Raw genomic sequence first — 55,075 nt, 5'->3', positions numbered from 1 at the left:
AGATAAGAACATTCAACAAACTGGCATGATTGATGGAATTCCGATTAGGTATTGCCCAACACCACAATATTTGAAATAATTGACATTAATCATACATATAGAGTAAGGAGGGGGAAACCAAATGATGTATTTTTTTATTTTCATCGGAATTCTAGTCCTTTACTTTGCGATTAGGATTTGGATTGGTTCCAGGAAGAGGGAGTTTTATGGGGATAGCATCAAGAATACGTCCCGAAATCCAAAGGATGAAGCCTATGAAAAGTCCGCACGGTATTCCCAACAAGCCATGAATTCAAATCACCATTCAGGTGGCGGTCCCAATGGTTAAGGGGAAGTTTCATTTGAAAAGAATCATGATTACTCTTGTAAGCTTGATCACAGTCCTTTCCTTGTTAGGGTGTGCCGATGATGGAACGGGAATCATTGAAAGTGAGAAAGCCGAAGCCATCGCCATGGAACAATTTGAACAAGATGTACAGGAACATAATGATTCAAGCTTCAAAAAAATCAGCATGGATGACGTGGAACTCCTTTCAAAAGAAACCCATTTCAGCAGTGATTCAAAGGCTTGGGAAATCACGTTTAATTATAAGGACGGGCTCAACAGAGAAGGCATAGTATCCTCTTCAATTGCTAATTATAGTGTAGGTCCTGGGGGAGAAATTATTAAAAAGTCAACTTCATTCAAATGAAAGACGCAAGGACCACGCATCTTTTTAGGGGTTCTTGCGTTTTTTTGTGGACGGCGGACTTCATCAAGAATCAAATATGTGAAAAAGGGGCTTAATAAATCAAATTCCTGCACGATAAATCTGAAACCTGCATGATTATTTCATATCCGACACAATTATAGCCCAAACCAGCATGATTAAAGATCTCCCTGTAAAAGAGAAGCTGGATCACATACTAAAATCAGATTCAACTCTGTCCAAAGAAGGAATTCCATCCCAAAAACAAGTATATATATCAAAGGACTAAAAAAATCGCATAAACAGGATGTGAACGATGTTGAATAAATGGATACTCCCCACCCTGATCGGAATCATGGCCGTCCTCTACATATTCATCATTCCGTCAGAACCATTCGTGTTGAAAATCATCTTTAAACTGATCCCGATGCTACTCATCATTCTCTACGCATTCCGTCAGCTGCCTAAAAGACCAGCTCCGGCCATGCGACTCATCGTCATCGGCCTGTTTTTCTGCATGTTGGGCGACGGGTTCATTGCCGTGTCTTTTGTTGCCGGGCTTGGAGCCTTCCTGGTGGGACACGTTTTCTATTTGATGGGCTTTATCAAAATGTCCCGTATAAACAAGACTCGCCTTGCTGCCTTACTGCCGATTGGATTGTATTCGTTCATCATCGGCCGACAACTGATTACCGCGCTCCAAACCGAAGGGAATGATGGACTCGTGATCCCCGTCGTTGCCTACATGCTGGTCATTTCCCTGATGGCCCTGACCGCCATCCTGACCGGGAACCTATGGGCAACTGCCGGTAGTATCCTGTTTGTCATCTCGGACTCGATCCTGTCATGGAATATGTTCGTGTCAGCCATCCCTTATTCGGATGTTTTGATTATGACAACCTACTACTTGGCGCAGTTCCTGATTGCGGGAAGCCTTGCAAGCTTAGGGAAGTCAGTCAGGCATGAACAGGGTAAAGAAATCATCATGTAATCCACGTTTTCGCCTGGCGATAAACCTCGCCAGGCGTGTTTTTTTGACAAATTGTAAAGAAACCCAAACTTTTTCTATAGTAAAAACGTCTTAATTAGTGAAGATACATACAAAGCAGGTGAGTGTTTGAAACCCGGAACTGTTTCTAAATCCGAGAAAGATCGACTACTTGAGAAAGCCATGACGGAATACGGAAATGATGTGTATTACATTGTTTATTCCTATGTGAAGGAACACAGCCTGGCGGAAGATCTGACTCAAGAGATCTTCATCAAGTTTTATCAAAAAATGGATACCTTTCGCGAGGATTCCACCCTTAAAACATGGATCATCAGCGTGGCCGTCAATCATTGCAAGGATTATTTAAGACGGTGGGATACACGTATGGTCAGTCTATCGAATAAAATCAATGACATGGTCAAAGGAAAGATGGGCGCCCCGGAACAAACTGTGATCGAGAAGGAAAAGAATTCAGAGCTGATCCAGAGTGTGTTGTCCCTTCCCATCAAATATCGGGAAGTCATCTTCCTCTATTATTTTGAAGAAATGAAGCTATCTGAAATCGGGGCCTGTATGGATTTGAACACCAATACCGTGAAGACCAGATTAACAAGAGGGAAAGCGCTGCTCGGTTCAACGATTAAACGGAACGAGGTGTATAACAATGGATGAGCTTAAACGTTTGCGAGGTCTGATGAAAGAAGAGACCTTCAAAGAGCATGGTTTTACCAATAAGATGAGGGAGAACATTCTGAATGAGGTTCATTCGAAACCTTCATCCAAAGCCTTTTCATTCAATAAAAAACCGATATTCGCTCCGTTGATGTCCTTTGTATTTGTTGCCGCATGCCTCTCTCTGTTCGTTTATTTCGGTGGAACACAATTGGGACTCTTTGACGGAAATAACGCCAGTGCCCCTTTTTATCAATACGAGGCCAAAGATCGTCCTGAATCCCTTGGCGCAGAATTCAAGTTTCTCACAAAGGCCCCATTTGAAGTAGCGGAGGTCACAACCAAAACAAGTGCGGATCCTTCAGGGGAAATAGAATTGGTGACCTTGACGGGTAAGGAAAGACAAATAATCAAACTGACGTTTCAATCCATAGAACCAGGAACCAATCTGACACTATACCAGGAAGAAGTGAAAGTCGGCCAATCCAAAGGAAGCTATTATGAATCAGAAGGTCCGGAAAAGGTCAACCGACTGATATGGATTGAAGGGGATACCATTAAATATGAAATGGAATACTTGCCCGGGGGATCTGACATTACTTTATCCAAGAAAGACATGATTAAGATGGCGGAGTCGTTTAGATAAATCCTTAGGCATGCAACATTACCCTTTAGACGGACTTTTGGAGGTGCATCACATGTACAGTTTTATCGTTTATATTGTCATCGCCCTGTCTGCATATTTTATCGTTGAGAAGATTGCCAGGAGATGGTGGAACATTCCATATAACAGAAAATCCGGATTAGAAGGACTTGGTTCAACTCACACTTGGGTAAGGAGAATCGGTTGGACGCTCTTTTTTATATGTGTTGTGTTCTTCCAGGCTGAACTCGTCGGGGCGATAATCATTATCTTACTCTCGGGATTCGATGTTTTTATGCAATGGAGAAGGAGTAAAGCTGAAAGAGAGTACGTCATTACACTTCTAGGTCTTGTCTTCTTCGTCATCTTTATAACAGTTGGTTATACGTTTGATTTCTTAGGGTAGAAAGATGGGAGATTATAGTCCCGTCCCAGCGCTTCACTCAAAGAAAAGGATGATGGATACAGATCCATCATCCTTTCCCCTTAATATGTTCCATACAAAACCTTAACGATGTTTCCGTACTTGTTATAGGTCACTTCTTTCCACTGATCCCCGCCGTTGGCACTTCGATACATGATGATGAAATTACTGCCTGAAGCTCTCCAATAATACTCTATCCAGGTGACTCCCCCTTGGCCGCCGCCATCTTCTATGACCTTTGTATCATCATGCTCGGCTGCGAATGACTGCGTCATCCCTACAGCAGCACCAGCAGATAGAACCAGTGAACACGTAACCAGATACGTCACTGAACGTTGAATGAAACCGATCACTATTGCCATCTCCCTTTTGTTAATAAATGTAATTTATAGTCAATCATACTACAAATATCAACATCTGAATTAGGTCCAATTCTCTATCAATCGGGAGTAATGACCACTGAATAGGAAGATATCTCTATGATTCTTGTTGAGATATAAATATTTTAATAATTCAATTTCACTTAGTGGTGTGATTTTGATGTCATCAAAGTGATGAACAAAGGATTGTGTGATCTTAAATACTTTGAAATAATTGGTATTAAGTTGAAAGACAGTTGTTAAGAATTCATTGAATTGAGGTGGAGTTGTGTCTAAATCCTTTTGGCTACCGTTAATTGCTGCAATTGGAACCATGGTATTGCTATATGTAATTGGTTTTATAGGAAATATAGAATTCCTTGTATTCAAGATTTCACTCTCCAACACTGAAATTGCTTTACTACCAATCGCTATCGGGATAGTAGTGGCAATGGTTAGTGACCGGATTGTTAAATCCAGGTCTCTAGAATAGGGGGAATCATCGGGACGGCTCTTCTGCTTCTGAAGCGAAAGAACCGTCCAGCAGGCGTTTTATTCCGTATTTCAAGATTTATACTAAAATATAGGGTCAAAATGGTGAAGATTTTTTCATTCTACATTCTTATTTAGGAAGCAGTAGTATTGACAAATAAATCCATTCAAGGATATTATAGATATAGTAAGTCTATAATAGAGGTGTTAACATGAAATTTTCAAAAGCGACTAATTATGCGTTGCACACCATGCTTGCTCTCGTTACTGCTTCTTCAAGTGAGCCTATAGGTGTCCAGAAACTGGCAGAATCCCAAGGTGTTTCCACAACGTATCTGTCTAAGATTTTAACCAAGCTCGTAAAAGCAGGAATGGTTGAATCAATTTCCGGAGCTCATGGAGGTTATCGATTATCTCGTCTAAAAGATGATATTACATTTTTAGATATCATTCACGCCATAGAAGGTACAGCTTCCTTATTTGAATGTGATTTTGTTCATGGAGATGAATGCTTAATTCAAGCTGAAATGAAAGAAGCAGAAGAGAAGATGAAGCAACATTTAAAAGAAATTAACTTAGTGGACATAGCTCAAAAGCAAATGGGAGTTTAACACAAGTCATTTTTTTAGCTTTTTACTTTAGAGATGAATCTTTTCATTTAATCATAGATATAATGTGTCTCTAATATATTTCAGGGAGGGAGAAGGATGAATGTTACTACACTCTTAAGAGCTCCACCAATCAGGAAATTTATGTTTAATTACAGATATAATATATCTATATTATCTATATAGGCGGTGTAATGTATGATTTATGAATGTGCGATTATTGGAGGAGGCCCTGCAGGGTTGAATGCAGCCCTTGTACTGGGGAGAGCAAGACGAAGTGTAGCTTTGATTGATCATAATCAGCCTAGAAATGCTGTGACACATGCTTCTCACGGTTTCATTACAAGAGACGGTATATCACCGTCCGAATTCCGTCGTATTGCTTATAAAGAAGTGTTGAATTACCCTTCTGTCAATCATCTGCAAACTGAGATCGTTTCAGTCAACAAAACAGCTATGGGATTTGAAGTAGTTGATATTTCAGGAAATCGTATTCTCACAAAAAAACTAATTGTGGCAACAGGGGTAAAAGAGATTTTTCCTCACATCGAGGGCTTTTATTCGTTATATGGAAAAAGTTTGTTTAATTGTCCTTATTGTGATGGATGGGAACTGCAGGATCAGCCGATTTTCGTTGTTTCCGAAAATCCATCTATCTTCCATATGGCGAAACTGCTCTTCAATTGGAGTAAAGATTTGGTTGTTTGTACCAATGGTCTTACACTTTTATCGGAAGTGCAAAAGAAGCAACTGCAATCAAAAGGGATTACGGTGATAGAGAAATCCATTCTAGCCTTTATCGGCCAAAACGGTAGATTGGAACATATTCGCTTTACAGATGGAACTCACACTGCGAGAGCTGGAGGCTTTGTCATGCCCCAATTTGTTCAAAGCGCACCGTTCAGAGACCAGTTGGGGTATGAAATGACAAAGTCGGGTGGGATCAAAACAGATGAATCAGGAAGAACCTCCATACCTGGTTTGTATTCTGCTGGAGATGCTTCCTATGTAAAACCATCTCAAGTGGTTTTTGCAGCAGCTGATGGGAGCCGTATTGCGATGGCCGTTAATATGGATTTAACAGAAGAAGAGTTTGAATGACATCAAACCCTTTTAAAGATTGTTATAGACTAAAACAAATCGGGCGCGTTTATCGGGCCCGATTCTTGTATAATAGAAGGAAATATTGGAATTCGGTGAAGAGGTACGGCTGTACATAATCGACGAATTCCACCACCTAAAATAAAAGCAAAATCAATTAATATTTGATTATCAATATTAATAAGGTAATCAAGCCTTGCAAATTTGATCACCTGACCCATAAAAGGAAATTTCGATTATTAGCTAAAGACAAGTCTTATTTTTAATCATTCTCTATGTATCTATAACTGTCACAAGGAGGTTTAAAACATGCAACAGCGTACAGTTGGTATTTTACTATTTAATGATGTAGAAGTTTTGGATTTTGCAGGACCATTTGAAGTTTTTTCTGTAGCGACTTTACCTCATTCAAATGAAAAGCCGTTTATTGTTAAAACAATATCTGAAAATGGAGACTTGGTTACGGCAAGGAATGGTTTGAAAGTTGTTCCTGATTTTAGTTTAGCTAACCATCCTTTATTAGATATCGTGATTATTCCTGGGGGGTATGGTGCTGAACAGGTTGAAATAAACAATCCTACTATCATCGAATGGATTAAAGCCCAGCAATCAAGAACAGAATTTCTGACTTCAGTCTGTACGGGTGCGCTACTTCTTGCAAAAGCAGGAATTCTTGATGGAAGAAAAGCGACAACGCATTGGATGGATATTGATCGATTAAAACATGAATTTCCTCAAGTATCAGTCCAGCGTGATGTTAAATTTGTCGATGAAGGATCCATTCTAACATCTGGAGGAATATCAGCAGGAATAAATATGTCGTTTCACCTAATATCTCGACTGCACGGAAAAGATGTAGCTGCAGCGACAGCAAAACGAATGGAGTATGAAATTAAGTTGTAACTTTCCATTAACGAATGAAAGAAGCATGATACTTTTATGTGGTTAGATTCTTTTGATTAACGATCCTTCGCAATAGGAGCGCTATTCTGGAATAAGAAAAGAAATGATTTGAGAGTGAATGGAAGCATTCAGTCATTCATTTAACGTTGAGTTAGCTGTACAAGTTCATAAGGTGCTATCAAAATGAGGTGTGATCAATGATATTAGTGAGTTCTTGTTTAGCAGGTTTGGAAGTAAGATATAACGGTACGCATTGTCTAGATCATAAGATCAGTAAACTAATAGAAGAGAATAAGGCGATACCAGTATGCCCGGAATTGCTTGGCGGATTTTCAACCCCCAGAGAACCTGCTGAAATAATAGGGGGTAACGGGGATGATGTATTGGCTGGAAAAGCGAAAGTAGTCGAAAAATCAGGTAAAGACGTTACGGAAATGTATTTAAAAGGAGCATATGCTACATTAAAAAAGGCCAAAGAGGTTCATGCAGATGTAGTTGTTCTTAAAGAATATAGCCCCTCGTGTGGAAGTGCCATGATTTACAATGGAGAATTTAAAAGCAAGAAAATGATTGGAAATGGAGTCACAACTGCTTTACTTAAAAGAAACGGGATACAAGTCATTTCTGAAGAACAGTTTTTTCTATAATCTCAGTTGAGTTATTTTCCTTTATATGGAGCTTACCCTGAACGGGTTGAGCTTCTTTTTTATCTAAAGTTTTTCTTGAGTAAGCTGCTAAATTTTAAAATAATTGGAAAAAAGTAAATGAACATATATTCATAGTTGGAAGGAAAAAGGTACAGAAAGGGAACTATTTGACATACCAAATGAAACAAAGGAGAGAAGGATCTAAATGGTAACAAACTTCAAGTCCACTGGTAAGATTATTATGGAAATTTCCAACTGACTCTTATCCACTAACTTAAATCTAAAAATAGTAGAGAAAACATGAAAATTTTCACCTATTTAGTAGAAATACCTCGAATGTACACAGGACTTTTCACCCGAACTTTCTCAACCTCTAATTAAAAGGTATTAGGAAGAATCCCCCGAATTTGTTAGGTATACCAAAAAAGGAGGGTTCTCTATGAACTTGAAAAAAATTGCTTCAACTACTTTAGCTTTATCCATTTGCATCGCACCTGCCATTGGACTTGCAAAGGTACAACCAACAGACCTGGACCATCACGACCATGACCATGCAGCACCAACCACTACTTACATCGATTCATTACCAAAGGCCAAGGAATATGCTCCTGATAAAGGTCCTGCTAAAATCGAGAAGTCTACTAAAGTAGTAGAGTTAGATCAAAAGGGTAATGTGAAAGATGTAAAAACGACTAAAAGTACATTCTCTTCAAAAAATGCACAACAAAATAAAGAGTTCAAAGCTCAAGCAACCAAAACAGTAACTGTATTAGCGGTAGCGGATGAAGAATATCGAGGTACATATAGTGACTGGCAAAGCAGAGTACAACAAATCGTTGAAAACGCGGATGACGCATTTATCAGAGACCACGGAATAGACTTCCAAGTACAGGCAGTAGGAAATTGGACCTCACAAGGTGGTAACAGCTCACAAATCTTATCCGATCTAAGTAGGGATTGGTCGGGTTACAGTTACGACTTTGTAGTTGGTTTCTCAAAGGATGCTAACTTTGATGCTGGAGGAATAGCTTACGTTTATTCTTCAGATCCTGGAACAGCATTTAGCGTTAACTTAGATCAAGGTGTAACAAACACTTCTAAAGCAGCTCAGCATGAATTCTCACATAACTACGGGCTTGGACATGATGCACAAGGTAGTGGGATTCGATGCGTGATGAACTACGATTACTCTTATTCAGTAGATTACTGGCACCCAGCACATAACACACAGATTCAGAATAATAAGGTCTGGTATGGTCAGTAAACAATATAGAACCTCCCTCATTTTTGAGGGAGGTTTTCTTATGGATTTCTAGAATTTAAAGGGGGAAATATTAGATTAGTAGTTTCAACATTACGAAACTTTTTCAAAGAGATAAACGTATATTCACTAACATCAAAATGGATTTACTTCCAACTGGGGAATGAGGATACAAATGTATTATGCTATGTTGCTAATAGGTGCAGTGTTATTATTGATTGGTGTTTTTTGGTTCGTTTATATGTTCAAGGAAAGAGAATTTACTCTTTCAAATACATTTAAAGCTCTTATTTCATTAATATTCAGCGGTCTACTGCTAGTTATCACTCTCCCCAGCTTAAAATATATGCTATTTAAAGAGTATGATGTTGTAAAAGGGAGTTGCACGATTGAGATAGATTCATCTGGGAGAACCAGTGAAGCATCATTTAAAATGGGTGCTTCGTCCGATGTCTTTTACTTTAGAGATATCCCTGACTTGGATTCTTATGGAAGGGCCGTTCCGTACTACTGTGAGCTCACAGTCACAAAGGATCATGAGTTTGAAATAAGGTATAAAATCTATGATTCTAAAACGAGGGAACTTATCCAAACAAGTGATTAGTTATAGTTACAGTCTGAATGATTCTAAAACAATCGACAACAATCATCTGGCTAATTATGGTCATCCTATATGTACTGTCCATTCCATGCTTGGTTAACGTCACAAATACGGACGAACCAATATTTTAGTTATTCTGTAAGTGGTTCAAGATGCGGAGGCTTATCCAGAAAAGGATAGCCTTCTTTTTAATGCAGTAAGGATGGTCAGAGCGATTGCTAAGTTCAACATCTGAAATCCAGATCCGTTATAATAAAATTGAAACTTTTACCATTATTGTACGTATAGGTGAGTACGGAGGAGGTTATGAGTATGAAAAAAATCACGGGCATAACCATGAACTTATTCGTCTTAGCGTCTGTCATTGTTTTGGCCGCTGGCTGTAGCTCTCCAAAGGAAAGTGATGAGAATGTGAAAACCATCCAAACTTTTTTGGAGAAAGAATTCACAGGACCTAATGATGAACTGACGTACGCTCTAGAACAAGATGGTGCATTTCCGCCTGAATTAGAAAAGTATGTAGAAGAAAACTATCAGCCGTTGGTGATGAATTGGGAAGATATGATGAATACTAATCAGATTTTGTTATTTCAAAGAGTTGCATATGAAAATGGGTACCAATTGAAACCAACGAATATTGAAATACAAAAGGATCAAGACCAAGCTTATGATTATGAAGTCGAAGTGGAATACAGCAAAGACGGCCAAACCGACACCGCTACGATTACAGCAAGAATGAACCTCAATGAAGATGGCAAGATTGTCACCATTCGAAATATGAATAATGATGGTTTAGTAGATAAAATGGATCAGTAAAAAGAGAGAATTTAGTAAGCACGAAAACCATCCCATCGCTTCCTAAGTTGTCCATTCATGAAGCAAGTTAACGGAAAAATAAAAGGGGCATTACTGTGGCATTTAATTTAATTAACTGTTCTTCTAGAATAAAAGAATTTATTCTCACCCTGCAAAAAGGGGTTGCTGAAATTATAAAAGATGATTGGATAGGTTTATATCTACACGGCTCTTTAGCGATGGGAGGATTTAACCCGGACCGAAGTGATATTGATGTATTGGTCGTCACGGAAAAGAGGATGACAGTTGAAACAAAAAGAAAATTAGCAAAGCTCTTCTTAATGTATTCCAATTCCCCATTTCCTGTTGAAGTAAGTTTCCTTAATATGAACCAATTAACAGAATGGCAGCATCCTTGTCCGTATGATTTTCATTTTAGTGAATTCTGGAGAGAACGGTATGAAAATGATTTAGTCAGTGGAACATACAAGTATTTAAATGGGGATGTTAACACTGATGCAGATTTAGCAGCTCATATTATGATCACTACTACTAGAGGGGTTTGTGTAAAAGGAAGACCCATTGGTGAAGTTTTCCCTTTAGTCCCACGATCAGATTATCTATCGTCTATATTAGGGGATTTTAAGGATTGTTTAACAAATATCGAAGAAGACCCCATTTATTGTACTCTAAATTTGATTAGAGTTTTTTGGTATCTAAAAGAAGGGGTTATTTCTTCCAAACTGGAAGCTGGTAACTGGGGGTTATTAACATTCCCAAAAGAGATGAGTATGACTATTAACAAAGTGGTGGAATGTTATTCGAGTGAAAAAGTTACTTACGACTTTGAGAAAGATGAACTCGTACTGATAAAAGACTATATTTCGGAAAAGGTTCAGACGTTATTGCACTGACTGAAAAGGAGTGAGAAGGATTCAATCACTTATCCAACTAGAAGACAATAAAATTGAGGTACTGTATAAAGGTCATAAAGGTCCGCAGATTGTTATTCTTACAGGGATGGGCTGCTCTTTTGATGAATGGTATGAGGTAATTGAAACATTAAGTAATACTTGTCGAATACTAACCTTTCATCGAAGGGGACTCGGACTTAGTGATTTAGGTAAGGAGGTTCATAATACAGAGTCGACAGTCTGTGATCTGGCGTATATACTTCATTCCTTTAAAATGGAGGAGCCGATTTATTTAGTAGGGCATTCCTATGGTGGTCTGTGTGCCCAACACTTCGCGAAAGTTTATCCTGAACGTGTGGCAGGAGTGGTGTTAGTAGACTCTACTTCTGTTGAATTAAAAGAATTGGAGAAGCTCGATCTACCCGTTATAAATGAGGAATCAGATGAATCCTGGATAAAGAAATGCTTGGATTATTCGAAGAAAGATAAAGAAGAATTATCTGACATCATTCAACCTTCCCTTAATGAGAAACATCTTCGCTTTCCAAAGGCTATTCAGCAGAAACTATTGGACTTCCAAGTGACCCCATCACTCTATCAAGCGATGGCATCGGAGATTAAGGAATGGAAACAGGACGCAGAAGTAATTAAGAACTTAGGTGATTTTCCAGATGTACCTTTATTCGTCATTGGACGGGATAAAGAATTTACAATTGAATCAGAAATGGGCAAAGATATCCCTCTTTGGGAACTAAGGAGATTTGAAGAGAAATGGACAGAGCTAATCACTGATCAGAGTAAGTTATCTTCAAAAAGTGAATTAATCTTTGCGAGTAACTCAGGACATTCTGTGTTCCTTGATCGTCCGGACTTAGTTATTGATTGTGTACATAAAATGTGCCAGGAGTAGATAAATAGAATGCGAAGATTACATACGTTTAGCAAAGAATGGAGGTGAATAAATGACAATCAAAGGGCTTAATCATTTTCTATTTTCAGTTACGGATTTAGAAACGTCCATTAAGTTTTATCAAAAAGTATTCGATGCTAAATTATTAGTAATGGGTAGAAAAACGGCTTACTTGGATGTTCAGGGGATGTGGTTTGCCCTTAATGTAGAGAAAGACATCCCCCGTAATGAAATACATCAATCCTACACCCATATTGCCCTTTCCATTGAAGAAAAGGATTTTGACAGTATGTACGACAAACTAAAGAGATTAAATGTAAATGTATTGTCAGGTCGTCCGAGAGATGAAAGAGATAAAAAGTCCATCTATTTTACGGACCCGGATGGGCATAAATTTGAATTTCATACAGGTACATTGCAAGAAAGATTGGATTACTATAGAGAAGAGAAGACACATATGGAGTTTTTTGATTAAAGGATGTCGAAGATTGGAGGGCGATTTCAGCTAGCACCTCGAATTTCTGAGTTCAGCAGCCACTCTTTTCACTTAGATAAACGGGGGGTATTAAATTGAATAACTTCGCACTGATGTGTATCTTGCTTCTACTAGGTGTAATAGTTGAATTTATCGGAACGAAATTCATTACATATAAGAATAAAAGAAGAACTTTTTCATTTATTGTGTGGGGTGGTCTATTAATCACCTTCATTGTACTTTGGTTTCTGGAAAATTCTTAATTCTAACCTGGGTTAATAAGTAAACAGATCTTATTAGAGAAGGTGAAAATAAATGTTAGGTAAAATGAAAGCAATACCTGAGAAAGTGGCATTTGCAATAGGCTTAGCTTTCATATTATTTAGTCCAATAGGTATATTTTTCATGTCATTTCTAGTCCCATTAGGTAATGGGACAAAGATAATTATAGGAAGTGGTGCTTATTTTTTTGCTTTTTTATTGATACTAAGTGCGGCTGATAAAAGACATTCTAGAATTGGTAAGAAAATGTGAGGATTATATAATGAGAGAAAGGCCGTGAATTTATTTGGGTAAGTATAAAGCAATCCTATTCGATCTGGATGATACCTTACTTGACAGGGATCAGGCAGTAGATCAAATGTTTTCGGTTATTTTAGAAAAGTGTTATGAGGGAGTTCATCATCCAGCAAGAGACGAAATGTTGCAGAGATTCAAAGAATACGATAAAGGAAGCTATGGCGATAACAATAAGATAAACGTTTTGGACTCATTATTTGATGAGTTCCCACCGCAGTATAAATTGCCGCGCATAATGCCAAAACGCCAGAGGTGAAAAAAATGATTTTTGTATTCGATTTAGATGGGACGATTTGTTTTAAAGGAAAACCCTTAAGCAAAGAAATATGTGATGCTTTAAACGTTTGTAAGCAACAGGGGCACGAAATTGTATTCGCTTCAGCCAGGCCCATTCGTGATTTATTACCCGTTCTGCCTGAAGAATTCCGGCACTATCGCATGGTTGGTGGGAATGGTGCCTTTACTTATGCAAATCAGGAGATCAAGACTCGTACTTTTACAATAGAAACATTTGATCAAGTAAAACAGATCATAGGAACCAACCAGCTGAGTTATCTGATAGACAGTGATTGGGATTACAGCTATACAGGAGATCATCATCATCCCATATTCCGTAATCTTGATCCTGAGAAGCGTGCTGTCAATCAGCCATTGACTCAATTATCAAAGATCACGAAAGTCGTATTATTTACAAGTGATCAAGGGATTAAACAACAGCTCGGGAAGCTCTCTGTACAAGTATACGAACACGGGGATGAAGAACTTATGGATATAAGCCCGGTAGGAATACATAAGGCAGAGGGCCTGAGACAATTAGGCATACATCCAGGAGAGTTTATTGCATTCGGAAATGACCAAAATGACTTAGAACTGTTTCAAAACGCAAAGTACAGTGTTTGTGTTGGAGAGCATCCAGTAAAAGAACATGCATCAACTTCCATAAGGATTGAGGATGTTCCTTTTAAAATAAAAGAAATCAGTGAATTATACCAACAAAGAGGCCTCATTCTTGAAAGCTGATTTATTCAGTTTAAGACCTTCGTTTAATGTGAGCTTATCCTAACCAGGATAGGCTTATTTTTTATGAAGAATCTTTTTTGTACTAATTTTGACACACATATTAGAAATTGGTAATATGTTAGTAATGAAAACGTATTAGGAATATCTAATATGATTGGAAGGGGTTAATAAGTTGAAAGAGATTGCTATAGAAACAAAAGTAAAATTCCTGCAAGGCTTTGCCCATAAATTGAGAATTCAAATCCTTGAGTCTATAAAAGAAGAAGAAAAAACGGTATCGCAGATTGTCAAGGACCTGGATGGCAGTCAGTCAAGTATTTCCCAACATATTTCCTGTTTAAAGGGATGTGGACTCATTGCAGGAAGACAGGAAGGGAAATATATCTATTATAGTTTAAGTGATCAAAAAGTCCGCGATTTGTTAACAATGTTTGACGTAGTACTTAAGGAAGTACAAAACAATGTGGTTTGTTGTCATGACCATATCGTTTAGGAGGTGGGAAAATGGCCGATAAATGTTGCAGTTCTGAAGCTGCGGAAGATCTTAAAGAAAAAAGCTGTTGCAGCAGTGAAGAAGTAATTGAGAAGAAACAGGCATGTTGCAGAAGCGAGGCGGTCGCAGTAGAAGCTGCAGGCATTGCAAGCGGTGAGATGGTTGAATACAGAGTATTCGGGATGGATTGTCCTTCTTGCGCCTCATCCATTGAAAAAGGATTAGGAAAAGTAAATAACATAGAAAATATAAAGGTTAACTATAATACAGGTAAACTTCGGTTCATGGGGAATAAAGAAACGAATCTTGACCAAGTGGAAGATGTGGTGCAAAAGCTTGGATTTAAGGTTGAACCCTTAGAACAAAAAAATAATATGAGGATTTATCATGTAGAAGGCATGGATTGCAGTAGTTGTGCCAAAAGTATTGAAAACCACTTAAACACAATACCCGGTGTAAACAGTGTAAGTGTTAACTTTTCAACGGGGAAATTGAAAGCAGGGCATGAAAACAGTGTGGAAGAAATCATTTCTGAAGTGTCTAAAATCGGCTTTAAAGCGTCATTGGCCTCAAAGAACAATGGAGCTGAACCAGTTAAGCACCAGGAAGGTAAAGGGTTGATCATTACATCAGGTATATTGATTGGACTAGGTTTTATCGGTTCTTTTACCGGTGTTTCCACATTCATCACCACCCTAATGTACGCGTTGGCAATGGTGATCAGCGGGTATAAACCTGTGAAAAGTGCCTTTTATTCGATTAAAAGCCGGTCATTGGATATGAATGTCCTCATGTCAGCTGCGGCCATTGGTGCTGCCTTTATCGGAGAATGGCTTGAAGGGGCAACAGTGGTTTGGTTATTCGCTCTCGGAACCACTCTTCAAAATATGTCACTTGAAAAAACAAGGGACTCTATTCGGAATTTAATGAACCTGGCTCCGTCGGAAGCATGGATTAAAGTGGGCTCCCGATTAATGAAGAAACCTGTTGAAGAAGTGTCCGTCGGTGACATTCTGGTTGTTAAACCGGGTGATAGAATCCCATTAGACGGAGAGATTGTGACCGGTGAATCCAGTGTCAATCAAGCTCCGATAACAGGAGAATCCATTCCCGTCGATAAACAAGCCGGTGATACCGTATACGCAGGAACCATCAATGAAAACGGGTCCCTTGAAGTGAAAGTTACCAAGTTAGTGGAAGATACGACTATCGCAAAAATCATTCACCTGGTGGAAGAAGCCCAGGAACAGAAGGCTCCCACCCAGGCATTTATCGATAAATTTGCGGCAATCTATACACCCATTGTATTTATCCTGGCATTAGTCGTCATGGTCATTCCGCCTTTAGTAGGCTTAGGAACATGGGGAGAATGGTTCTATAAAGGACTCGAATTATTAGTCGTTGCCTGTCCATGTGCATTGGTTATTTCTACCCCTGTCGCGATTGTTTCTGCCATTGGAAACGCTGCAAAGAATGGTGTGTTAATCAAAGGGGGAACATTCCTGGAAAAGGCAGGAGCCATCAATGCCATCGCCTTTGATAAAACGGGTACCTTGACTGAAGGAAAACCGAACGTTTCTGAAATCAAGGCTTTACGTACATCGGAAGACGAGTTGCTGTCGATCGCCTTGACGCTGGAAGAATACTCGACTCATCCGATTGCACAAACCATTGTTCGATACGCGAATGTCAAGGGGATTCAAGCTAAACAAGGCGAGTTGTTTAAGAGTATTGTAGGTAAAGGTGTTCAAGCCACCATTGACGGTGAAGTATATTATGCCGGAAATTCAAGGCTTTTTGATGAAATGGAGATTCCTCTCGGGGAAGTGAAAGCAAATGTTGAAGATCTGCAGAGTAAAGGAAAAACCGTTGTCATTATCGGTACAAGGAAAGAAATCATCGGCGTCATTTCTGTTGCTGATACCATCAGGAACTCGACCGTTAATGCCTTGAACGGGTTAAAGAAAGTTGGAGTCAATCAAGTTGTCATGCTGACAGGTGATAATGAAGGCACAGCTAAGATGATCTCCAAGGAAACAAGCGTCAACCGCTATTTTGCTGAACTGTTACCGGAAGATAAAGTGGAAGCGATCAAACAATTACAAAGGGAAGGTCATAACGTAGCAATGGTCGGAGACGGCATTAACGATGCTCCTGCACTTGCAACCGCGGATCTGGGGATTGCCATGGGCGGTGCGGGAACGGACACAGCGATGGAAACGGCCGACATTGTCCTGATGGCGGATAACCTTGAAAAACTTCCGCATACGATCAACTTGAGCAGAAAAGCGCTCAGAATCATCAAGCAGAACATCTGGTTCTCTTTGATCGTAAAATTTGTCGCCCTGGCTTTGATCTTCCCAGGATGGTTAACACTATGGTTAGCGGTGTTAAGTGATACAGGAGCTGCAATCATCGTCATTTTGAATGCGTTGCGGCTAGTAAAAGTAAAATGAATGATTGATAAAAGCTGTTCAGTATTTGCTGAGCGGCTTTTTTATTTTGATACAAACCCCAATTTTAATGTAAATCCCCTTTGGTTGAGCTAATACATAAAGCAGGCCATTCCCTTCTTAAGCAAGATTTCCACTATAGAACACACATCTATATAAGTTGCCAATACTTTAGAGGACATCCCTAATCATTCCGTCAGGATTATGTAACACTTATTCAGCCATATTAAATAATATGGTGTTATTTCCATTTTCAGTATTTAAACTATCCAGCTCTTTTATGATTTACGTTTATGTAGTTCTTTGAAGACTGATTTTAATCCAATACTTCCTGAATTGAGATGCTACTGTTTCTCCAATGTTAGAGGGTTTTCAACTCTTCCCAAATGCTTCATTTATCTATCCGGCCCTTCTGATTTACAATATCTTAATATTTGATTAATGTGGAGTTAATATTGTCGGATTATGCTGAAACAGTAATAAACAGTAATGAATATTAAGAAATCCACATTAATTGGAGGAATTATTAATGACATTCACATTTAAGAAAAAGGGTTACAAATCTATTCAAGCGATAGTGTTAGGTGTAAGTGTATTAGGACTGGCTGCTTGTGGAGAGAACAAAGAAAAAGCTGCTCCAGTTATAAGTGATACAACATCATTAACTCTCAAAGAGATCGAGACAAAAGCAATAGAAGAAGGAGAAATTAATAGTGTCGGTATGCCTGATTCATGGGCTAACTGGGTTGAAACGTGGACAGAGGTTACAGATAAATACACATTAGATCACAGTGATACAGATTTATCCAGTGCCGAAGAGATTGCTAAAATGGAATCTGAAAAAGAAAATGCGACTGCTGATATCGGTGATGTTGGGATTGCCTTTGGGCCAATCGCGGAACAGAAGAAATTGACGATTCCTTATAAAACTTCCTATTGGGACGAGGTACCTGAATGGGCAAAAGATGATAACGGGGATTGGGTTGTTGGTTACCAAGGAACGATTGCATTCTTATCGAATAAAGAGTTAGTTGAAAATCCGCCTAAATCATGGGATGACATCTTAAACGGCGATTATAAAGTAACAGTTGGCGATGTACAACGTGGTGCACAGAACCAAATGGCTGTTCTTGCTGCAGCGATGGCTTACGGCGGTAATGAAACAAACCTTCAGCCGGGAATTGATTTTTTTACTAAGCTTGCTAAGCAAGGTCGTCTAAGCTTAACAGATGCGAAACCAGCTAATATCGAAAAAGGGGAAGTGGAGGTTGCCTTAGTATGGGACTTCAATGCTCTTGGTTATGCTGAACAAATCAATCGTGATCAATTTGATGTGAGCATTCCAAGTGAGGGTTCAGTAGTGAGCGGCTACGCAACCATTATTAATAAATATGCAAAGCATCCTCATGCAGCCATGGCGACTAGAGAATTTATCTTAAGTGATGAAGGACAAATCAACTTGGCTAAAGGATTTGCCCGTCCAATTCGTGACGTGGAACTTCCAAAAGAAGTAGCTGAAAAAATGGTTCCAGAAGAACAGTACAAAAATGCAAAACCTATAGAAGACTACAAAGCTTGGGAGGAAACGGTTAAAACGTTGACACAGGTTTGGCAGGAAGAGGTGTTAGTGCATGTCAAATAAGGTAATCGCTATTGTTGTGGATGGTATGAGATACGATAAAGCATGTGAGGCTTTAGGATATCTTCAGCATTTAGTTGAAACGAATCAGGCTTCACTTTACAAAGTGAAGTCGGAGCTTCCCAGTCTTTCCCGTCCATTATATGAAGTGTTGTTAACAGGTACTCCCGCATCAATGAACGGCATTACGTCCAATCAAGTGGTCCAGCTATCTACCGAGAAAAGTCTCTTTCATCTGACGAAAGAGAATGGTTTAAGAAACGGATCGGTATCGTATTACTGGGTAAGCGAGCTTTATAATCGTGCTCCATTCCATTTTATTGAAGACCGTGAGCAAGAGGATCCATCCAAGCCAATTCAATACGGGAAATTTTATTGGGATGATGACTATCCAGACAGTCATGTGCTCATGGATGCAGAAGCTTTGCGCAGAAAGTATGACCCGCACTTTTTATATATCCATCCCCTTGGTGTCGATGTAAAAGGAGAAATCTATGGTTCAGAATCAAAAGAATATCGTGAACAGATCTTGAAAATGGGAAGCATTTTGGCTCAGCTTCTGCCAATTTGGATGAAAGAAGGCTACCATATTTTAATTACTTCTGATCATGGGATGAGTGAAACTGGCAATCATGGTGGCATTACTGATGGTGAACGTGATGTACCACTCTTCATGATCAGTCCAAAAGTTGAGCCAGGTGTTTATAGTGAAGTGGTTCCGCAGTTGGCTTTTGCTCCGCTCGTTTGTGAACTTTTAAATATCGAGCCATCCAATAAAATGATTTCCTATCAATTGCCAGGGATTAAAGGGAAAATGACGATTTAGATCATCAGAATGAACTATCAACCGGAATTGGTTTAACATTCGGTTAAACCAATTCCCATATTGATAGAGAAAATAGAGGAGCGAGTAGTCTTGCCAAAATTAAAAAAACAAAAAATTTACTTATTAGCTCTTTTACTGCCATTTATTTTGTTTGTCATTGGTTTTGAAATCGGACCATTAGCCGCAATGATTAAAAATAGCCTTTATGGAGACGATGGAATTCAAGTTACGATTCATCAATATTTAACCATTTTTAAAAGTGAATTTTATTTGCAAGCCATTCAAAATAGCCTTGTTATTTCATTAATATCAGCCGTGATTTCTGTGATAATAGCGGTAATTGCAGCTTATTCCATTACAAAGTTCTCTCAAAATATACAAAATCGGCTGTTAATGGTTACAAATATGACTTCGAATTTTGAGGGAATCCCCCTTTCATTTTCATACATTATTTTACTTGGAAACAACGGATTGTTTACCTTGCTTTTTTCTAAAATGGGATTGAATGTGTTTGCGGATTTTAATTTATATTCCTGGACAGGCCTCATTCTTGTGTATATTTATTTTCAAATTCCGCTTGCTGTTATGCTCATCTACCCATCATATCAAGGGATTAAAAAACAATGGAAAGAGGCTTCATCCTTATTAGGAGGGTCAACCTATTCTTTTTGGCTTCGTATTGGGATTCCTGTTCTGCTACCTAGTATTGTAGGTACATTCAGTATTTTGTTTGCCAATGCGATGGGAGCTTATGCTACAGCCTATGCATTGGTCGGAAGTAACTATAACTTGTTGTCGTTGCAAATTGCCTCCTTGGTAGCAAGTGACGTAGCATTAAATCCACAGCTGGGCAGTGCGATGGGAGTTCTTTTAGCAGCGACGATGGTAGGTGCGTTGTGGTTCAATGAACGAATGATGCGCCGCATAAGGAGGGATTTGCGATGAAATCTTCTTTCTCTTTTCATAAAGTAGTCGTTGGGCTTTTAGTCATCTATTTATTAATTCCGCTTATAGGGACATTCTTGTTCTCGATCGCAGGTAAATGGGATCATACTATTTTACCTGAGAGTTATACAATGAAATGGTATATTGAATTATTTCAAGATGAACGGTTTTATGATGCTTTTCAACGAACGCTGTTTTTAATTGTGATGACAGTAGGTCTTAGTATAGTTATCATGCTTCCGACGATCTTTATCATTACAGTATATTTCAGTAAATGGGAACGATTGCTTCAGGCAGCCGCAATGCTTCCATATGGAATACCTCCCATTGTTGGAGCTGTAGGATTAATCAAGTTATATTCAAATAGCCCGTTTCCAATTGCCGGAACACCTTGGATACTAATTGGCGCATACTTCATTACGATTTTGCCATTTATGTATCAAGGTATTCGCAACAGTCTTCGAACGCTCAATGCTGTACAACTCTTTGATGCAGCCGAATTACTCGGTGCCACAAAGTTTCAAGCGTTTCGTACAGTCGTGTTCCCAAATATTATCTCTGGTATTTTAGTATCTACTTTATTATCAGTCTCATTATTGTTTAGTGAATTTGCTCTGGCTAATTTGCTTGTTGGAGGCAGATTTGAAACTCTGCAAATTTATCTTGCAGATAAACTGAACAGCAGTGGTCACTTAACAAGTGCAATTGTTATTACGTATTATTCAGTGATTTTGATCATAACGGGGGCTGTACTAAAACTTACTTTTAAAAACGAAAAGAATTCCGGAGTATCAAAAAAGAACATCGTCCATTCGCTTTTTAAAAAACAAAGCCGTGATAAAAAAATTACAGTAGAAGGTGAAAACTCATGAGCTATGTAACCATCGATCAAGTAAATAAGAAGTATGACAATCAAGATGTTTTAAACGATATTTCTATTACCTTAAACAAAGGGGAATTTGCTACTTTGCTTGGGCAGAGCGGGTGCGGAAAGAGCACATTGCTGCGGTCGATTGCAGGACTTGAAGATGTTGATGCAGGAAATATCTTAATTGATGGAAAAGACATTACCAACTTAGCTCCCCGTCAGCGCGAAGTGGGCATGGTGTTTCAATCTTATGCCCTTTTCCCGAATTTAACTGTTTTTGATAATATCGCCTATGGACTTAAAATGAAAAAGGTGAAAAATAGTAAGTCAAAAGTGGAAAAGATGATTGAGATGGTAGATTTAGCAGGAAAAGAAGCATCATACCCCCATCAATTATCCGGTGGACAGCAGCAGAGAGTTGCTCTGGCTCGCGCCCTTGTGATGGAGCCAAAAGTATTGCTTTTAGATGAACCGCTAAGCGCGTTGGATGCAAAAATTAGAAAAAGTTTACAAAAAGAATTAAAGAGAATCCAAAAGGAATTAAATATTACTACCATTTTTGTTACACATGATCAGGAAGAAGCAATGACAATGTCTGATCGAATTTATGTAATGAATAAAGGAAATGTCGTACAATCCGGTTCTCCAACTGAAATATATACCTCTCCTGTCAATACATTTGTGGCAAATTTCATTGGGAATTATAATGTCTTTAAAATGGAAACGTTCAGCAAACTCGTTCGCAGCACGGAATTAAAAGGGGATGAAGTTGCCTTTCGACCTGAAGTGTTAAAACTCCTCCCGATGGGTGAAGAGAGCCTGGATTTAGAAGAAAATTGGCGACTTCCTGGAGTTATTAAAGATGTCTCTATGAAAGGCAATGTATTAAGATATGAAGTCGAATCAAAAAACTCTACGTTCCATGTAGATGATCTTCACCACCGAGGAGCAATGTTTGACCAAGGAACACATATTCAACTTATGTTACCTAAGAAAGAATGCCTTATTCTATAAAAAGTTTTACTAGGAGGATGAGAGATGTCCGTTTTGCCTGAAGAAAGAAAAAATGAAATAGTAAGAGAACTAAAGAAAACTGGAAAAGTAAAAGTCATGGAATTAGTTGAGCAATTTCAGGTTTCTGAAGAAACGATTCGTCGCGATTTGATGATCTTAGAGGAAAAAGGATTATTAAAAAGGGTTTACGGTGGAGCGATCCATGCCGTCTCTCCATCGGAGGAACCGCCCTTTTTCCAACGTACTACTGTGAATCAGGAAGCGAAAGTGAAGGTTGGCAAAAAAGCTGTGGATCTCATTTCTGATGGAGATGTAATTGCCATTGATGTAGGAACGACCATGCTCGAATTTGCGAAGCAGATTGAAAAGAAAAAGGATATTACCATTATCACTAATTCTCTTCCTGTCTCAACCGTGTTGACGGATTCTCTCAATCAAAATCTGTTCACAGGTCAAGTTTTATTGCTTGGCGGGCAAATTGATCCTAAGCACCAATCGATTTCCGGAAGTCTTACAGAACGAATGCTGGATCAGTTTATTATCGATAAAGCGTTCATTTCAGCGGGCGGTTTTTCTCTCCAAAATGGAGTTAGTAATTATCATTTACATGAAACATTGGTTTCACGCAAAATGGTTGAAGTGTCTAAGCAAGTCATATTACTAACAGATTCCTCTAAAATTGGTGTGGATACTTTTTGTAAAGTTTCTCCTTTAGAAAAAATCGATGTGGTTGTCTGCGAGCAGACATTTCCAGAGGAATGGAATGACCATCCGCAATTAAAGAAAATAAATTGGATTGTAGCATAATCCATTGCCTCTCTTAGAAGCGGAAAAAAATCATAGTTTACTTTAGAAAAGGAGTATTATTTTATGAGTTTTATTGCGATCGATTTAGATGGAACATTATTGAACGACCAGAACGAAATTAGCGAAGAAAATATTAAGGCGATTCACTCTGCTCAAGAAAACGGTATTGAAATCGTGATCTCAACAGGTCGGGCGTATTTTGATGTTCAAACCATTTGTGAAAAAGCCGGGATTTCTCCGTTTGTCATCGGGACGAATGGAGCAACCATTCATGGGAAAAATGGGGAATGCCTTTCTTCTATTACACTATCAAATAATTGTGCCCAATCGATTCTCCAATGGCTGGATGAGCGGAATTATTACTACGAGGTGTTCACGGATAAAGCGATTTATGCTCTAACAAAAGGAAGACAGCAATTCTATGATGAGATACAAAGCTTGAAAAATACAGATTCGGGTTTGGATATGGCAAAATTAGCAACAGAAGCAGAAAGACAATTTGATCAATTTGGATATGTACTCGTTGAAAGCTACCAGGAAATTCTGGGTCAAGGGGAAGAGTTCAATAATATCTTAGCCTGTTCTTTTGATCAAATGAAATTAGAGGAAGCATGGAACCAATTTAATACGTTTGATGAGTTAATGGTTGTTTCGTCTGCCGATCATAATATTGAAATTACGAATAAAAGAGCTTCAAAAGGAATGGCTCTTGAAAAATTGTCGTTCATGCAAAATGGCGACTTAGATCAGGCAATGGCCATCGGAGACAGTAACAATGATCTATCCATGTTCGAAAAAGTTGGGTGCAGTGTGGCAATGGGAAATGCGAAAGATGAGATAAAAGCGGTTTGTACAACGACAACCCTTACGAACGTTGAGAATGGTGTAGCTCATGCAATCAATCGATATATTGAGAGCTTCGCTGTTGCAAAATAGGCGGCCATGTCGGAAGGAGAGAACAAGTCTATGGCATGGACCTATTTGATCATGGCAGGGCTTTTAGAAATTGTCTGGGTGATAGGCCTTAAATATTCACATGGATTTACCATCCTGATCCCTAGTGTTATAACGGTAGCGTTAATACTCTTAAGTTTTTTTCTGCTTTCAAAATCGTTTTATTCGATTGCTTTAGGAACTGGCTACGCCATTTTTACTGGATTAGGCACGGTGGGGACAGTTGTAGTAGGGGTGCTTTTTTGGGAAGAAACTATTCATCTATGGAAAGTATTTTTTGTCGCGTTAATGATCACAGGAATCATTGGTCTAAAAATAAGCCAGGCGGAAGCTGAAGCATAAGAGGAAATGAAGGATAGGTAAAGGGTTAGGAGTTGATTTAATGGATTGGTTGTTTCTTCTTATTGCCGGATTTGCCGAGATTGGAAGTGTGATCAGCATGAAGTGTGCAGATGGTTTTAAAAAATGGCGCTCAACGATCAGTTGTCTTGTTTGCGGAAGTATAAGCTTTTATTTTCTTTCTTTGTCAATAACATCGCTTCCAGTTGGGACTGCTTATGCAATATGGACCGGCATTGGCGCTGTCGGAAGTGTGATAGCCGGCATGATCTTCTTTAATGAACCTAGAAGTTTAAGATCAACCATATGGATAATATGTATTATTGCAGGGGCTGTGGGTGTTAAACTAACTTCAGGACATTAAGATTCCTTTTGGAGGCGAAGAGAGATGAAAACAATTCAAGGTTGGATAAAGGAATATCCATTAATAGGCGAGTTAGTCGCTTTAAAGGAAGTATTGTGGACAAATCCAAAAATGGAACCATTTCAAACAGGAGTTAATAAACTTCCCCTTAATGAAAATGATGTGAAAGATGCAGAGAATAGGCTGAAGCGTTTTGCTCCATACATCGCAAAGGTTTTTCCAGAGACAAGGGAACTAAGTGGGATAATTGAATCTCCTATTGTCTCCATTCCGGCGATGCGTCAAAAATTGTCACAGATGTATGAACAACCATTAGAAGGGGAATTTTTGTTGAAATGTGACAGCCACCTTCCGATATCAGGCTCCATTAAAGCCCGCGGCGGCATTTACGAAGTGTTAAAACACGCAGAAACATTGGCCATTCAACACGGTTTACTATCAGAAGAGGATGATTATACGATCCTTGATAGCGAGAAATTGAGAAACCTCTTTTCAGAATACTCCATTGCGGTCGGTTCTACAGGCAATCTAGGTTTAAGTATAGGGATTATGAGTGCTAAATTAGGTTTTAACGTAACGGTCCACATGTCTGCTGATGCAAAAAAATGGAAGAAAGACCTCCTTAAAAGCAAAGGAGTAACGGTAATTGAATATAACGAAGATTACAGCAAAGCTGTCGAAGAGGGGCGCAAACAGGCTGATAATGATTCGAGTTGCTACTTCATTGATGACGAAAACTCTCACGATTTATTTTTAGGATATGCAGTCGCAGCCTTTCGATTAAAGGAACAGTTAGAAGAACTAAATATAACCGTGGATAAAAACCATCCGCTATTTGTTTACCTTCCATGCGGAGTAGGCGGAGGACCGGGTGGAGTCGCGTTTGGGTTGAAATTAATATTTCAAGATGCAGTACATTGCTTCTTTGCAGAGCCTACACATTCTCCATGTATGCTGCTCGGACTCGTAACGGGGCTTCATGATAAAGTTTCAGTCCAAGACTTTGGAATTGACAACATCACATCAGCTGACGGCCTTGCCGTTGGTAGACCATCAGGATTCGTTGGTCAAACCATTGAACCTTTATTAAGCGGAAGCTATACGGTAAGTGATCATGAATTATTTAAACTATTAAGCGCATTGGCCGATACAGAGAATATTCGCCTTGAGCCTTCCGCATTGGCTGGGGTAATAGGTCCAATAAAGTTATTGACTGAGAAACAAGGGAAAGAATATATAGAAAATCATCATTTAAAAGATCAAATGAAACATGCTACCCATCTCATGTGGGCAACAGGTGGAAGTATGGTTCCGATCGAAATAATGGACGAATATTATAAAAGAGGAGCCCAACTATTATTCTAAAAGAAACAGAACCTATCTCCATGAACACTCCTCTGTTCTTGATAACCCCATGGATCAAGTGATGATAGTCCCTTTTCAACTATGAGATATTTGCTCCGCAATCGTAAGCTTATCCAAACCAAGGATAGGCTTATTTTTTTAAAAAAATTCTTGAGTATGGTGCATAATTTTGAAATAATTGGTAGTGTATTTGGTTTGTATATATCTTCCATGCGGTTTGTGGAAACTAGTTCATTGAGTTATACGCCAATAAACAATAAGGAAAAGGGGATTGTATACATGTTTGGTTTACTTAATCTCGGAAGCCTATTACTTGGGCTCATTGCCTGGATACTCCCGGTTCTTAATTTAACCCGGGATAAGAATCAGAATAAAAATTGGGTTGTTCTTTCTATGATGAGTATCTGTGCTTGCGGTATTTCACTATGCTTCCAGATCTTTTATACCTACTATAAAGTAACGGTTGAGGATTGGAGTGCCCTCATGGACACCATGTATGCCGTCGCTTATGTCTCGGCGATTCTTCTCACTGTTACGATCATACTGAATGTCATCACTCTGAACGTTTATCGTGGAAGAACAGTAGAGTAAGGTAAGTGCTTTCATTGCCATGGCCTGACCCGAATATGCAGCTTAAACTTTGTCGGGGTTCAGGCCATGTTATAACCATGTTATCAATCGAACCTTAGTGGAGGTAAATACAAGATGAGTACGTTTGTTTATATGGTGAGGCACGGTGAGTCACCAAAGGAAGGAAACGAAAGATCAAGAGGGCTAACTCCAAAAGGTCATTTGGATGCTAAACGGGTAACTGACATATTGAAAGATGAGAAGATTGACGCAGTTGTTTCAAGCCCCTATAGACGTTCAATCTTAACGATTGAAAAGGTAGCTGAACAAATAGGTCAAGAAGTTATCGTGCATGAAGATTTAAAAGAGAGGATCTTTTCTTCTGAAGATAATCGAGTTTCTGATAAGGAATTGATTCCACTGTTGGAGAAGTCGTTCGGGGAATCAAATTTCGCTTTAGAAGGAGCAGAATCAAATGCTGACTGTCAAAAAAGGGCTGTTAACGTTTTAAATGAACTATTAGAAACATTTAAAGATAAACATATCGTAATCGGATCTCATGGGGCTGTTATGACATTGATGATGGGATATTTCAATCGTAGGTATGACTTGGATTTTTTACATAGCACGTCCAAACCTGATATTTATAGGATGGAGTTTATAGAAAAGGAATTGGTGGATGTTCGTAGGTTGTGGGGTAGAAATTGAACCGAAAGTAGCCATTGTTCTTTTTTATATAGGGAGAGAAATACGGCCATGAAAAAAGATCGATATTTTTTAGAGTTGGCTCTTGAAGAAGCAGAAAAAGCATTGAATGAGAATACATATCCTGTTGGGGCAGTTATAGTGGATGAAAATCAGAACATCATTTCAAAAGGGCGAAATAGAGTACATTCTCACCAAGATGCGACTGCCCACGCTGAAATTGACACTATCCGTAATGCCGGCAAATCAATATTTAAAGCGAAAGTCAACCGTGAGAAGTTTACAATATACACTTCATTGGAACCTTGTCCAATGTGCACGGGAGGAATACTGTTTGCCAATATAAAAAAAGTAGTTTGGTTACTAAACGATGATTTAGGTTTTGGCGGTTATAAAAAAATCAACGATACCAAACTATTTGAAAAGAAATTTCATGAAATTGAAGCAATTGAAGAACCTTATGGTGACTTGAAACAGAAGCAAATGCAACTCATGAGTAAATGGTTAACAAATCCTAATCATGTTACGAACTTACGAAAAGCTAATATTCCAGAATAAGGGGCTTATCCGCAATAGGGTAAGCTTCTTTTTTTATGGGAATTAGTTATTGAGTTTCGATCAGTGATTTGAAATAATTGGAATTAAGTAATAGTGTCGACAACCATTATAGTTCCTGAGGGTGAGAACAGTGAAAAAGAGAATAAAAGACACGGATTATTTTAGGTTATATGTCTTAAGTGACGGAGTCTATGCAGCTATCGCAAAGCCGGGCAAAGGTGCGTGGAGTAATGCCGGTATCGTTGACTTGGGTGAGAATTTACTGGTGTTCGATTCACTTGCCACTCCTTCCGCTGGGTATGAGTTGAGGAAGCAGGCTGAAGAGCTGACAGGGAAAAAAGTGAAGTACCTGATCAACAGTCATTATCACGGAGATCATGTATTTGGAAATCAAGCATTTTTAGATACAACGATTATTTCCACATCTCTAACAAGGAAATGGTTTGAAGAGAAAAATATAATAGTAGATTTGAAGACAGAAATAGAAGAAACGGAAGACTATTTAAACAAACTGGAAAAACAAATTGAATTAGCTACAGATAGAGTCATGAATGCCAGTCTCACCAATCAATATAAAGAAATGGCAGCCATTCTAAGAGACTTACCTACTATGAAGCTCGTGCTCCCGAACGTTCTGTTTGAAGAGAAGATGGTGATTGAAGGTTCAAAAAGAAAGGTAGAATTGCACTGTTTTGGAGGAGGCCATACCCCCAGTGACACATTTCTGTACCTACCCCAAGAGAAGGTTGGGTTCTTGGGTGATCTGGTCACCGTTGATTTGCATGTACCGATTGATGATCCGGAAGAATTTTGTGCCATTCTAAAAAAGGTGAAGCTACTGGATATTGAGACTGTCGTGCCTGGTCACGGATCTCCAGGGGGGAATGAATTGGTTTGTACTCTGGAGAAGTATCTTTCCTTTTTGATTGAAAAAACGAAAGAAGCAGTGGAAAATGGTGTGCCATTTGAAGTCTTTGTTTCTAACCTAGAAATACCAGACGAATATGCCAAATGGAAAGGTGTTAATGGAATTAGAGGTAACCTGACTAAAGTGTACGCATTTTATGGGGGGAATAGATGCAGCAATAGTAATAAACATTTTTCTTAAACGGAAAGGAAGTATGTATATGAATGATATGAAACTGCTTATTACTTTCAAAGGTGACCTTAACAATTATTCATTAGAACAGCTAAGATATATTTCGGAAGAAGGGGTGTGGTCGATTGGCCAGATGTATGACCATTTAATCGTTGTTGCCCATGAGTATCTTGATCGAATGGAAGAATGTGCTGCTTTGAAAGAGGAACAACCCTTTGGGAAAACCCAGTTTGGAGAGCAATTATTTGAGAAAGGAGGGTTTCCACCTATCAAAATAAGGTTACCAGATGAACTAAATGCTCCACCAAATAATTCAGACAGCAAAGAAGAACTCATTAACAGGATGGAACAATTAATTCAACGATTGACTCATTGGGAAACGAAAGTGGATGATATTCACCCGGAAAATAAAGTTGAACATGGAGGATTCGGCTGGCTGAATGCAAAGGAATGGTATGATTTGGTCGGAATGCATTTCCGTCATCATGTACGTCAAAAAGATGAGTTGGAAAGTTACTTAGTATCTAAATGAAGGAGAGAAGAGTATGAGTAAATCATTCATTGAACAAGTACATTATATTAGAATTCCTGTAAAAGATTTAGAACTGTCTGCACAATGGTATAGAGATATATTAGGCTTCCAGTTAGTAAACATTACTGAGGAACTTGCGGTTATAAAAGTAAATGAAGGACCTTTCTTACTTATCTTAGTTCCTACTGAAGATGAAACCTTTGCTCATTTTACAATTGATCATGAACCAGAGTTTAGCATTGGCTTTACAAGTCCGGAATTATCTAAATTTCATCAACACTTAATGGATCATCAAGTTAAGGTCGAGGCTATAAAAGAAGATAATGGTCATGCCTTTTTCCACTTTTATGACCCAAATGGTAATAAACTTCAAGTACATTGGTAAGATTAGACCAGCTTCATGAATGGGGCTGATGGTGGATCTTTTTAAAAAAGTAAAAGGAGTGAAAAACAATGAATTTAGGAACTCCTATTGCTATGGGAAATACAGCAAAAGTATATCTTTATCAAAATAAGATTCTCAAAGTTTTTAATGATTCATTACCTGATAAAGAATCCACTAATGAAGCTTATAAGCAAAAGTATGCTTATTCGTGTGGGCTCTCTGTGCCGAAAATAATTGATGTAACCAAAATAGATGGTAAACAGGTCATCATAATGGAGCACATAAAAGGGAGAACGGTAGGGGATTTTCTAACAGATAACATGGAAAAAGCGGAATATTATATGAACATTTCTGTTGATATACAAATGAAAATTCATAAGGTCAAAGCGGATTCGATTGAACCGATGGCTGAAAAATTAACTAGACAAGTAGAAAATGCACCAGGATTGGATAGTAAACTTAAATCTACCTTAATTAAAAAACTAGATTCAATGACCTTCGACGAAAAACTCTGTCATGGGGATTTTCATTTATTCAACTTAATTATGTCAGATCCTAACGTCACCATTATCGACTGGGTTGATTCTAGTGCAGGGGATATACGTGCTGATGTATATCGAACGTATCTTTTGTATTCCCAGTTTTCAGTGGAATTGGCTGAAATGTATATTCGCCTTTACTGTGAGAAAAGCGGTCTGTCTAAAGATGAAATTTTTCAATGGGCGCCCATTATCGCTGCGGCAAGGTTGTCAGAGTGTGTGTCATCAGAAAAAACAGAGCGTCTTTTGGATATTGTTCATCAGTATTGTCCTTTTTTTATATAAAAGGATAGGTCTTGAAGATAAAGGTTTGTTCTATTAATACATAGTTGTCTCACCAAAAGAAGGAGGAAATATCCATGCTGTTTATGATGATTGTCAAAGCCTCGAAAAATTCGGAAGCCGGAAATCTTCCGAACCCTGAGCTCATGGAAGCCATGACAAAGTACAATGAGGAATTAGTGAAGGCAGGCGTGCGGGTTATGGCAAAAGGACTTCATCCAAGTTCAAGTGGGATTCGCCTTTCGTATCCGGAAGCTGAGGGAAAGCCGGTGGTTACGGAAGGACCATTTACGGACTCGAATGATCTAGTTGCCGGGTTCTTTCTGATTGATGTGAAGTCGAGGGAAGAAGCCATCGAGTGGGCCATGCGGATGCCGGACCCACAAGGACATGGGGAAGGTCAGGTTGAATTGCGTCAGGTATTTAAGGCACCGGAGCAGGAATGAAATGATTTCAATACATCATCAATCCGATACTCTACTGATTGTCCTACACGAAATTTATGGAATTAACCAACATATACAGGGCTTTTGTGAACGATTATCAAGACAAAGGTTTGACGTGATTTGTCCTAACTTTTTAGAACGAAATACATCTTTTCATTATTCAGAAGAAAAAGATGCTTATCATCATTTTATGGAAAACGTTGGATTCACTGATCCTTTATACAAAATAAAAGATATTATTTCTGAGGTTAAAGGTGAGTATCAACGAATATTTATCGTTGGATTTAGTGTGGGGGCAACTATTGCCTGGTTGTGTAGTGAAGAAGAACACATTAATGGGATCGTTGGATACTATGGTTCCCGTATTAGAAATTATGTAGAAATAACACCAAAATGTCCTACAAAGCTATTTTTTCCGCAAGAAGAACAATCTTTCAATGTCGACGAGTTGATCTCAACCTTGCATATAAAGAATATCGATGTACATAAATTTAATGGAAAACACGGATTTAGTGACCCGTACTCTCCTAATTACAATGAATTATCTGCACAAAAAGCATTTAGTGAAATGATAGAGTTTATTATGAGACATTAATGGTGAAACCAAACGCAATGGGCTTATCCGTCATAAGATAAGCTTCTTTTTTATGGAAAATAATGATTGTGTTTATCATTTGGATTTGAAATAATTGGTATGAATCTAGAGGCGGGTTATGGAAGATATCGGACTAAAGATCTGACTGACTAGGGGAAGACTTATGAATGATAAAACACCAGAAGGATCATTCAGAATAGATTGCTCAGAGAAGGAGAAAAAATGAAGATAATAGAACTACCCATTGAATTTGAATTCAATGGACATAAAAATTATATTTATCCCAGTTTAATTGTATTGAATAATGAACTAACTTTGGTCGATACAGGGTACTCAAATTTCTTACCTTTAATCGAAAATGAAATTTTGAAAAATGGCTATGAAATGAAGCGCTTAAAGAATATTATCATTACTCACTATGATGATGATCATATAGGTTCCTTATATGAATTCAAAGAAAAGTATCCTTGGATAAAGATTACAGCTAGTGAAATTGAATCAAAATACATTAGCGGTGAAACGAAGTCAGAGAGATTGCTTCAAGCCGAAGAAATGGTAGAAAATATGCCAGAAGAAGAAATGGAATTTGGTAAGTGGTTTATTCATCAATTAAAGAATTTGAAGCATGTTTCAATTGATGAAAAGGTACATGATGGTGATATGATTTTGGATAACCAATGTAGAGTAGTAGCAACACCGGGACATACTTCAGGTCACATTTCATTATATTTTCCAAGTTTAAAAAGTGTCATCTCAGGCGATGCATCTGTTAAGGAGAATCATGAATTAGTCATTGCTAATCCCCACTTTTGTTTAAATGTCGAACAAGCAGAACAGTCTTTGACCAAGATTAAAAATCTTAAAGCTGAAAATTACTATTGCTATCATGGTGGGAAATTCACTTTATCATGATCTCTACATCCAAGCCAAGTTTTACCTTCTTGTATACTACATTAGATCTTCAAAAACCTTAGGCGTATGTTTAAAAAGTTACTGAAATAAATAAAGAGATGTAATTAGAATGGTACAACCAGAATGGAAAGGAGTCGTTTAAATGGATTTACGTTATCCGATTGGAAAGTTTACTTATGAAGGTCAGCCTACATCCGACATAATAGAGAAGTGGATACTCGAGATTGAAGAACTTCCATTTCAATTAACAGAAGCTGTGAAGGAATTAAGAGATGAGCAGTTAGATACACCTTATCGTTCTGAAGGATGGACCATTCGTCAAGTAATCCATCACATTGCTGACAGTCATTTAAATAGCTACACTCGTTTTAAGTTGGCCCTTACGGAAAACAATCCCACCATTAAATTGTATGAAGAAGGGAAATGGGCTGAACTCCCTGATTCGAAGTTACCAATAGACATTTCATTAAAACTAATAGAAGCTGTACACAGTAGATGGGTTTGTCTGTTACGTTCTATGAAATCAGATGAACTAGGGAAGACTTTTGAACACCCAGAATCAGGTGTTGTTACGTTAGGTATGAATATTGGGATCTACGCTTGGCACGGGAGACACCATGTAGCGCATATTACTTCGCTTCGAAATCGATTAGGTTGGTAATGTGATCAGTTCACATACTTACGTGCATGAAATGTAAGGTGGTGCAAGAACGATGAGTGATCAATGGTTAGAATGGGCAAAAAGGATCCAAGCATTATCTCAATCAGGGCTGTCCTTTTCAAAGGATGTTTACGATATTGAGAGATATGAAGAATTACGAACGATCAGTGCGGAAATCATGGAGGAATACACGGACCTGGAAATGAGGAAAATAAGGGACTTATTTACGAACGAATCAGGTTATCAGACACCGAAAGTAGATGTGCGCGGTGTCGTATTCAAGGATGACAAAATTCTGATGGTAAGAGAGAAAGTTGATGATAAATGGTCTCTCCCAGGTGGGTTTTGTGATGTGGGACTGTCTCCAAGTGAAAACATTGTAAAAGAAATAAGAGAAGAATCTGGATATGATGTAACTCCTGTAAAATTACTCGCACTGCTCGATATGAACAAGCATCCCCATCCCTCGCAACCGTACCATTACTATAAAATATTTATTCGGTGTGAGGTGACTGGTGGAAAGGAAAGAAGTGGAATCGAAACAAAAGGAGTTCATTTTTTTGAAGAAGATCATTTACCGGAGCTATCAATCGGAAGAAATACAGAAACTCAGATTCACATGCTGTTTGAATTCTTAAGAGATCCTAGTAAAGAAACTGTATATGATTAATGGTCATAAAGTTAAAGGGCGGCAGTTTAATGTAATAATAAGAGAAGCCCAAAAGGACTTCTCTTATTTAAAATTCATCTTTTAATGAAGAATTTACAACGTCTAAGAAGAATTCAGGGGCTGATTGAAACTCTAAACCATTGAAATCTTCATCTGGCATAAGCTTTTTTAATAGGGGTAAACTTTCATTCAGGTCATTTGTCCTTTGGCCAATTACTGAGTCTGTCAATAATTTGAACCCTAAATCTGAATATAATTTTATTGCTCGATAACTGGTAGGATGTGTGTGTAAAAACACAGGGTATTCTTCTTGAGGTAAGGTTTGCATGACATAAGATAATAAACTGCGCCCAATACCCATTCCCTCATAATAGATGTTCACCTTGAACCAATGAACGGTCCATACCTTGTTATAGGCTTTCCATAAAAAGCAGGTTCCTATAGGCGTGTCACTCTCATCACATACAAACAAACACCTTTTAAAGAATAAGTCACCAAAGGGTAAATAAACTTGATTGAAAAATTCCGTCATGAAATGATGGTATTGAGTCGCTACTTCTGGCGTATCAAAGGGCATTCTCTTCCATAAATCTACTTCATCTGTTCTACAATACCGAATGTGTAAGCCTTCAGGTAATTCAGTTGTAGCAGATGTATTTAAACTGTTACATATCATAAATAAATTATAGTCTGGTATTTCTTCTTTCATTTGAATCCTCCATAAATGAATTAGTTTTTAGAGTATAGTTCAAATGAGTGTAAGCGTAATCTCTCAAAGTTCATAATAATCCTCCTCAACCAAACACACGTGCAGTATATATTCTTATATTATCAGTAAAATCTTACAAAGTGGTGAAATCATGAACATTACAGAAAAATTTGGTGATGTACCTCTAATTGAAACGGAGCGTCTCATCCTTAGAAAAATCACATTAGATGATGCGGAAGATATGTATGTTTATGCTTCCGATGAAGAAGTAACGGGATATGTAACGTGGGATACTCACTCTTCCTTGACAGATACAAAGGAATTTATTCAGACGTTTTTATCTCAATACGATGCTCCATGGGGAATCGAGCTTAAGGAGAATGGTCAATTGATTGGAACCGTTCACTTTGTTTGGTGGCAGCCGGAACACCATAGTGCTGAAATTGGATACGTTTTATCTAAAGCATACTGGGGCAAAGGTTTCATTACCGAAGCGGCAAATGCAGTCATGTCTTTTGGATTCGAACAGATGGATTTAGTCCGTATTCAGGCGAGATGCTTTTTAGAAAACAAGGGTTCAGAGCGTGTTATGGAAAAGATAGGTATGTCTTTTGAAGGGATTAGTAGGAAAGTAATGTATGTTAAAGGGGAGCATAAAGACTTGAAGGTGTATTCCATATTAAAATTTTGCGAATAGAGATGGAAGGGAGGATCACAAACTTGAACAAGTACGGACAAGACCTATTTAAAGGTTCTGCAGGGTATTATTCGAAATACAGACCGATGTATCCTTCTTCGTTAATACGATTCCTTGTTGAAACGTTCTCTTTAAATGGAGAGCAGAACCTCCTTGATCTAGGCTGCGGCACAGGCCAGCTCACCATAAGGTTTTCTGATTGGTGTCATAAAATAGTCGGTATAGATGTTGAACCGGAAATGATTGAAGAAGCTGCGCGTATCCACCAGGAAGTAAGGATGGGTCAGATTGAATGGTTCAATGGAACCTTGGAACAGTACAACATTGAGAATCATGAGCATTTTTCTCTTGTGACGATCGCCAAGGCTTTTCATTGGATGGACAGACCAAAGGTATTAGAGGAATTATTTGATATGATTTCCCCTGGTGGCGGGGTTGCGATCATTGACCATTATGATCCTAATCAAACGTTGGAGCTTTGGCAAGTAAGGTTTAATGAAGTGATCGAAAAATGGTATGGCAAAGATCGAAAGGCTGGAAATTCAACCTATGCTCATCCCGTTACCAGTCATGAAGAAGTCATCTCCCATTCTCAATTTGACCTTGAAGTTCATACCTTACCGACATACGAAATCACTTGGACCATTGAGTCATTATTAGGGAACCTTTATTCCACATCCTATGGATCTAAGCGTTTTCTTGGAAGTGACGTCTCGCTATTTGAACGTGATGTGAGGGAGGCCATGCTCGATATGTGTGAATCCGGAGAATATAAAGAGGAATCAACGTTATCAGTGAAGATCGGGAGAAAAGGGTTATGAAAAATATGGGAATTTCTGCAGGGGAAACACATATGGAAAGAGAATGTTTACTATATCTGATTGCAGGAGGGAATTTAAATGAGCGAAAAATTATTAAGGGTTGGCACAACCTATATTCCAGTAACGAATGTAGATCTTTCATCTGAATGGTACATACATAAATTAGATGCAGAATTAAGCTATAAAGATGAAGATAAAGCCATCTTGAATCTTGCAAACCAAAGTATTTTTCTTGTTAAATCCAAAGAAAACCAAAGTGCTAATTTCATAGATGTTTATGGTGAGGAACGCTTTTCTTTAACATTTGAAGTGAATGGTTTAGAAGCGTTGGAAACACTGCATAGGGATTTTATAACTAATGGGATTCGGGTTGGCACGATTGAAAACAGAGGCCACACTGGAAGGAATTTTGTTTTTTATGATTTGGATGGAAATAAGTTTGATGTATGGAGTGAGCTTAGTCCGGTTTTCCGGGAGAAATATTTTATTTCGCAGTGATCATGTAAAAATACGATGCTAATCATTAATAAAGAGCAAAAAGGAGCTTGGGCAGCCCCATGTAAATTAAATAACCAAGTGTAAAACATGCTGAGGTCCTTTAGGTCCCTCATACATTTGATTTTCATCTGCGAATCCGCATTTCAGGTAGAGGTTTATGGCTGCCGTGTTCCTTTTGTTCACCCCAAGAACCACTTCATTGATTTCAGGCAGCACGTTTTTCACAAAAGAAGGAAGTAGCTTTAGTCCTTGTTTTGCCAGTCCTTTTCCCTGAAACTTTGAATCAATTGAAAAAGAGGTTAAAATTCTGGCCTTTGGATTGTCACTATACTTACGAACCTTCTCCCCATCTTCTAATGCAAAGTATCCCACTGGTTCATTATTACTCATGATTAATACATGAATAGAAGTTTTAGAGACTTTGGGGTGATTGATTTTTTCTAAAGGCAGACTCGTAAATTCTAGTTGATCTTCAGGCAAGTGAAAGCTGGATAATTGATGTGTGTATTGTTGATGAAACTCAACTAGTTTAACTGTAGGGCTCGTGGCATTTGACTTCATGAATCCGCCTCCAATGAATGTGATATTTTCCATTATAGGGAATCGTGAAAGTGTAGACAAGATATATTCTTTGTGCCGCATCACTTCATAAGGTGATTACGGAGAATGTTTAAATCTGAGATTACGAATAGAGTCATATCGATAATCGTTTTATAGTAGGGATTGGAAGTAGAGTAAGCAATGTCTAGTGCTCTCTCAATTGTGGATGAGGTGTTTAATTGAAACACCCGGATGAATTATCAAAAAACTTCAACATTTTCTGTGCATAATTAGCAATATTTGTTATTATATGATGTAGAGATGTAAAGAAAGGGGAATCTATAGTACACATGTGGAATACCTCGAAATGATTAGTTAATTGGATAGAGACAGCGGCGGTCCTTGGTTCTTAAGGATGCGTTTATTTGTCTATCTGAAATCATTCAAGGGATACATGGTGTGGACAATAACATTCCCATTGCCAAGCAGATACTTTTGTATATCTGCTTTTATTTATGGGTAAAAATACATCTCGATTGACACAATCACAGCGTCCCTAAATAGGGGGAATTTAAATGAAAAGTCAGAGTGAAAACGAAGAAATGCTAACAGGAGGGAATGTCTCGGACGTATACCGTTCGGGAGATACGGTCAGACGGGAATTGAAGCCTGATAGTGGTAGAATCCATACGTTATTGCAGCATTTGGAAACTAAAGGGTTTGATTACGCCCCGAAGTTTTTAGGCATAGATGAAAAAAATAGAGAGATAGTATCATTTATAGCAGGAGAAGCCGGTCATTATCCTTTAAAGGAATACATGTGGTCTGCTGATGCTTTAAAAGGAATAGCGAAGATGCTCCGGCATTACCATGATGCTGTGAGTGACTTTCCAATATCGGATGAATGGCAGCCCATGGACCATACACCGGCTAACATAGAGGTTGTATGTCACAATGATTTTGCCATTTACAATATTATTTTTAACCAGGAAAAACCAGTAGGTATTATTGATTTTGATGTTGCCGGCCCAGGTCCGAGACTTTGGGATATCGCTTATACTCTGTACACCTGCGTTCCATTAAGCAGGCATTATCATACCGAAGCAGGTGAAGCTGTTCACTACGACCCAACACATGATGCCGACCGAATAAAACAAAGAGTGAGATTGTTCTTTGAATCCTACGGCATGGAGGGGATGGAAGAAGATTACTTGGATATGGTATTGCTGCGCTTGGAAGGATTGTGTGCCTACATGAAAAGAAAAGCCGGTGAAGGTGACCTTGCTTTTCAAAAGATGATCGATGAAGGGCACCATGAGCATTATCAAACAGATATAAAGTTTATTCGTGAGCATGGCGAAGAGTGGGTTTAAGTGACAGGTCAGTAAAAAAGCGCGACATCACGCTTTTTTGCTGGATAGATTCATTGCTAATGGGTATGTTTAAACAGGATTTGACCGAAGTTTACCGAATATATAGGTAAAAAGTGGAATATAGGTGAAAACATGAATAAGATCATTCAGTATTACAATCAGTTCGATGAGTGGGGAAGACTTGAACGTGAACCAGTTGAATTCCAGGTGAATTGGCATTATATAAGAAAATATATGCCCCAAACAGGCTATGTACTTGATAATGGTGCTGGACCGGGGAAATATTCAATGGAACTTGCCAAAGCCGGTTATAGGGTAACGCTGACCGATTTGACCCCAAGATTAGTTGATATGGCAAAAGATAAAGCGAAAGAACTCCATTTAGACGAACAATTTGAAGGGTTTTATGCAGCAGATGCGAGAGACCTAACTCTGTTTGAAGATGAACAGTTCGACTCTGCATTAATGCTTGGTCCCATGTACCATTTGCAGGAAGAAAATGACCGTGTACTGGCAGTGAAGGAATTAAATAGAGTGACAAAAAAGGGTGGATTGGTCTTTGTTGCCTTTATGCCTAGAATTCGACACATCCTTACATCGCTCTTATCTCCTGACAATTGGAAACCTAACAATGATGTGGATACCATTTTACAATTTTCCCAATCAGGTTGCTTTAATCATGCAGATGAAGGACGTTTTACAGGCGCGTATTATTTTAATATTGAAGACATCAATCCTTTTATGGAAGCAAACGGATTTGAAACAATCGAGTTAATGGGATCCAATGCAGGAACGGTTTTGAATAATGGAAACTGGGATTACTGGAGAGAAAAAGGTGAAGGGGAAGTAAGGAAAATAATTGATTTCATTATTGAAAGTGCAACAGATCCTTATATTCTTGGCATTTCCTCTCACTTGCTTTATATTGGCAGGAAAAAGTAGATCTACTGATCTTTTTCTAAGATCAAATGGCGGCTGATCTTATGCTTCTTTTTACATTACAGTAGAAGCATTAGAACCGTCCCGTCACATACAAAGAAAACCCACCTCTAAAACAGAGATGGGTTTTCTTATTGAAACTTGAGGTCAATTTCAAGATGGTTTATATAGTAGCACAGTCCCTCCGTTAATACAAAGGATAACAGTACAGTGAAGGGAACTTTTACTCATTGAAGGGTTTGGGATTGTTAAAACGGTGATGATTTGAAATAATTGGAATGTATGCATAGGTCGTATCCATAAGGAATTGAAGTAACGATCGTGACGTTTTGTTAGGAGGAATCATATTTTGATGAAGCTCTTTTTTATGCTTGCAGCGTTATCCATACCTGTTTCTATCATATTTAACCAAGAAGCAATCGGGATGCTTTCGGCGATGGTATTAATGTTACTAGGGGCTTACTTTAGTAAATCAAGGTTCAGTAAATAAGGGACTCCTAATCCAGTATTTTCTTGACTAAACCCAATGGAGGAATAGAATGTGAACCAACACCCATACAGGATCATCCCGTATGATCCCAAATATGCATCAGAGACCGTGAACATGTGGCGGGAAAGCAAGGAGCAGGCTATCGGACAAAAAGAAATCCACAGTTTTGAAGATCATGTTGATTTTATCAATCATAGATTATCCGGACAGTTCCGAATCGATCTAGCGGTAGTCGATGAGAAGGTAGTTGGCATGATTGCCTATAATCAAACCGAAATCAGTCAACTGTATATTCATATTGGACATCAGGGGATCGGAATAGGAGAAGCACTGCTTAATATAGCCAAAGACCATTCAAGTGGAAGTCTGATCCTCTATACATTCGATATAAATCAAAAGGCGCAGCGATTTTATGAAAAGCATGGATTTATCATCATTGGCAGGGGAAATGAGAATGAAGAGAATTTACCGGATATTCAGTATGAGTGGACAACGAAAAAATAAACAACTTGGGTTCGAGTTGAAATATTGGCGTAGTATCATTAAATGACTAGGGGTGTCTCTATTATATGAGTTGTTTTTGTGAGCGAAAACAAACCTTTGACTTAAAAATGGAAGCGGATGTTGGAGCAGATCCTATCTGGTGTGATGAGTGCGGTTGTAATTTGGAGTTAGAGGACACTCCAATATCAAATGACTTAAAGAAGAAATTGATCGATTGGGCTATGAAGTACGGGAACTGGATTGATTGGGATTCAGATAAAATCTTTTCAAATGGAATCCAATTGGAAGAGGAACATAATAGGCAAGGGAAAATACTAACGGAACAAACCAAGAAGGAGCTTGGTGGTCAATACAGAATTACTTTTTCTCCTTCTACCATGGGACGAAGGTATAATACATTGTAAGTTTTATATAATGAGAGGATGATTTGAAGATTGTCAGGCAAGGATGGTGAACTGATGATAGATTTATTCGAAAGAATGAAAATAGGGACGGAAAAGCAACAAGACGCATATTCAGCCATTATGGAACTGGATATTATGAATAGATTGAGCAGCTACACGCCTGTTCTATGCGGAACACTGCCCATTGGCATAGACATTACGGGTTCAGACCTGGATATCATTATGGAAGTACAGGAATTAGACCCATTTGAAGGATTGATCCAAACGTTATACAACAAAAAAGATGGCTTTACAATCAAAAGGAAAATGATTAATGGAAAAGAAGTCATGAAGGCGAATTTTACCTTTAGTGGTTTTGAGTTTGAGCTGTTTGGACAAGCCCAACCGGTACATAAGCAACATGCGTATCTTCATATGGTAATTGAACATGAACTATTGCAAAAAGATCCTGCTCTTCAACAGAAAGTGATACATCTTAAAAATCAAGGATACAAGACAGAGCCTGCGTTTTGTAAGATTTTTGATATTACGGGAGATCCTTATGAAGGTCTGATTCGGTTTGGGGTTGAAGAAGGGATAATCACAGGACAGGAGGATGAAATCCCTAGAAAAGGAGGTGCCTAAATGAAGACAAATCTATTGAATATACTAGAACTCATCAAACTCGGGGAGAAGTTGAAATCTGAAATGAGGCACAGCTGGCTGTCCAATGGCAGATAAGAAAGCGTAGCGGAGCATACATGGAGAGTTTCCCTGATGGCGATGCTGATCGAACCTTACTTAACCCAGAAGGTGGACTCGGCCAAATTATTGAAAATGATCATCATACACGATCTGGTTGAGGCAGAAGCAGGGGATATTCCAGCATTCGATACAATGAACGATCGAATAGCGAAGGAACAAAAGGCAATCAATGAAAGGAAATCCATCGAGAAAATAAGGGATATGGTAGGGAACGCTTTAGGAAATGAACTCTACACTTTGTGGTTCGAATTCGAAGAGAAAGCGACATACGAAGCCAAAGTAGCCAATGCCCTGGATAAATTAGAAGCACAAATTCAACATAACGAAGCCGACCTCTCCACATGGCTAGACATCGAGCACAAAATGAGCTTTATGATGGACAAACATGTTGGGTTTGATCAAACATTGCAGCTCTTCAAGGATATCATTGAAGATGAGGCGGAAGTGAAATTGAAAGAGGCTGGGATTGATACGGAGAGTTTAAAAGATCCTTTATCGCCAATTTTTACTTAGAAAAACCTGCTTTCGCCTTGGTTTGATGAAAAGTGTGTGGGAAAAGAACAAATGAAAGTTTATGGAAGTCAATGGGGCATAGCCTTAAAAAGAAACTTGAGTCATTTACGAGAGGGGGAGAGAATGTTGAAAAAGTATTCTAGCATAAGTTCATTTGTTTTGTTTTTAATCGGTGTTTTTTTCTACATGTTTGCCTTCTTGGGATACGACATGTTCTTGCTACCTGTGGTCATAATCTCAGTCATTGGTTTTGCAACAGCTTTGTTTGGTGTGAAAAATGTTTACCGAACAATTGGGTTGTTTGGTAATGGTGTCATTCTAGTGATTGCGTTGTTCATCCCATTTGTAGTGACAACGTTTTTTTGGAATAAACCGTGAATACTATTCATAATCAAACAGAGACAATTCGTAAAGAAGAGTTGTCTTTTTATTTTTTGATCATTGGCATAAAAAACGTCCATTAAAAAGGGGATATGACATGGCACAAGAAAAAAACTGTCCATTCTGCAATCCAGAAAAGGACAAAGACCAAAACATCATATTTGAAAACAAATCCTGCTATTTCCTACAGCACAACAAGCACCAGGATGTATTAGAAGGGTCCGGCGTGATTGTTCCGAAAAACCATCATGCGGACGTATTTGAATTAACGGAAAAAGAGTGGAATGATACATACAAACTATTACAAAAAGCGAAGAAGTACTTAAACGAAGAGTTTTCCCCAGATGGTTATACACTTGGGTGGAATGTCGGCGAGGTGTCCAATCAGTTTATCTTCCATTGTCATTTACATGTCATCCCGAGATACAATGATGAACCCTTGGCTGGAAAAGGAATCCGTTATTGGTTAAAGCAACCTGGGAATAAAAGAAGAAAACCATAATACGTCCAATCTGGTAAAGAAGGACGATTCACCAGCTTTATCCTAGTAAGCAGGTGGATCGTCCTCTCGAAACTTATATGCCATTACCATCTTTTTTGAAAAGATCCCTTCACATCGCCAACCTTCTCTTGAATCTTCCCTTTATCCTTATCGCGTTCGCCTTCCGCTATTTTTTTGTCGTCGTTTGTTAGTTTGCCCCAAGCTTTCTTCAAATCTCCCTCTGTTTGCTTTCTCTTTCCTTTTAATTGATCATGATTTTCTCGCATCTTCACTACCTCATTTCTATGATTTAATGACTTAATATTCAATAGCCAAATAGGATTAAGAATAAACTAAAAGGGTGATAGAAATTTCTGTTAACTCAGTAAAAAGTAAGAAAAAATCATTGAGTTAAAATGGATAATTTGAAATAATTGGTAGTGTGTAGTTGAAAAATGACGATTAGGGGGCAGGTATTCATGGTCAACTTATTCCTGTCTGGCGGAGGAGATAAGGGACAGACAGAAATAATAGATAAAGAATTTGTTAAGGCATTAGATCTTGATAAGCCGTTGCTATATATTCCAATCGCGATGCAGGGCGAAATTCCCTATGAAGACTGTTACAAATGGATACATAGTGTGTTTAATCCTCTAGGCATTCCTGAAATAGAAATGTGGACTGATTTAGAGGAGAAGTCACTTGTGGATCTAAAGAGGTTCTCCGCCATTTATATCGGCGGAGGAAATACTTTCGATTTGCTAAATGCTTTACGTGAGACAGGCTTTGATACGATTTTAAAAGAGTTTTTAGTCAATAAAGGGATCGTATATGGCGGGAGTGCCGGAGCTATTATTTTTGGAAGAGATATTTTAACAAGTTCCCATATGGACCCAAACCATACGAATTTGAAGACCTTTGAAGGTTTTAACTACATAGATAACTATTCAGTTTGGTGTCACTACGAAACTAGTAACGATCGCTTAATCGAAGAATACGTAAACAAATATGGATATTCTGTCATTGCATTACCAGAGGAAACGGGCATTGTTATAAGTGAGGGTACACTTAGAGTAATGGGTTCGTCTTCTGCTTCTATTTTTAGAAATAGCGATAAATTTGTGTTTGAAACAGATGGGGAGAAATGACGAGGTGAAGTAAGATGTCCATCGAACAAGTTAAGGAAACATTGTTATCCAGATATGAAACAGAGTTCTCGGAAAATCGTCGTTTCATTGTCGGTATCGATGGATTAGGAGGAGCAGGTAAGACCACGGTTGCAAAAGAGCTTCAACACGCATTGGAACTTACCAATCATGAGGTTTACACCTTGCATCTTGACGATCACATTGTTGAAACACATAAGCGATATGGGACCGGGAATGATGAATGGTTCGAATATTATTTTCTCCAATGGGACATTGGATTAATCGAAACAGAGCTGTTCAGAAAGCTGCATGATAGCGGCTCTATAATCCTGCCGTTCTATCATTCTTCAACGGATACGGTCATTACGAAACCAATCCACATGCCCCCAACTGCCGTCATCCTTATTGAGGGTGTCTTCTTACAAAGGAAAGAATGGCGACGATATATAGATTTTATGATCTATATTGATTGTCCGCATGAAATAAGAGCTGAAAGAGTATTAGATCGTGACCTCTATCTCGGTGACGATCAAGAAAGGCTTGAAAAGTATAAAAGAAGATACTGGTTGGCTGAAGATTATTACGTCGATGAGGTGGATCCGAGAGGGAGTGCGGATTATATATACAGAGTAATTAAATGAAATGGGGGACTGAAAGAATGAGGAAATGCTGAAGGGGTCAACGACAAATGATGAAACTTGAAACGAAATAAGAAAAGGGGATTAAGATGCTGGATATTCTGAAACAAAATAAAAAAAGCTGGGATAAAGTCGCCCGCCATTTTAACGGGAAGGATGCCTTGCCGAGTTACGGGCCGTTTACACAGACGGAAGACGAATTGAGGCTGTTTGATGACATCACCAGCAAAAAGGTGCTTGATATCGGGTGTGGCAGCGGGCACTCCTTACTTTATATGAAGGAAAGGGGTGCCAGTGAATTATGGGGCGTTGACCTGTCAGGGACCCAAATCGAGACGGCAAAAGAAACGTTAAAGGGCTTGAATGCCAACTTATCCAGTTCTCCTATGGAAGAAGACATCGGTCTGCCGAAGGATTATTTTGACATCGTATACTCGATCTATGCCATTGGCTGGACAACAGACCTGCCATCTACTTTAAGGTTGATTCACTCGTATTTGAAAACAGGCGGTTCAATGATCTTTAGTTGGGATCACCCCTTATACCCCCATATGAAAAGTGAAGATGGCCAAATCTATCTGGAGGGAACATACCAGCAAGAGGGAATCACCACGTACCCGAACTTTAAAGGCGAAGATGCACCTGTCGTCATCCCGAAACGAAAACTGAGTACATATATTAATGAAGTCATCAAAGCAGGATTTACGATTGAATCGGTTATTGAAAGCGATGTATCAGCAGCTTTAGACTCAGTGGAAGAGGAAGTGTCGGATCGCTATTACTCCTTATATAAGGCGAGGAGATTTCCTACTACGATGATCATCAAGGCAAGGAAAGAAGGGCCGTCATGTTCTATAGAAGAAAGTTCTATCTAGTCAAAAAAGAGTTCGTCGAAACGTTCAATGATCATTTCAACCACACCAATCTGCCGAACCAGCTTAAACATGGCTCGCGACTGATTGGTCGCTGGATGAAGGATCATGATGAAGAGACCGTAGAGATCTTCGCCATTTGGGAATACGACAGTCAAGACAATTATATGAAGATTGAAACCAGCATCAGGAATGATGAAGCGCATCTGAAACGGATCAAGGATTGGTACGAAGAGCATGGCGGGAAGGAACATGTAACTAAGGAATATATTATAGAAATGAGGAACGAGGCGTTGGAGACGACGGTTCGGTGAATGAGGTGATAGGTGAGCATGATGATGTGATTCACTTGTTGTGAAGGCCGGACGGTTCTACTGCTTTCAAAGCAATGGAACCGCAGCCTCTTTCAAATATTGCCGTAGTAAGGACCGGCACTCTCCTCTGCATTAATCGATTGTAACTGGGAGACGGTTACAAAGTGATAACCATCCTTTTTAAGTGTTGTTAGTAATGTAGGTAAAGCGTCAGCTGTTGTGGGATGAACATCGTGTAACAGGATGATCGACCCCGGGGTGAGTTCCTTCTGAACAACCCGATTGATGGCATCGGCGTTCTTGTTTTTCCAATCGAGTGAATCGACGGACCATAGGACGATTGGGGAGCCATAATTACCAGCCACCTCCACCACCTCATGATTGATCGCTCCATAAGGCGGGCGTAAACTAGAGGGGATTTGACCAGTCGCTTCCTCGATTTTCCGGCTGGAAATTTGGATCTCTTGTGCCACTAGATTCCTTCCGATTTTCGTCAAATCTTGATGGTGGTCTGTATGATTGCCGATTTCATGGCCGGCTTCGGCAACTTGTTTCGCGAGGGAAGGGTATTTTTCAGCCTGACTTCCCAGCATGAAAAAAGTGGCCTGTACGTCATGGGCTTTGAGTATCTTGAGAATTCGTGGAGTTACCTCAACGTTGGGGCCATCATCAAACGTAAGAGCCACATATTTCCCTTCAGGTTCAATGGATGCATTTACAGGTGTTCCTTCTGATGTACCTAATGCATCTGCCGTTTTTTCATTTAGATAAGGGCGGATCAGTTTAATGGGAACCTCTACTTGGATTGGGCCAGCCCCTTTAGAAGCGATTTCCGACTCTTCAAAGTACAACGTGAGTGTGGTGGGGGTTATGGCCCAATTCCACGATGCAGGGTCACTTAATACCTTATCTATCTTGTCATCCACCAGATTGATCGATTCATTTTTTAGGATTTGGTTTCGGATTACATGGATGGCCTTGCCACTGGTTTGCATGATGTCAGGTAGGTGTAAAATTCTTTTTTCAGAAGCATCAATAGTATAGATTTTCACCTGTTGTTGACCACGTATATCATTCACCAACTGATACGAGTTAAAGATTATACTATATGTATCTTCTGTCGCTTTCTTTACATCGGCTTGGATGATTAAGTGAGCACGGTAACCATCTCCAAGCTCTTCCTTGTTTTCCTTTACTGCTGCTAAAAATGCTTCTTTCTCTTGCTTGATCCATCCTTGTATGGGCTTATGAATGGTTGAGTCCCCGATAACCGGAGTCTTAACGGACATCGTATATGTATCTGTCTTCTCAGTCACCGTCTCAAAGTTTATACTCGATAGGGATGCCTGCCCTGAATCCTTGTCGAATCCGATTCCAACTACCAACTGAGCCATCCCATAAACCAAAGAAAATCCTATTACAAACAACACAACCCATCCCGGCCAGCGTATCCGCCTAAAGGGTATCTTTTTCAGCATACGTTATCCTCTTTCCTGGCATAAAGGTCTTTTACCTTATGTGCAAATATAGTAATCAATTAATCCCAATTATTTCAAATAAATGGAATTAATTCAATGCTTTCGTTTCAAAAAGATGAAGTTATATCAGATCTACCAATCTTGTTTTAGACATAATAAATATGATCGGTGGTAGGAGTGAATGGACATGAAATATGACGATAAATATCATCTGCACTTAGGTTATTACGAAAATAACTGTGATTATGAGTCTATTGCGTATAAAAGGTTATCGGAGGATGTGTGGGATGTCTTCTTTGACATTGAACAATATGGACTTGAACAAACAATCGAAGTAAATGAGTTATCACTAGAGGGAATGGGCACAAGAATTTTTTCAATCAGCGGAAATGATCTACCCTATGAAACTGGTGTGAAGAGATTTGAAGAATGGTTGGCGATGCATAAAATCATCTGATCATTTCTGGCATATGCTAATGGGGTTTGATTTCAAAAGCAAGAAAATTATAAGTAAAATGGACCAGTACCTCATCTCCCCCCTGAATTTGTAAATTATCGTAAGAAAAAAGGTCGAATTTTGTTCACACAATCTTCATTAAGCTGTATTTATATCTACATATCAACTCAACATCCCTTTCCTAAAATAAAGTAGAAATACATATTCAGGATTGGAGATGAAGAAGTTGAACAAAAAATTACTAATCGGTACAGGGGTTGCATTTTCATTATTACTCAGCCCGTTCAGTCAGGCGTTTGCAGAAGAACCGACAGCAGGGGAAAGAAAACAGGTGGATAATGTAGCACACCGGGGGGCAGCAGGTTATGCACCTGAAAATACGATCGCCGGTTTTGATCTGGCGGTTGATATGAAGGCGGATTACATTGAAATCGATGTTCAGCGAAGTAAAGATGGTGAATTGGTCGTCATCCATGATACAACGGTGGATCGTACAACAGATGGAACCGGGAAAGTCGGGGATTTAACCCTGGAACAGCTTCGTAGCCTTGATGCCGGCAGTTGGAAGGGAGAAGAATTTGCAGGAGAACCGATTCCGACCTTTGAAGAGATTTTGGATCGTTACCATGGAAAAGTGGGGATCTTAATCGAATTAAAGGCTCCAGAGCTTTACCCTGATATTGAGGAACAAGTGGCAGAAGCATTAAGAAAGCGGAATCTCGACAAGCCCCAAAATGAAAAAATCATTCTTCAATCGTTTAACTTTGACTCGATGAAAAAAATGGACAGGTTGCTTCCCCGGGTTCCGGTCGGTGTATTAACTTCAAACAGGGCACTTACAACAGAGGCAGCGTTAAAAGAAATCTCAACCTATGCGGAGTGGTTTAACCCAAGCTATGGAATCGTGACAGAAGATGTCGTGAATGAAGTCCACTCCCGGGGGATGCAAATTGGATCTTGGACGGTACGCAGTCAGGAAGCGGCAGACTTTCTTTTCGACATGAAGGTTGATGCGATCATTACGGATTATCCGGATTATGTAGATCCTAGAAACGAATAGTCTTGTGACAAAGGAGTGGCTTCTGCTGCTCCTTTTTTAGTTTCAAGACTTACCCTCCACATGAGCCCCTTTTTCACAAATTCATCCATTACCTATAAAGTACATAGTCCCAGCCTCACCAAGTCAGCTAACTCGAAAGCCTTGATATAAAAACCGGTTCACTTTATGATGAATGGAGACTTTAGGAATATAGTCGAAATCATATGCTTGCACTTTTAATAGAATGCTATGAAAGAACTTATGTTGGAGTTGTACACGATGAAGTGGGTCTATATCACATTAACGATCGTGCTGATGTACTCGGTCTATTCCGTCATCAGCACGGTTTATATACGAAAAAGGAATGACAGTATTACGAGAAGGGTGAATGTTCCGGGGGCGATTGCATTGACATTTGACGATGGACCGGATCCCATGTATACCGGTCAACTACTCGATGTCCTCAGTAAGCACGGGGTTAAGGCTACTTTTTTCGTGGTCGGAAGCAAAGTAGAGAAATATCCTGAGCTTTTGAAACGGATGAAAAGGGAGGGGCATACAATCGGGATTCATCATTATACCCATGTGTCCAGCTGGTTTTTAACCCCTTTTCATTTGAAAAAGCAGCTGGAGCAATCACGTATGGTGATCGAGAACGTCACCCATGAGAAACCGATCTATTATCGTCCACCGTGGGGCCATTTTAATCTATCCACCCTGTTTTTATCCAGGGACTATGAGGTTGTAATGTGGTCCCACATCTTTCAGGATTGGAAGGTGAAGAACGGTGGGGACTTACTTGAACGAATGAAAGAGGCGGATCATGACGGTTCCATATTCGTTCTTCATGACAGCGGGATGACGTTCGGGGCCGATGAGAAAGCTCCCCATTATATGATAGAGTCATTGGATGCATTCCTTGAGGACGCCTTAGAGAAACAGATCCGATTCGCATTGCTAACAAATACAGTATCGAAGGAGCAGGCAGTAAATGGGCAGTGAAGAGATTATCCAGTACATTCAAAGCTACGGTTATTTCATCATTTTCCTGTTTCTTTTCTTCGGGATCGTCGGCATACCTGCTCCGGAAGAGTCCCTTTTGTTCTTAGTGGGGCTCTTGGCAGCCAAAGGCCAGTTAATGCTTTCTTTGGCGTTGGTCTGCTCATTCCTGGGTGTCTATTCAGGAATGATTACAGGGTTCTATGGTGGGAGATTCATTGGACAGCCGCTTATTGATCGATACGGAAGATGGATCGGGTTGTCTAAGGAAAAGGTTCTTAAGTATGAACAGCTGTTTACAATGCACTCAACCAAGACTTTACTGTTTGGCCTGTTTATGCCGGGACTGCGTCAATTGAGTCCGTATCTCGCTGGAATATTCGGTACACGGTACATGGCCTTTTTCTTCCTTACCATGGCGGGATCGGCGATTTGGACGGTTTCATACATTATCCTTGGATACTGGCTTGGCAACACTCTTTCCATTAATCCAGCCTATGTTCCATACGTAGGGGTAGGATTACTATTGATTTTTATCCTTACAACGGTGTGGGGATCTGTTAAAAAGAAAAAAGAGAGGTATTTGGAATGAAGATTGTGATTCTATCGATGTTCAGTGTCCCAACCGGACATACGAAAGTAGCCGAGGTTCTACAAGACAGCATAAGACATGACTATCCGGACGCTGAAACCAAGATCATTGATTTCCTGTCTTTCTCGAATCCTCTTCTGGAAAAAATGATATCCGGCGTTTATTTTAAATGGATCAGAACGTCACCGGAAAGCTATAAAGGCTTCTATCAAAAGGTGATGATGAAGGATAAAGAACAGAGCATCTTTTTGAGAAGCATTTCCCGATTTGCCACCTACTTTGAAAAGAAGGTGTTGAAAGTAGTGGAGGAAGAAAAACCTTCACTGGTAATTTGCACTCATTCCTTTCCATCGAAAATGATCGGAAGGCTGAAGTCAAGGGAGGGGGCCATTCCCTGTAAAACAATGAATGCGTATACCGATTTTTTTGTGAACGGTGTTTGGGAAACCGGCAAGATCGATTATCACCTTGTCCCGACTGCCGAGGTGAAAGAGACATTGATCAGGCATCACAACGTTTCTTCGGATCGTGTCTATCAAACCGGGATCCCCGTTTCGGACGTATTTAAGTGTAAGGACTCATCTCAGAGTCCCCGCTCCAAAAAGGGAAAACATATTCTTGTTGCGGGAGGAAATAGCGGATTATGTGTGTGGAAGAATGGCATTAAGGGCTTTTCCCGATACCCGGATGTCCATTTCTCCGTATTATGCGGTCATAATCACAGGCTGTATCGTTCGCTTCTCAATCAACCGAATATTACGCCCTACATGTATATTCAGGACCAGGAAGAACTGAATGCTTTATATGACGCAGTGGATGGTATCATCACCAAACCCGGTGGAGTCACAATCAGTGAGGTCCTTCATAAAAAAATCCCTGTGTTCATCCTTGATTATCTTCCTGGTCAGGAAGAGTTTAATTTGCATTATCTTGTAGGGCAGGATCTCGTTTTCCACATTAGGGATGCAGACGATTTCTCTTCCCTGGAGGAAATTCTTTATGATCACAAGGAAATTCAACATAGAGTAGAAAATATGGAAACCTATTTATCCTCCCTAACCGGCGGCTTAACTGATGTTTTGCGGAGAATTCAGGAGGAGACCCGGCAGACGATCAAAGTGAAATCAGTCAAGGGAAAAGCGGATATCGGGGTCTTTCTTTCGAGTTGAAGGGAATAGAGGTTGGTTCAGAATGGTTCTGTGCTTCCATCGCTTCTCTTGGTTTAAGCATTTGATTGTATAGGAAAGACAACTAAATAAGGGTAAACAGGGCCTGACCTCGACACATTCAAGTATCACTGTGTTGGGGGGCAGGTCCCTTTTTGTGGTATGATTATCCAAAAAAAGGTAGTGAATCTCCAGCTTTTTTACTTACACATGATTACCTATAAAAATAAGTGAGGTACTACTAAATGAGTCTTAATGAAATAAAAATCGTCATCGGCGCAGGTGAATATATGAATAATCCTGGCTGGATCCACACACAGGAAGAGGATTTGGATTTATTAGACGAACGTACATGGGTAAACAGGTTCCATGAAACCTATGTAGATGCGATCTTGGCTGAACACGTCTGGGAACACCTTACATACGAAGAAGGGTTAAAGGCTGCAGAACTATGTATGAAATTCCTGAAGCCTTCCGGGTATATTCGGTGCGCCGTTCCTGATGGCTATTTTCCCGATGAATCGTATCAGCGTATTGTGCAGGTTGGAGGGCCAGGTCCAAAAGATCACCCGGCTGCGGGGCATAAGTTCGTTCACAATTACCAAACGTTGACGAAAATGTTTGAAACGGCTGGATTCGTAGTGACATTGCTTGAGTATTTTGACGAAGAAGGAATGTTTTATCAAAATCATTGGGACGGAGCTGACGGGGTGATTTTTCGTTCTAAGAAGTTCGATCCTAGAAACCATGGGGACAAAATGGCTTTTCCTTCTTTAATTATTGATGCTGTTAAGCTATGAAACTATAGTATGAAGTGATTGCTTGGAACCATATTCGGAATTGAACGTCTAAATGCACACGAAGGTCTTACCTCAATATAATTTATCACATGGGGTTTCATATACTTCAAAAAAAGAGGCTGTCCTGGCACTTCTACCGGGACAGCCTCTTATTATCTTTATTCTGAAAAAGCTTCCGAATAATGAACGACACCTTCTACATTTTCAAGAGAATGATCGGTCAATTCCAAAGCCATAAATACTTCATCAGGCACTTCAAACGGGGGTTTGATATTCCAAAGTGCCGCTTGCTTAAAGCCAAACCTTGGATAATAGTCTTTGTGACCTAACACAATCACGGAATGATAACCGATCTCTTCAGCCTTTTGCAGGGCTGCACGTATCAATTGGCCTCCGATTCCCTTTTTTTGAAAGGGGGGAGCGACAGACACGGGAGCAAGTGCCAGAGAATCTGCCACTTTATCATGGTCGACAATGGTGATTTTAGATAGAAGGATGTGGCCGACCACTTCATGGCTCTGGTTGATGGCAACCAATGAAAGCTCAGGAATACATGCATCTGATTGTCTAATGGTATTGACAAGCAGATGTTCTTTCTTATCGCTATACTCCTCATGTAAAAATGCTTGTTTTATCATTTCTTCCGTCTTGCTATATTCCTCTGGGCGTAATTGTCTAATATAGATATCCATTTATAGTCTCCTATTCTTTCATAAAAGTGGTTGGGTTCAAACATAAATGGTTACTTTCTTAATGAATAGAGTCATTAAGAAAGTTTTCAACCCAGTAATAAGCAGTTGTTATGCAAACAAAAACCTCCAAATTAGTATGCGTTTATTTTATTCAGTTATATACCCGGGGTCAACCTCTGTTTAAGGACTGCTTGTCCAGAACCGGAATGAACTATATAATAAAAAAGAATCTTAAACATAAAGGAGGGAAAAATCATGCATTCGTTCACTGTAGACATCAAAGCTGAGAAAAAATATCTTGTCTTCATGATGTCTATTTTTGGAATTTCAGCTGTCCTCGGGACAAGTCTGTCCTTTTTTAGCTGAATTTCAATAATGTGAACGTATGTATGATTTCCTGAAAATAGCGAAAGCCACGGGGAATGATTCCCTGTGGCTTTTTTGATCTAGCTGCGGCGGCTAGAGCCGCCTCCGCTTTTCTATTAACCTTATGTTTATGAGAGGACGAAATTAAATGATTAAGACAAGAAAAAATATATATCTGCTTTATTTTTATCTCTTTTTTGCCCAGTTGTTCTTTGACCGGGCTTTGTGGGTCATCTACCTTGGCGATAAGGGGATGACCTTCGGTGAAATCGGCATATTGGAGGCGTTTCTCCATTTGGCCATCGTCCTGTTTGAGGTTCCGACAGGGATGATCGCAGATTTGTATGGGAGGAAGGTCAGCCTGGTGATCGGGAATGTGTTCAGTCTCCTTTATGCCTTGTTCATGCTGATGAGCGGGACGTTTTCGATGTTTACCCTGGCCTTTCTATCCATGGGTCTCATGGTGACCTTTCATTCCGGTGCCGAGCAGGCGTTTGCTTATGACACGTTGAAGAATGAAAAGCGTGAGAAGGATTATACGAGGGTAATCGGAAGCATGACGGCCATTTCCCTCCTATCCTTGAGCCTTGCCAAATTCCTCGGGGGATTCATGGCAGAGATCAGCTGGGAATGGGTATATGGTGCAACTATACTGACCCATATCCTTGCACTGATTCCACTGTTTTTCATGAAGGAACCGGAACGTGAAAAGACGGAGGACATCGGCGGACGGTGGTATAACCAGTGGGTTCATCAGTTTAAATTAGGGGTTGCCGTTTGGAGAAATAACACGGTCATTCATCAGCCTGTTGTGCTATTCATCTTAGCGAGTGCAGTCATGGTGATCATGGTGTTCTACGGACAGGAATACTTCATTCAATTAGGCTACTCTCCTGTCGTCGTGGGAGCGGTCTTTACGATTGAAGGGCTCCTTGGCGTCGTGATGGCGAAGATTGCTTACAGGGTGGAGGCGCGATTTAAGTTCTTCAATATTTTATATTATGGCTTAGGTCTATTCCTCTTCTTTTTCATCCTGTTCATCTTCGCAACGGACTGGGCGATCCTGATATCGTTTCTGTTCCTTGCACAGCTCTTGAGTCTGTTCGAACCGATCTTCAGCTCATTCGTGCAAAACTTTCTGCAAAGCAATATCAGGTCAACTTTCCTTTCCCTGATCGGATTAATGGAGAGCTTCGTCATCATGATCAGCTTTCCGTTATTTGGATTTGCCATTGAACGAACTGGGTTTACCGACGGGTTCGCGCGTCTGCTTTTGATTTTCTTCGTGCTGGCATGCGGGTATTTGGTTGGTCAG

The 55,075-nt window shown here is 39.3% G+C and carries 70 protein-coding genes and 2 pseudogenes (1 of these 72 cut by a window edge); 66 read left to right on the top strand and 6 right to left on the bottom strand.

Annotation, left to right across the window (positions count from 1 at the left end; translation table 11 throughout):
- The first annotated feature begins 121 nt into the window (after positions 1–121).
- The 6 genes from ACXAF2_RS15520 to ACXAF2_RS15495 all read left to right on the top strand — a co-directional run bounded on the left by ACXAF2_RS15520 (position 122) and on the right by ACXAF2_RS15495 (position 3,401).
- Positions 122–328 carry a hypothetical protein gene (locus ACXAF2_RS15520; protein WP_475139971.1) on the top strand — a complete coding sequence of 69 codons (207 nt, stop codon included), beginning with the start codon at positions 122–124 and terminating at the stop codon, positions 326–328.
- Between the two features lie 13 nt (positions 329–341).
- The gene (locus ACXAF2_RS15515) at positions 342–692 is read left to right on the top strand and encodes a hypothetical protein (RefSeq protein ID WP_475139969.1); all 351 of its coding nucleotides are present in this window, start codon (positions 342–344) and stop codon (positions 690–692) included.
- 313 nt (positions 693–1,005) lie between these two features.
- Positions 1,006–1,680 carry a lysoplasmalogenase gene (locus ACXAF2_RS15510; protein ID WP_475139968.1) on the top strand — a complete coding sequence of 225 codons (675 nt, stop codon included), beginning with the start codon at positions 1,006–1,008 and terminating at the stop codon, positions 1,678–1,680.
- Positions 1,681–1,806: 126 nt separating this feature from the next.
- Positions 1,807–2,352 carry a sigma-70 family RNA polymerase sigma factor gene (locus ACXAF2_RS15505; RefSeq protein ID WP_475139967.1) on the top strand — a complete coding sequence of 182 codons (546 nt, stop codon included), beginning with the start codon at positions 1,807–1,809 and terminating at the stop codon, positions 2,350–2,352.
- Entirely contained in the window at positions 2,345–2,998 is a 654-nt protein-coding gene (locus ACXAF2_RS15500) for a hypothetical protein (protein WP_475139965.1), read from the top strand. Before ACXAF2_RS15505 ends, ACXAF2_RS15500 begins: the two co-directional genes overlap by 8 nt.
- A 52-nt stretch (positions 2,999–3,050) precedes the next feature.
- Complete coding sequence (locus ACXAF2_RS15495; RefSeq protein WP_475139964.1) at positions 3,051–3,401, top strand: DUF4181 domain-containing protein; 351 nt, start codon at positions 3,051–3,053, stop codon at positions 3,399–3,401.
- Positions 3,402–3,481: 80 nt separating this feature from the next.
- On the opposite strand, the gene ACXAF2_RS15490 is transcribed toward ACXAF2_RS15495, so the two are convergent.
- Positions 3,482–3,772 (bottom strand): hypothetical protein, encoded by a 291-nt coding sequence (locus ACXAF2_RS15490; RefSeq protein ID WP_475139963.1) that lies wholly within the window; start codon positions 3,770–3,772, stop codon positions 3,482–3,484.
- Positions 3,773–4,482: 710 nt separating this feature from the next.
- On the opposite strand from ACXAF2_RS15490, the gene ACXAF2_RS15485 reads away from it, so the two are divergent.
- The 37 genes and pseudogenes from ACXAF2_RS15485 (at position 4,483) to ACXAF2_RS15305 (ending at position 34,105) form a co-directional block, all read left to right on the top strand.
- Positions 4,483–4,881 (top strand): Rrf2 family transcriptional regulator, encoded by a 399-nt coding sequence (locus tag ACXAF2_RS15485; RefSeq protein ID WP_377107692.1) that lies wholly within the window; start codon positions 4,483–4,485, stop codon positions 4,879–4,881.
- A gap of 195 nt (positions 4,882–5,076) precedes the next feature.
- The gene (locus ACXAF2_RS15480) at positions 5,077–5,979 is read left to right on the top strand and encodes an NAD(P)/FAD-dependent oxidoreductase (RefSeq protein WP_475139960.1); all 903 of its coding nucleotides are present in this window, start codon (positions 5,077–5,079) and stop codon (positions 5,977–5,979) included.
- A 309-nt stretch (positions 5,980–6,288) separates the two neighbouring features.
- Positions 6,289–6,882, top strand: a complete 594-nt coding sequence (locus ACXAF2_RS15475) for a DJ-1/PfpI family protein (protein ID WP_475139958.1) — start codon at positions 6,289–6,291, stop codon at positions 6,880–6,882.
- 197 nt (positions 6,883–7,079) lie between these two features.
- Positions 7,080–7,529 carry a 2-thiouracil desulfurase family protein gene (locus ACXAF2_RS15470; protein WP_475139957.1) on the top strand — a complete coding sequence of 150 codons (450 nt, stop codon included), beginning with the start codon at positions 7,080–7,082 and terminating at the stop codon, positions 7,527–7,529.
- A gap of 439 nt (positions 7,530–7,968) precedes the next feature.
- Positions 7,969–8,793, top strand: a complete 825-nt coding sequence (locus tag ACXAF2_RS15465) for a zinc-dependent metalloprotease (protein WP_475139956.1) — start codon at positions 7,969–7,971, stop codon at positions 8,791–8,793.
- 172 nt (positions 8,794–8,965) lie between these two features.
- Positions 8,966–9,394, top strand: coding sequence for a hypothetical protein (locus tag ACXAF2_RS15460; RefSeq protein ID WP_475139954.1), 429 nt, complete (start codon positions 8,966–8,968; stop codon positions 9,392–9,394).
- A gap of 309 nt (positions 9,395–9,703) precedes the next feature.
- Entirely contained in the window at positions 9,704–10,207 is a 504-nt protein-coding gene (locus tag ACXAF2_RS15455) for a hypothetical protein (protein WP_475139953.1), read from the top strand.
- 95 nt (positions 10,208–10,302) lie between these two features.
- Positions 10,303–11,100 carry an aminoglycoside adenylyltransferase domain-containing protein gene (locus ACXAF2_RS15450; RefSeq protein ID WP_475139951.1) on the top strand — a complete coding sequence of 266 codons (798 nt, stop codon included), beginning with the start codon at positions 10,303–10,305 and terminating at the stop codon, positions 11,098–11,100.
- Between the two features lie 10 nt (positions 11,101–11,110).
- Positions 11,111–12,010 carry an alpha/beta hydrolase gene (locus tag ACXAF2_RS15445; protein ID WP_475139950.1) on the top strand — a complete coding sequence of 300 codons (900 nt, stop codon included), beginning with the start codon at positions 11,111–11,113 and terminating at the stop codon, positions 12,008–12,010.
- A gap of 52 nt (positions 12,011–12,062) precedes the next feature.
- Positions 12,063–12,485 carry a FosM family fosfomycin resistance protein gene (gene fosM / locus ACXAF2_RS15440; RefSeq protein WP_475139949.1) on the top strand — a complete coding sequence of 141 codons (423 nt, stop codon included), beginning with the start codon at positions 12,063–12,065 and terminating at the stop codon, positions 12,483–12,485.
- Between the two features lie 315 nt (positions 12,486–12,800).
- Positions 12,801–13,019, top strand: coding sequence for a hypothetical protein (locus tag ACXAF2_RS15435; RefSeq protein ID WP_475139948.1), 219 nt, complete (start codon positions 12,801–12,803; stop codon positions 13,017–13,019).
- 52 nt (positions 13,020–13,071) lie between these two features.
- A pseudogene (locus ACXAF2_RS15430) lies at positions 13,072–13,296 on the top strand (HAD family hydrolase); the annotation flags it as partial.
- Positions 13,297–13,325: 29 nt separating this feature from the next.
- Positions 13,326–14,084 (top strand): HAD-IIB family hydrolase, encoded by a 759-nt coding sequence (locus tag ACXAF2_RS15425; RefSeq protein ID WP_475139946.1) that lies wholly within the window; start codon positions 13,326–13,328, stop codon positions 14,082–14,084.
- Between the two features lie 172 nt (positions 14,085–14,256).
- Positions 14,257–14,577 (top strand): ArsR/SmtB family transcription factor, encoded by a 321-nt coding sequence (locus ACXAF2_RS15420; RefSeq protein WP_475139945.1) that lies wholly within the window; start codon positions 14,257–14,259, stop codon positions 14,575–14,577.
- 11 nt (positions 14,578–14,588) lie between these two features.
- Positions 14,589–17,033 carry a heavy metal translocating P-type ATPase gene (locus ACXAF2_RS15415; RefSeq protein WP_475139944.1) on the top strand — a complete coding sequence of 815 codons (2,445 nt, stop codon included), beginning with the start codon at positions 14,589–14,591 and terminating at the stop codon, positions 17,031–17,033.
- Positions 17,034–17,559: 526 nt separating this feature from the next.
- On the top strand, positions 17,560–18,672 hold the full coding sequence (locus ACXAF2_RS15410) for an ABC transporter substrate-binding protein (RefSeq protein WP_475139942.1): 1,113 nt from the start codon (positions 17,560–17,562) through the stop codon (positions 18,670–18,672).
- Entirely contained in the window at positions 18,662–19,495 is an 834-nt protein-coding gene (locus ACXAF2_RS15405; RefSeq protein ID WP_475139941.1) for an alkaline phosphatase family protein, read from the top strand. The genes ACXAF2_RS15410 and ACXAF2_RS15405 overlap by 11 nt, the downstream gene beginning before the upstream one ends.
- A 90-nt stretch (positions 19,496–19,585) precedes the next feature.
- Entirely contained in the window at positions 19,586–20,440 is an 855-nt protein-coding gene (locus ACXAF2_RS15400) for an ABC transporter permease (protein ID WP_475139940.1), read from the top strand.
- A complete protein-coding gene (locus ACXAF2_RS15395; protein WP_475139938.1) occupies positions 20,437–21,312 on the top strand; it encodes an ABC transporter permease in 876 nt (291 codons plus the stop codon). The genes ACXAF2_RS15400 and ACXAF2_RS15395 overlap by 4 nt, the downstream gene beginning before the upstream one ends.
- A complete protein-coding gene (locus ACXAF2_RS15390) occupies positions 21,309–22,322 on the top strand; it encodes an ABC transporter ATP-binding protein (RefSeq protein ID WP_475139937.1) in 1,014 nt (337 codons plus the stop codon). The genes ACXAF2_RS15395 and ACXAF2_RS15390 overlap by 4 nt, the downstream gene beginning before the upstream one ends.
- A 24-nt stretch (positions 22,323–22,346) precedes the next feature.
- Positions 22,347–23,129, top strand: coding sequence for a DeoR/GlpR family DNA-binding transcription regulator (locus tag ACXAF2_RS15385; protein ID WP_475139936.1), 783 nt, complete (start codon positions 22,347–22,349; stop codon positions 23,127–23,129).
- A gap of 63 nt (positions 23,130–23,192) precedes the next feature.
- Positions 23,193–24,065 (top strand): Cof-type HAD-IIB family hydrolase, encoded by an 873-nt coding sequence (locus ACXAF2_RS15380; protein WP_475139934.1) that lies wholly within the window; start codon positions 23,193–23,195, stop codon positions 24,063–24,065.
- Between the two features lie 30 nt (positions 24,066–24,095).
- On the top strand, positions 24,096–24,425 hold the full coding sequence (locus tag ACXAF2_RS15375; RefSeq protein WP_475139933.1) for a DMT family transporter: 330 nt from the start codon (positions 24,096–24,098) through the stop codon (positions 24,423–24,425).
- 40 nt (positions 24,426–24,465) lie between these two features.
- A complete protein-coding gene (locus ACXAF2_RS15370) occupies positions 24,466–24,786 on the top strand; it encodes a DMT family transporter (RefSeq protein ID WP_475139932.1) in 321 nt (106 codons plus the stop codon).
- Between the two features lie 24 nt (positions 24,787–24,810).
- Positions 24,811–26,151, top strand: a complete 1,341-nt coding sequence (locus tag ACXAF2_RS15365; protein ID WP_475139930.1) for a D-serine ammonia-lyase — start codon at positions 24,811–24,813, stop codon at positions 26,149–26,151.
- A gap of 279 nt (positions 26,152–26,430) precedes the next feature.
- Positions 26,431–26,742: a hypothetical protein gene (locus ACXAF2_RS15360; RefSeq protein ID WP_475139929.1), complete on the top strand. Its 312-nt coding sequence runs from the start codon at positions 26,431–26,433 to the stop codon at positions 26,740–26,742.
- A gap of 114 nt (positions 26,743–26,856) precedes the next feature.
- A complete protein-coding gene (locus ACXAF2_RS15355) occupies positions 26,857–27,429 on the top strand; it encodes a histidine phosphatase family protein (RefSeq protein ID WP_475139928.1) in 573 nt (190 codons plus the stop codon).
- Between the two features lie 48 nt (positions 27,430–27,477).
- Positions 27,478–27,984, top strand: a complete 507-nt coding sequence (locus ACXAF2_RS15350) for a nucleoside deaminase (protein WP_475139926.1) — start codon at positions 27,478–27,480, stop codon at positions 27,982–27,984.
- Positions 27,985–28,114: 130 nt separating this feature from the next.
- Positions 28,115–29,092: an MBL fold metallo-hydrolase gene (locus ACXAF2_RS15345; protein WP_475139924.1), complete on the top strand. Its 978-nt coding sequence runs from the start codon at positions 28,115–28,117 to the stop codon at positions 29,090–29,092.
- Positions 29,093–29,111: 19 nt separating this feature from the next.
- Positions 29,112–29,615, top strand: coding sequence for a DinB family protein (locus tag ACXAF2_RS15340; RefSeq protein WP_475139922.1), 504 nt, complete (start codon positions 29,112–29,114; stop codon positions 29,613–29,615).
- A gap of 13 nt (positions 29,616–29,628) precedes the next feature.
- Entirely contained in the window at positions 29,629–30,000 is a 372-nt protein-coding gene (locus tag ACXAF2_RS15335) for a VOC family protein (protein WP_475139920.1), read from the top strand.
- 68 nt (positions 30,001–30,068) lie between these two features.
- Entirely contained in the window at positions 30,069–30,824 is a 756-nt protein-coding gene (locus tag ACXAF2_RS15330) for an aminoglycoside phosphotransferase family protein (RefSeq protein WP_475139918.1), read from the top strand.
- Positions 30,825–30,898: 74 nt separating this feature from the next.
- The gene (locus ACXAF2_RS15325) at positions 30,899–31,267 is read left to right on the top strand and encodes a YciI family protein (RefSeq protein ID WP_475139916.1); all 369 of its coding nucleotides are present in this window, start codon (positions 30,899–30,901) and stop codon (positions 31,265–31,267) included.
- A 1-nt stretch (position 31,268) separates the two neighbouring features.
- Positions 31,269–31,862, top strand: coding sequence for a dienelactone hydrolase family protein (locus ACXAF2_RS15320; protein WP_475139914.1), 594 nt, complete (start codon positions 31,269–31,271; stop codon positions 31,860–31,862).
- A gap of 222 nt (positions 31,863–32,084) precedes the next feature.
- Complete coding sequence (locus ACXAF2_RS15315) at positions 32,085–32,774, top strand: MBL fold metallo-hydrolase (RefSeq protein ID WP_475139912.1); 690 nt, start codon at positions 32,085–32,087, stop codon at positions 32,772–32,774.
- A gap of 142 nt (positions 32,775–32,916) precedes the next feature.
- On the top strand, positions 32,917–33,435 hold the full coding sequence (locus ACXAF2_RS15310) for a YfiT family bacillithiol transferase (protein WP_475139910.1): 519 nt from the start codon (positions 32,917–32,919) through the stop codon (positions 33,433–33,435).
- Between the two features lie 52 nt (positions 33,436–33,487).
- Complete coding sequence (locus tag ACXAF2_RS15305; RefSeq protein ID WP_475139908.1) at positions 33,488–34,105, top strand: NUDIX hydrolase; 618 nt, start codon at positions 33,488–33,490, stop codon at positions 34,103–34,105.
- Positions 34,106–34,172: 67 nt separating this feature from the next.
- Here ACXAF2_RS15305 and ACXAF2_RS15300 read toward each other — a convergent pair whose 3' ends face one another.
- Positions 34,173–34,814: a GNAT family N-acetyltransferase gene (locus ACXAF2_RS15300; protein WP_475139906.1), complete on the bottom strand. Its 642-nt coding sequence runs from the start codon at positions 34,812–34,814 to the stop codon at positions 34,173–34,175.
- A 151-nt stretch (positions 34,815–34,965) separates the two neighbouring features.
- Here ACXAF2_RS15300 and ACXAF2_RS15295 point away from each other — a divergent pair, with 151 nt between their 5' ends.
- From ACXAF2_RS15295 to ACXAF2_RS15285, 3 genes are all read left to right on the top strand, one after another.
- On the top strand, positions 34,966–35,511 hold the full coding sequence (locus ACXAF2_RS15295) for a GNAT family N-acetyltransferase (protein WP_475139902.1): 546 nt from the start codon (positions 34,966–34,968) through the stop codon (positions 35,509–35,511).
- A 23-nt stretch (positions 35,512–35,534) separates the two neighbouring features.
- Entirely contained in the window at positions 35,535–36,332 is a 798-nt protein-coding gene (locus tag ACXAF2_RS15290) for a class I SAM-dependent methyltransferase (RefSeq protein ID WP_475139900.1), read from the top strand.
- A gap of 78 nt (positions 36,333–36,410) precedes the next feature.
- Entirely contained in the window at positions 36,411–36,830 is a 420-nt protein-coding gene (locus ACXAF2_RS15285; protein ID WP_475139898.1) for a VOC family protein, read from the top strand.
- Positions 36,831–36,896: 66 nt separating this feature from the next.
- Here ACXAF2_RS15285 and ACXAF2_RS15280 read toward each other — a convergent pair whose 3' ends face one another.
- On the bottom strand, positions 36,897–37,391 hold the full coding sequence (locus tag ACXAF2_RS15280; protein WP_475139896.1) for a GNAT family N-acetyltransferase: 495 nt from the start codon (positions 37,389–37,391) through the stop codon (positions 36,897–36,899).
- A gap of 554 nt (positions 37,392–37,945) precedes the next feature.
- On the opposite strand from ACXAF2_RS15280, the gene ACXAF2_RS15275 reads away from it, so the two are divergent.
- From ACXAF2_RS15275 to ACXAF2_RS15235, 9 genes and pseudogenes are all read left to right on the top strand, one after another.
- Positions 37,946–38,743: a phosphotransferase gene (locus ACXAF2_RS15275; RefSeq protein ID WP_475139895.1), complete on the top strand. Its 798-nt coding sequence runs from the start codon at positions 37,946–37,948 to the stop codon at positions 38,741–38,743.
- Between the two features lie 132 nt (positions 38,744–38,875).
- Positions 38,876–39,685, top strand: a complete 810-nt coding sequence (locus ACXAF2_RS15270; RefSeq protein WP_475139894.1) for a class I SAM-dependent methyltransferase — start codon at positions 38,876–38,878, stop codon at positions 39,683–39,685.
- Between the two features lie 346 nt (positions 39,686–40,031).
- A complete protein-coding gene (locus ACXAF2_RS15265) occupies positions 40,032–40,172 on the top strand; it encodes a hypothetical protein (protein WP_475139892.1) in 141 nt (46 codons plus the stop codon).
- Between the two features lie 51 nt (positions 40,173–40,223).
- Entirely contained in the window at positions 40,224–40,676 is a 453-nt protein-coding gene (locus ACXAF2_RS15260; RefSeq protein WP_475139890.1) for an N-acetyltransferase family protein, read from the top strand.
- A gap of 65 nt (positions 40,677–40,741) precedes the next feature.
- Positions 40,742–41,080 carry a hypothetical protein gene (locus tag ACXAF2_RS15255; RefSeq protein WP_475139888.1) on the top strand — a complete coding sequence of 113 codons (339 nt, stop codon included), beginning with the start codon at positions 40,742–40,744 and terminating at the stop codon, positions 41,078–41,080.
- A gap of 54 nt (positions 41,081–41,134) precedes the next feature.
- On the top strand, positions 41,135–41,704 hold the full coding sequence (locus tag ACXAF2_RS15250; RefSeq protein WP_475139886.1) for a DUF4269 domain-containing protein: 570 nt from the start codon (positions 41,135–41,137) through the stop codon (positions 41,702–41,704).
- Positions 41,705–42,337, top strand: a pseudogene (locus ACXAF2_RS15245) (HD domain-containing protein).
- Between the two features lie 126 nt (positions 42,338–42,463).
- Positions 42,464–42,715, top strand: a complete 252-nt coding sequence (locus ACXAF2_RS15240; protein WP_475139885.1) for a hypothetical protein — start codon at positions 42,464–42,466, stop codon at positions 42,713–42,715.
- Positions 42,716–42,815: 100 nt separating this feature from the next.
- Complete coding sequence (locus ACXAF2_RS15235; protein WP_475139882.1) at positions 42,816–43,220, top strand: HIT family protein; 405 nt, start codon at positions 42,816–42,818, stop codon at positions 43,218–43,220.
- An 83-nt stretch (positions 43,221–43,303) separates the two neighbouring features.
- On the opposite strand, the gene ACXAF2_RS15230 is transcribed toward ACXAF2_RS15235, so the two are convergent.
- Positions 43,304–43,486 (bottom strand): CsbD family protein, encoded by a 183-nt coding sequence (locus ACXAF2_RS15230; RefSeq protein WP_475139880.1) that lies wholly within the window; start codon positions 43,484–43,486, stop codon positions 43,304–43,306.
- Between the two features lie 192 nt (positions 43,487–43,678).
- On the opposite strand from ACXAF2_RS15230, the gene ACXAF2_RS15225 reads away from it, so the two are divergent.
- The 4 genes from ACXAF2_RS15225 to ACXAF2_RS15210 all read left to right on the top strand — a co-directional run bounded on the left by ACXAF2_RS15225 (position 43,679) and on the right by ACXAF2_RS15210 (position 46,171).
- On the top strand, positions 43,679–44,347 hold the full coding sequence (locus ACXAF2_RS15225) for a Type 1 glutamine amidotransferase-like domain-containing protein (protein WP_475139877.1): 669 nt from the start codon (positions 43,679–43,681) through the stop codon (positions 44,345–44,347).
- Positions 44,348–44,361: 14 nt separating this feature from the next.
- Entirely contained in the window at positions 44,362–44,988 is a 627-nt protein-coding gene (locus ACXAF2_RS15220; RefSeq protein ID WP_475139875.1) for a kinase, read from the top strand.
- An 86-nt stretch (positions 44,989–45,074) separates the two neighbouring features.
- A complete protein-coding gene (locus ACXAF2_RS15215) occupies positions 45,075–45,860 on the top strand; it encodes a class I SAM-dependent methyltransferase (protein ID WP_475139873.1) in 786 nt (261 codons plus the stop codon).
- A complete protein-coding gene (locus ACXAF2_RS15210) occupies positions 45,833–46,171 on the top strand; it encodes an NIPSNAP family protein (RefSeq protein WP_475139872.1) in 339 nt (112 codons plus the stop codon). Before ACXAF2_RS15215 ends, ACXAF2_RS15210 begins: the two co-directional genes overlap by 28 nt.
- Before the next feature lie 92 nt (positions 46,172–46,263).
- Here ACXAF2_RS15210 and ACXAF2_RS15205 read toward each other — a convergent pair whose 3' ends face one another.
- Entirely contained in the window at positions 46,264–47,649 is a 1,386-nt protein-coding gene (locus ACXAF2_RS15205) for a polysaccharide deacetylase family protein (RefSeq protein WP_475139869.1), read from the bottom strand.
- 187 nt (positions 47,650–47,836) lie between these two features.
- Here ACXAF2_RS15205 and ACXAF2_RS15200 point away from each other — a divergent pair, with 187 nt between their 5' ends.
- The 6 genes from ACXAF2_RS15200 to ACXAF2_RS15175 all read left to right on the top strand — a co-directional run bounded on the left by ACXAF2_RS15200 (position 47,837) and on the right by ACXAF2_RS15175 (position 52,702).
- Positions 47,837–48,106: a DUF3986 family protein gene (locus ACXAF2_RS15200; RefSeq protein ID WP_475139867.1), complete on the top strand. Its 270-nt coding sequence runs from the start codon at positions 47,837–47,839 to the stop codon at positions 48,104–48,106.
- A gap of 226 nt (positions 48,107–48,332) precedes the next feature.
- Complete coding sequence (locus tag ACXAF2_RS15195; RefSeq protein WP_475139865.1) at positions 48,333–49,166, top strand: glycerophosphodiester phosphodiesterase; 834 nt, start codon at positions 48,333–48,335, stop codon at positions 49,164–49,166.
- Positions 49,167–49,424: 258 nt separating this feature from the next.
- Positions 49,425–50,147, top strand: a complete 723-nt coding sequence (locus ACXAF2_RS15190) for a polysaccharide deacetylase family protein (protein WP_475139863.1) — start codon at positions 49,425–49,427, stop codon at positions 50,145–50,147.
- Positions 50,137–50,736: a DedA family protein gene (locus ACXAF2_RS15185; RefSeq protein WP_475139862.1), complete on the top strand. Its 600-nt coding sequence runs from the start codon at positions 50,137–50,139 to the stop codon at positions 50,734–50,736. Before ACXAF2_RS15190 ends, ACXAF2_RS15185 begins: the two co-directional genes overlap by 11 nt.
- A complete protein-coding gene (locus ACXAF2_RS15180; RefSeq protein WP_475139861.1) occupies positions 50,733–51,905 on the top strand; it encodes an MGDG synthase family glycosyltransferase in 1,173 nt (390 codons plus the stop codon). Before ACXAF2_RS15185 ends, ACXAF2_RS15180 begins: the two co-directional genes overlap by 4 nt.
- A gap of 242 nt (positions 51,906–52,147) precedes the next feature.
- Positions 52,148–52,702, top strand: a complete 555-nt coding sequence (locus ACXAF2_RS15175) for a class I SAM-dependent methyltransferase (RefSeq protein ID WP_475139860.1) — start codon at positions 52,148–52,150, stop codon at positions 52,700–52,702.
- Positions 52,703–52,860: 158 nt separating this feature from the next.
- Here ACXAF2_RS15175 and ACXAF2_RS15170 read toward each other — a convergent pair whose 3' ends face one another.
- The gene (locus tag ACXAF2_RS15170; RefSeq protein WP_475139858.1) at positions 52,861–53,394 is read right to left on the bottom strand and encodes a GNAT family N-acetyltransferase; all 534 of its coding nucleotides are present in this window, start codon (positions 53,392–53,394) and stop codon (positions 52,861–52,863) included.
- 514 nt (positions 53,395–53,908) lie between these two features.
- Here ACXAF2_RS15170 and ACXAF2_RS15165 point away from each other — a divergent pair.
- Positions 53,909–55,075: the 5' portion of an MFS transporter gene (locus ACXAF2_RS15165; protein ID WP_475139857.1), read on the top strand. The gene runs 24 nt beyond the window's last position; only the first 1,167 of its 1,191 coding nucleotides appear in the window; it begins with the start codon at positions 53,909–53,911; its stop codon lies beyond the right edge, outside the window.

It is taken from the genome of Rossellomorea sp. ABR4_004, from assembly GCF_056159585.1.
Note: the sequence above shows the minus strand (reverse complement) of the source record. Positions and strands in the feature narration are given on the sequence as shown.

What these genes read in the sequence shown, in the direction of transcription:
- ACXAF2_RS15275 (WP_475139895.1), top strand. Translation starts at nt 37,946, where the DNA reads ATGAAAAGTCAGAGTGAAAACGAAGAAATGCTAACAGGAGGGAATGTC.
- ACXAF2_RS15510 (WP_475139968.1), top strand. Translation starts at nt 1,006, where the DNA reads ATGTTGAATAAATGGATACTCCCCACCCTGATCGGAATCATGGCCGTC.
- ACXAF2_RS15185 (WP_475139862.1), top strand. Translation starts at nt 50,137, where the DNA reads ATGGGCAGTGAAGAGATTATCCAGTACATTCAAAGCTACGGTTATTTC.
- ACXAF2_RS15390 (WP_475139937.1), top strand. Translation starts at nt 21,309, where the DNA reads ATGAGCTATGTAACCATCGATCAAGTAAATAAGAAGTATGACAATCAA.
- ACXAF2_RS15270 (WP_475139894.1), top strand. Translation starts at nt 38,876, where the DNA reads ATGAATAAGATCATTCAGTATTACAATCAGTTCGATGAGTGGGGAAGA.
- ACXAF2_RS15455 (WP_475139953.1), top strand. Translation starts at nt 9,704, where the DNA reads ATGAAAAAAATCACGGGCATAACCATGAACTTATTCGTCTTAGCGTCT.
- ACXAF2_RS15355 (WP_475139928.1), top strand. Translation starts at nt 26,857, where the DNA reads ATGAGTACGTTTGTTTATATGGTGAGGCACGGTGAGTCACCAAAGGAA.
- ACXAF2_RS15300 (WP_475139906.1), bottom strand. Translation starts at nt 34,814, where the DNA reads ATGAAAGAAGAAATACCAGACTATAATTTATTTATGATATGTAACAGT.
- ACXAF2_RS15385 (WP_475139936.1), top strand. Translation starts at nt 22,347, where the DNA reads ATGTCCGTTTTGCCTGAAGAAAGAAAAAATGAAATAGTAAGAGAACTA.
- ACXAF2_RS15520 (WP_475139971.1), top strand. Translation starts at nt 122, where the DNA reads ATGATGTATTTTTTTATTTTCATCGGAATTCTAGTCCTTTACTTTGCG.
- ACXAF2_RS15405 (WP_475139941.1), top strand. Translation starts at nt 18,662, where the DNA reads ATGTCAAATAAGGTAATCGCTATTGTTGTGGATGGTATGAGATACGAT.
- ACXAF2_RS15380 (WP_475139934.1), top strand. Translation starts at nt 23,193, where the DNA reads ATGAGTTTTATTGCGATCGATTTAGATGGAACATTATTGAACGACCAG.
- ACXAF2_RS15295 (WP_475139902.1), top strand. Translation starts at nt 34,966, where the DNA reads ATGAACATTACAGAAAAATTTGGTGATGTACCTCTAATTGAAACGGAG.
- ACXAF2_RS15190 (WP_475139863.1), top strand. Translation starts at nt 49,425, where the DNA reads ATGAAGTGGGTCTATATCACATTAACGATCGTGCTGATGTACTCGGTC.
- ACXAF2_RS15315 (WP_475139912.1), top strand. Translation starts at nt 32,085, where the DNA reads ATGAAGATAATAGAACTACCCATTGAATTTGAATTCAATGGACATAAA.
- ACXAF2_RS15325 (WP_475139916.1), top strand. Translation starts at nt 30,899, where the DNA reads ATGCTGTTTATGATGATTGTCAAAGCCTCGAAAAATTCGGAAGCCGGA.
- ACXAF2_RS15235 (WP_475139882.1), top strand. Translation starts at nt 42,816, where the DNA reads ATGGCACAAGAAAAAAACTGTCCATTCTGCAATCCAGAAAAGGACAAA.
- fosM (WP_475139949.1), top strand. Translation starts at nt 12,063, where the DNA reads ATGACAATCAAAGGGCTTAATCATTTTCTATTTTCAGTTACGGATTTA.
- ACXAF2_RS15225 (WP_475139877.1), top strand. Translation starts at nt 43,679, where the DNA reads ATGGTCAACTTATTCCTGTCTGGCGGAGGAGATAAGGGACAGACAGAA.
- ACXAF2_RS15415 (WP_475139944.1), top strand. Translation starts at nt 14,589, where the DNA reads ATGGCCGATAAATGTTGCAGTTCTGAAGCTGCGGAAGATCTTAAAGAA.
- ACXAF2_RS15465 (WP_475139956.1), top strand. Translation starts at nt 7,969, where the DNA reads ATGAACTTGAAAAAAATTGCTTCAACTACTTTAGCTTTATCCATTTGC.
- ACXAF2_RS15460 (WP_475139954.1), top strand. Translation starts at nt 8,966, where the DNA reads ATGTATTATGCTATGTTGCTAATAGGTGCAGTGTTATTATTGATTGGT.
- ACXAF2_RS15210 (WP_475139872.1), top strand. Translation starts at nt 45,833, where the DNA reads ATGTTCTATAGAAGAAAGTTCTATCTAGTCAAAAAAGAGTTCGTCGAA.
- ACXAF2_RS15395 (WP_475139938.1), top strand. Translation starts at nt 20,437, where the DNA reads ATGAAATCTTCTTTCTCTTTTCATAAAGTAGTCGTTGGGCTTTTAGTC.
- ACXAF2_RS15365 (WP_475139930.1), top strand. Translation starts at nt 24,811, where the DNA reads ATGAAAACAATTCAAGGTTGGATAAAGGAATATCCATTAATAGGCGAG.
- ACXAF2_RS15495 (WP_475139964.1), top strand. Translation starts at nt 3,051, where the DNA reads ATGTACAGTTTTATCGTTTATATTGTCATCGCCCTGTCTGCATATTTT.
- ACXAF2_RS15475 (WP_475139958.1), top strand. Translation starts at nt 6,289, where the DNA reads ATGCAACAGCGTACAGTTGGTATTTTACTATTTAATGATGTAGAAGTT.
- ACXAF2_RS15470 (WP_475139957.1), top strand. Translation starts at nt 7,080, where the DNA reads ATGATATTAGTGAGTTCTTGTTTAGCAGGTTTGGAAGTAAGATATAAC.
- ACXAF2_RS15425 (WP_475139946.1), top strand. Translation starts at nt 13,326, where the DNA reads ATGATTTTTGTATTCGATTTAGATGGGACGATTTGTTTTAAAGGAAAA.
- ACXAF2_RS15480 (WP_475139960.1), top strand. Translation starts at nt 5,077, where the DNA reads ATGATTTATGAATGTGCGATTATTGGAGGAGGCCCTGCAGGGTTGAAT.
- ACXAF2_RS15310 (WP_475139910.1), top strand. Translation starts at nt 32,917, where the DNA reads ATGGATTTACGTTATCCGATTGGAAAGTTTACTTATGAAGGTCAGCCT.
- ACXAF2_RS15215 (WP_475139873.1), top strand. Translation starts at nt 45,075, where the DNA reads ATGCTGGATATTCTGAAACAAAATAAAAAAAGCTGGGATAAAGTCGCC.
- ACXAF2_RS15330 (WP_475139918.1), top strand. Translation starts at nt 30,069, where the DNA reads ATGAATTTAGGAACTCCTATTGCTATGGGAAATACAGCAAAAGTATAT.
- ACXAF2_RS15335 (WP_475139920.1), top strand. Translation starts at nt 29,629, where the DNA reads ATGAGTAAATCATTCATTGAACAAGTACATTATATTAGAATTCCTGTA.
- ACXAF2_RS15220 (WP_475139875.1), top strand. Translation starts at nt 44,362, where the DNA reads ATGTCCATCGAACAAGTTAAGGAAACATTGTTATCCAGATATGAAACA.
- ACXAF2_RS15205 (WP_475139869.1), bottom strand. Translation starts at nt 47,649, where the DNA reads ATGCTGAAAAAGATACCCTTTAGGCGGATACGCTGGCCGGGATGGGTT.
- ACXAF2_RS15370 (WP_475139932.1), top strand. Translation starts at nt 24,466, where the DNA reads ATGGATTGGTTGTTTCTTCTTATTGCCGGATTTGCCGAGATTGGAAGT.
- ACXAF2_RS15500 (WP_475139965.1), top strand. Translation starts at nt 2,345, where the DNA reads ATGGATGAGCTTAAACGTTTGCGAGGTCTGATGAAAGAAGAGACCTTC.
- ACXAF2_RS15320 (WP_475139914.1), top strand. Translation starts at nt 31,269, where the DNA reads ATGATTTCAATACATCATCAATCCGATACTCTACTGATTGTCCTACAC.
- ACXAF2_RS15350 (WP_475139926.1), top strand. Translation starts at nt 27,478, where the DNA reads ATGAAAAAAGATCGATATTTTTTAGAGTTGGCTCTTGAAGAAGCAGAA.
- ACXAF2_RS15435 (WP_475139948.1), top strand. Translation starts at nt 12,801, where the DNA reads ATGTTAGGTAAAATGAAAGCAATACCTGAGAAAGTGGCATTTGCAATA.
- ACXAF2_RS15340 (WP_475139922.1), top strand. Translation starts at nt 29,112, where the DNA reads ATGAATGATATGAAACTGCTTATTACTTTCAAAGGTGACCTTAACAAT.
- ACXAF2_RS15180 (WP_475139861.1), top strand. Translation starts at nt 50,733, where the DNA reads ATGAAGATTGTGATTCTATCGATGTTCAGTGTCCCAACCGGACATACG.
- ACXAF2_RS15375 (WP_475139933.1), top strand. Translation starts at nt 24,096, where the DNA reads ATGGCATGGACCTATTTGATCATGGCAGGGCTTTTAGAAATTGTCTGG.
- ACXAF2_RS15230 (WP_475139880.1), bottom strand. Translation starts at nt 43,486, where the DNA reads ATGCGAGAAAATCATGATCAATTAAAAGGAAAGAGAAAGCAAACAGAG.
- ACXAF2_RS15255 (WP_475139888.1), top strand. Translation starts at nt 40,742, where the DNA reads ATGAGTTGTTTTTGTGAGCGAAAACAAACCTTTGACTTAAAAATGGAA.
- ACXAF2_RS15485 (WP_377107692.1), top strand. Translation starts at nt 4,483, where the DNA reads ATGAAATTTTCAAAAGCGACTAATTATGCGTTGCACACCATGCTTGCT.
- ACXAF2_RS15280 (WP_475139896.1), bottom strand. Translation starts at nt 37,391, where the DNA reads ATGAAGTCAAATGCCACGAGCCCTACAGTTAAACTAGTTGAGTTTCAT.
- ACXAF2_RS15285 (WP_475139898.1), top strand. Translation starts at nt 36,411, where the DNA reads ATGAGCGAAAAATTATTAAGGGTTGGCACAACCTATATTCCAGTAACG.
- ACXAF2_RS15170 (WP_475139858.1), bottom strand. Translation starts at nt 53,394, where the DNA reads ATGGATATCTATATTAGACAATTACGCCCAGAGGAATATAGCAAGACG.
- ACXAF2_RS15410 (WP_475139942.1), top strand. Translation starts at nt 17,560, where the DNA reads ATGACATTCACATTTAAGAAAAAGGGTTACAAATCTATTCAAGCGATA.
- ACXAF2_RS15360 (WP_475139929.1), top strand. Translation starts at nt 26,431, where the DNA reads ATGTTTGGTTTACTTAATCTCGGAAGCCTATTACTTGGGCTCATTGCC.
- ACXAF2_RS15250 (WP_475139886.1), top strand. Translation starts at nt 41,135, where the DNA reads ATGATAGATTTATTCGAAAGAATGAAAATAGGGACGGAAAAGCAACAA.
- ACXAF2_RS15175 (WP_475139860.1), top strand. Translation starts at nt 52,148, where the DNA reads ATGAGTCTTAATGAAATAAAAATCGTCATCGGCGCAGGTGAATATATG.
- ACXAF2_RS15200 (WP_475139867.1), top strand. Translation starts at nt 47,837, where the DNA reads ATGAAATATGACGATAAATATCATCTGCACTTAGGTTATTACGAAAAT.
- ACXAF2_RS15305 (WP_475139908.1), top strand. Translation starts at nt 33,488, where the DNA reads ATGAGTGATCAATGGTTAGAATGGGCAAAAAGGATCCAAGCATTATCT.